Source organism: Pseudomonas vranovensis DSM 16006 (assembly GCF_000425805.1).
GTDB lineage: Bacteria > Pseudomonadota > Gammaproteobacteria > Pseudomonadales > Pseudomonadaceae > Aquipseudomonas > Aquipseudomonas vranovensis.
On the sequence record NZ_KE384455.1, the window covers coordinates 157,610 to 215,280 of the forward strand.

A 57,671-nucleotide genomic window follows, 5' to 3' on the forward strand; every position below is an offset into this window, starting at 1 on the left:
GCCGGTGAAAGCGTCTGGGACCACCCGTTCCTGTGGGGTTCCAAGCGTACTGGCCCGGACCTGGCCCGTGTCGGCGGCCGTTACTCCGATGACTGGCACCGTGCCCACCTGTACAACCCGCGCAACGTCGTGCCCGAGTCGAAGATGCCTGCCTACCCATGGCTGGTAGAGAACAAGCTCGACGGCAAGGACACGGTCAAGAAGATGGAAGTCTTGCGCACCCTCGGCACGCCGTACACCGACGCAGACATCGCCGGTGCCCGCGACGCAGTCAAGGGCAAGACTGAAATGGACGCCCTGGTTGCCTACCTGCAAGGCCTGGGCACCATCATCAAAAGCAAACGGTGACATTGATGGATATCGGGATGATTCGTGGCCTGGGCACCGTCGTTGTGATGGTGGCCTTTGTTGGCCTGGCGTTGTGGGTGTTCAGTTCTCGGCGCAAGTCTGAGTTCGACGAAGCGACCATGCTGCCCTTCGCGGATGATCCCGAAGCCAGCAAGCACGTCGAGCAAGCGCAAGCGAAAGCGTCTAGGAGTAACAACGAATGACTACCTTCTGGAGTCTGTACGTCACCGTTTTGAGTCTGGGCACCATCTTCGCCCTGACCTGGCTGCTGCTGTCCACCCGCAAGGGCCAGCGCAGCGAAACCACCGAAGAAACCGTGGGCCATGCCTACGACGGTATCGAGGAATACGACAACCCGCTGCCAAAATGGTGGTTCATGCTGTTTGTCGGCACCATCATCTTTGCACTCGGCTACCTCGTGCTGTACCCGGGCCTGGGCAACTGGAAAGGCATCCTGCCGGGCTACCAGTACCTGGATAACGAGAAGAAGACCGAGTTTGCCAACGGTCAGGCCGGCTGGACCGGCGTGCATGAGTGGGAAAAGGAAATGGCCCGTGCGGACGCCAAGTTCGGTCCGATCTTCGCCAAATTTGCTTCGATGCCCATTGAAGAAGTAGCCAAGGACCCACAAGCCCTGAAAATGGGCGGCCGCCTGTTCGCCTCCAACTGCTCGGTATGCCACGGCTCCGACGCCAAGGGCTCCTACGGTTTCCCCAACCTGACCGACAACGACTGGCGCTGGGGCGGCGAGCCTGAAACCATCAAGACCACCATCATGGCGGGTCGTCATGGCGTCATGCCGGCCTGGGCCGAAGTCATTGGCGAGCAAGGCGTGGCCGACGTTGCCGCGTTTGTGCTGACCAACCTGGATGGCCGCAAGCTGCCGGAAGGCGCGAAGGCAGATCCGGCCAATGGCCAGAAGCTCTTCGCCGCCAACTGCGTAGCCTGCCACGGTCCTGAAGGCAAGGGCACCCCAGCCATGGGCGCACCGAACCTGACTCACCCACAGGCGTTCATCTACGGCTCGAGCTTCGCTCAACTGCAGCAGACCATCCGCTACGGCCGCCAGGGCCAGATGCCTGCCCAGGAAGCGATCCAGGGCAACGACAAGGTCCACCTGCTGGCGGCCTACGTCTACAGCCTGTCGCACCAGCCTGAGAAAACCGCCGACGCGAAGTAATTCGCCCGGTAACAAGAAGCCCCGTCAGTGCAGACTGCCGGGGCTTTTTTACACCCCCGGCAAGCCCGCACCCAGGAGAGGTCATCACACCGTGCATGACCCAGATCAATTGACACGCCCACTACACCAATAGCCAGGCAAACCCAACGCGACTAAACGCCGCATCCGTGCCCCACGGGGCCAGTACAGGCGTATCATTCGCCGCAGAGCAGCATAAACTTCTGACTGCGGTCGGCACGCACTGATCGCGGCATTATTCCACTGCCGTGGGACTCAATGATGAGCAAGCAGATTCCAGTACATGATGTCACCCCGCCTGCCAACAAAGACAAGGACAGCGTCGACCTCTACGCCTCGCGGGAAAAAATCTACACCCGGGCATTCACCGGCATCTTCCGCAACCTGCGCATGGTCGGCGGCGCCTTCCTGTTCCTGTTGTATTTCGGCACGGTCTGGCTGAACTGGGGTGAGCACCAGGCGGTCTGGTGGAACCTGCCGGAGCGCAAGTTCTACATCTTCGGCGCCACCATCTGGCCCCAGGACTTCATCCTGCTCTCGGGCCTGCTGATCGTCGCCGCATTCGGCCTGTTCTTCATCACGGTGTTCGCCGGGCGTGTGTGGTGCGGCTATACCTGTCCGCAGAGCGTCTGGACCTGGATATTCATGTGGTGCGAAAAGGTCACCGAAGGTGATCGCAACCAGCGCATGAAGCTCGACAAGGCCCCCATGAGCGGCAACAAGTTCCTGCGCAAGCTGGCCAAGCACAGCCTGTGGCTGCTGATCGGCTTTGTCACCGGCATGACCTTCGTCGGCTACTTCTCCCCTATACGCGAACTGGTGGTGGAATTCTTCACCGGCCAGGCCGACGGCTGGGCCTACTTCTGGGTCGGTTTCTTCACCCTGGCCACCTACGGCAACGCCGGCTGGCTGCGCGAGCAGGTGTGCGTGTACATGTGCCCGTATGCACGTTTCCAGAGCGTGATGTTCGACAAGGACACCCTGATCGTCTCCTACGATCCGCGTCGCGGCGAAACCCGTGGCCCGCGCAAGAAAGACCTCGACTACAAGGCCAAGGGCCTGGGTGACTGCATCGATTGCACCATGTGCGTCCAGGTCTGTCCGACCGGTATCGACATCCGCGATGGCCTGCAGATCGAATGCATCGGCTGCGCCGCCTGCATCGATGCCTGCGACACCATCATGGACAAGATGAACTACCCCAAGGGCCTCATCAGCTACACCACCGAGCACAACCTCTCGGGCCAGAAAACCCATATGCTGCGCCCTCGCTTGATCGGCTACGCAGTGGTGCTGCTGGCGATGATCGCCCTGCTCGCCAGCGCCTTCGTCATGCGTTCGCTGGTGGGCTTCGATGTCAGCAAGGACCGGGTCCTGTACCGCGAGAACGCCCAGGGCCGGATCGAGAACGTCTACAGCCTCAAAGTGATGAACAAGGACCAGCGCGACCACGTCTATGTGCTCGACGCCGCCGGCCTGCCGGACCTCAAGCTGGAAGGCGCACGGGAAATCCGCGTGGCAGCCGGCGATATTGTCAGCCTGCCGGTACAACTGTCGATGGCCCCGGAAAAATTGCCATCGAGCACCAACGAAGTCACCTTCATCCTCAAGGACGCCGACGACAGCGCCACCCAGGTTGAAGCCAAGAGCCGTTTCATCGGCCCACAAATTCGATAAGAGATTGCGCCCATGCCTTCTGCAACTGCCGCCAGCCCCTGGTACAAGCACCTCTGGCCCTGGATCATCATCGGGGTGCTGGCCACCTCGGTGACCTTGAGCCTGACCATGGTGACCATTGCGGTGAACAACCCGGACAACCTGGTCAACGACAACTACTACGAGGCCGGCAAAGGCATCAACCGCTCCCTGGACCGTGAACTGCTGGCCCAGACTCTCAAGCTCAAGGCCAGCATCCACCTGGACGAACTGACCGGTGAAGTCGACCTGCGCCTGACCGGCAACAGCCAGCCAAAGACCCTGGAACTGAACCTGATCTCGCCGACCCAGCCGGAAAAAGACCGCCGGGTGATCCTGGCCCGTAGCGAAAGCGAGGCCGGACGTTACCTGGGCCAAATGACCGACCAAGTTGATGGTCGTCGTTTTGTCGAACTGCTGGGCAGCGAGAACCAACAGGTATGGCGCTTGTTCGAGGAAGAGAAAGTCGCGCACGGGGTAACCCTGCAGCTGGGCGACGAAGCCTTGCAAGGGGCTGAACACCACGAGAATTGAGGGACGCCCCGCCGGTAGGAGCGGGCTTGCCCCGCGATCCCTCCCTCCAAAAAAACAAACGACCGACCACCATGACCTCGCCCACGCCTTGCTACCACTGCGCCCTGCCCGTTCCTGCCGGCAGCCACTTCACCGCCGTGGTACTCGGCCAGCCCCGGCAGTTCTGCTGCCCTGGCTGCCAGGCCGTGGCCGAAGCCATTGTCGCCGGCAACCTGGAAAGTTATTACCAGCACCGCAGCGAAGCCAGCGCCAACCCCGAGGCCCTGCCCCAGCAACTGGTCGATGAACTGGCCCTGTATGACCGCGCCGACGTGCAAAAGCCCTTTGTGCGCCACAGTGGCGAACTGGCTGAAACCACCCTGCTGATCGAAGGCATCAGCTGCGCCGCCTGCGGCTGGCTGATCGAAAAGCACCTGCGCAATTTGCCCGGCGTTGCCGAGGCGCGCCTGAACCTGTCCAACCACCGCCTGCAGGTCAACTGGGCCGACAGCCAATTGCCGCTGTCCCGGTTGCTCGCCGAGCTGCGCCACATCGGCTACGCCGCCCACCCCTACCAGGCCGACCGCGCCGCCGAACAACTGGCCAACGAGAACCGCACCGCTCTGCGCCAATTGGGCGTCGCCGGCCTGCTATGGTTCCAGGCCATGATGGCGACCATGGCCACCTGGCCGGAATTCAACATCGACCTGAGCGCCGAGCTGCACACGATCCTGCGCTGGGTCGCGCTGTTCCTCACCACGCCTATCGTGTTCTACAGCTGTGCGCCGTTTTTCCGCGGCGCGGCCCGCGACTTGCGCACCCGCCACCTGACCATGGATGTCTCGGTGTCGCTGGCCATCGGCCTGGCCTATGGCGCTGGCATCTGGACGGCGATCACCGGCAGTGGCGAGCTGTATTTCGATGCCGTGGGCATGTTCGCTTTGTTCCTGCTGGCTGGCCGCTACCTTGAGCGCCGCGCCCGCGAGCGCACCGCCGCCGCCACGGCACAGCTGGTCAACCTGTTGCCGGCGTCCTGCCTGCGCCTGGGCGCAGCCGGTCAGAGCGAGCGCATCCTGCTGCGTGAGCTCCAGCTGGGCGATTGCGTGTTGATTCAGCCGGGCCATGTAGTACCGGCCGACGGTCGTATCGTCAGCGGCCAGTCCAGTGTCGACGAATCGCTGCTGACCGGCGAATACCTGCCACAGCCGCGCCGCGCCGGCGATGCGGTTACCGCTGGAACCCTGAACGTCGAGAGTGCATTGACCGTCGAGGTGCAGGCTCTGGGCCAGGACACCCGCCTGTCGGCCATCGTCCGCCTGCTGGAGCGCGCCCAGTCGGAAAAGCCGCGACTGGCCGAGATCGCCGACCGCGCCTCGCAGTGGTTTCTGCTGTTTTCCCTTGTCGCCGCCGCTGCCATCGGCCTGCTCTGGTGGCAGCTGGATCCGTCACGGGCATTCTGGATTGTGCTGGCCATGCTGGTCGCCACCTGCCCTTGCGCGCTGTCGCTGGCCACTCCGACCGCACTCACTGCCGCCACGGGCACCCTGCACAAGCTCGGCCTGCTGCTGACCCGTGGCCACGTGCTGGAAGGCCTGAACCAGATCGACACGGTGATCTTCGACAAGACCGGCACCCTGACCGAAGGGCGCCTGACCTTGCGCAGCATCCGTCCGCTGGGCCAGCAGGACGCCGACCAGTGCCTGATGCTCGCCGCCGCCCTTGAAAACCGCTCCGAACACCCGATCGCGCGCGCCTTCGGCCGCGCCAGCATCCCCGCCGAAGAAGTTCATGCCGAGCCTGGCCTGGGTCTCGAGGGCCTGGTACAGGGCCAACGCCTGCGCATTGGCGAGCCCGGCTTTGTCTGCGCCCTGAGTGGCGACACAGCGCCTTCCATGCCCGATGAGCCCGGCCAGTGGCTGCTGCTGGGTGATACTTCGGGGCCGCTCGCATGGTTGGTGCTGGATGACCGCTTGCGCAGCGACGCCGCCGACCTGCTCGCTGCCTGCCGCGCACGTGGCTGGCACACCCTGCTGCTCTCTGGCGACAGCTCGCCGATGGTACAGAGCGTGGCCGCGGAGCTTTCGATCGACGAGGCCATTGGTGGGCTGCGCCCGGATGACAAGCTGGAAAAACTCAAGGCGTTGCAGCAACAGGGCCGCAAGGTGTTGATGCTGGGCGACGGGGTCAACGATGTGCCGGTGCTGGCCGCCGCCGACATCAGCATTGCCATGGGCTCTGCGACCGACCTTGCCAAGACCAGCGCCGACGCGGTGCTGCTGTCCAACCGTCTCGATGCTCTCGTCCAGGCCTTCAGCCTGGCGCGCCGCACGCGGCGGATCATTATCGAGAACCTGCTCTGGGCCGGGCTGTATAATGGCCTCATGTTGCCCTTCGCCGCCCTGGGCTGGATCACACCGGTCTGGGCCGCGGTCGGCATGTCGGTCAGCTCGCTGATCGTGGTGCTCAATGCCCTGCGCCTTACCCGGCTCAGCGGCCAGGCCGCCACGGGTGCGCCGGCCAGCACCTCACACCCTGCCACGGCCTGATCAGGAGTCACCATGCCCGCGCTCTACGTCATGATTCCCGCCGCGCTGCTGATCGTCGCCATCGCCGTGTACATCTTTTTCTGGGCGGTGGACAGCGGCCAGTACGACGACCTCGACGGCCCGGCCCACAGCATCCTGTTCGATGACCAGGACCCTCAGCATACCGCCGCCATGGACGAAGCCGACGGCAAGAAACCCGACGACGGCGCCCCACCCCGTGCTTGAACTGCTCCCACTGCTCAGCTCGGCGCTGATTCTGGGCCTGTTGGGCGGCGGTCACTGCCTGGGCATGTGCGGCGGCCTGATGGGCGCCCTGACCCTGGCCATTCCCAAGGAACAGCGCAGTCGCCGGTTTCGTCTGCTGCTGGCCTACAACCTCGGACGCATCCTCAGCTACGCCCTGGCCGGCTTGCTGCTGGGCCTGGCTGGCTGGGCCGTGGCCAACAGCCCGGTGGCCCTGGGCATGCGCGTGGTCGCAGCACTGCTGTTGATCTGCATGGGCCTGTACCTGGCCGGCTGGTGGAGCGGCCTGACCCGCATCGAAGCCCTGGGACGCGGCCTGTGGCGGCACATCCAGCCTGTGGCCAACCGCCTGCTGCCCGTGTCGAGCCTGCCCCGCGCCCTGCTGCTGGGCGCGCTGTGGGGCTGGCTGCCCTGCGGCCTGGTCTACAGCACCCTGCTGTGGGCGGCGAGCCAGGGCAATGCCGTCGACAGCGCCCTGCTGATGCTCGCCTTCGGCCTGGGTACCTGGCCGGTGCTGCTGGCCACAGGGCTTGCCGCCGAGCGCACCAGCGCACTGCTGCGCAAACGCGGCGTCCGGGTTGCCGGTGGACTGCTGGTGATCCTGTTCGGCCTCTGGACCCTGCCCGGGCCGCACCAGCACTGGCTTATGGGCCACTGAAGCCGCGTTGATACAAATCAACACGCAATTGTGCCCAACTCCCTAGACTCCGGACACTAGCTGCTTTATCCGGGGACCGCCCACATGCTCGACGCACTTCGTTGGGACTCTGACCTGATCCGTCGTTACGACCTGGCAGGTCCACGCTACACCTCATACCCAACCGCCGTGCAACTGCACAGCGAAGTCGGCTCATTCGACCTTCTGCACGCCCTGCGTGACAGCCGCCGCGCCGTGCGCCCGCTGTCGCTCTATGTACACGTGCCGTTCTGCGCCAACATCTGCTACTACTGCGCCTGCAACAAGGTCATCACCAAGGACCGGGGCCGCGCCCTGCCCTACTTGCAGCGCCTGGAGCAGGAGATCCAGCTGATCGCCTGCCACCTGGACCCTAAACAAACTGTCGAGCAACTGCATTTTGGCGGTGGCACCCCGACCTTTCTCAGCCATGTCGAACTGCGGCGCCTGATGGCGTACCTGCGCCAGCACTTCAACCTGCTGGATGACGACTCCGGCGACTATGGCATCGAGATCGACCCTCGCGAAGCCGACTGGTCGACCATGGGCCTGCTGCGCGAGCTGGGTTTCAACCGAGTCAGCCTCGGCGTGCAAGACCTCGACCCTGTCGTGCAACGGGCGATCAATCGCCTGCAGAGCCTGGAGCAGACACGCGCGATCATTGAAGCTGCACGTACCCTGCAGTTCCGCTCGATCAACCTCGACCTGATCTACGGCCTGCCCAAGCAAACCCCCGACGGGTTCGCCCGCACGGTGGATGAAGTCATCAAGTTGCAACCGGATCGCCTGTCGGTGTTCAACTATGCGCACCTGCCGGAACGCTTTATGCCCCAACGACGCATCGACAGCAACGACCTTCCCGCACCGGCCGCCAAACTGGAAATGCTGCAGCGGACCATCGAGCAACTGACTGCCGCCGGCTACCGCTACATCGGCATGGACCACTTCGCCCTCCCTGATGACGAACTGGCCATTGCCCAGGAAGAGTCGACACTGCAACGCAACTTTCAGGGCTACACCACCCACGGCCATTGCGACCTGATCGGCCTTGGCGTTTCAGCCATCAGCCAGATCGGCGACCTCTACTGCCAGAACAGCAGCGACCTGAACACGTACCAGAACTCGCTGCTCAGCGCCCAGCTGGCCACTAGTCGTGGCCTGGTCTGCACCGCAGACGACCGCTTGCGCCGTGCTGTGATCCAGCAACTGATCTGCCATTTCGAGCTGGATTTCGACACCATCGAACAGGCCTTCACCATCGACTTTCGCGGTTACTTCAAGGACGAGTGGCCCGCACTGCAAGCCATGCACAAAGACGGCCTGATCAACCTCAGTGCCAAGGGCATCGAGGTGCTGCCTGCCGGACGGCTGCTGGTACGCTCGGTTTGCATGGCGTTCGACGCCTACCTGGGCATGCACAGCCAACAGCGATTCTCACGGGTCATCTGATTTACAGAATTCCTTGTAAAGCACACTATGTTTAGTGAGGTCGGACGATAAACCGCACCTCTGCCAGCACGCCTTACCCGGCACAGACTGGCCGAAACCCCATGCCCTGAGTTACCCTTACGGCTTATGTGTGCTTTCCCACAAGGAATGAAGAAATGTCCGAGCCAGTTAAACTGCGCCCTCACAACCAGGCCCACTGCAAGGATTGCAGCCTGGCGCCTCTATGCCTGCCATTGTCGTTGAACATGGAAGACATGGATGCACTGGATGAAATCGTCAAACGCGGGCGACCGTTGAAGAAAGGCGAGTTTCTGTTCCGCCAGGGTGACAACTTCGGCTCAGTTTACGCGGTGCGCTCCGGCGCCCTGAAAACCTTCAGCTTGAGCGACGGCGGCGAAGAACAGATCACCGGCTTCCACCTGCCCAGCGAGCTGGTCGGCCTGTCCGGCATGGACACCGAAGCTTACCCGGTCTCGGCCCAGGCCCAGGAAACCACCTCGGTCTGCGAGATCCCGTTCGAACGCCTCGACGAGCTGTCGGTCCAGTTGCCTCAACTGCGCCGGCAATTGATGCGAGTGATGAGCCGCGAGATTCGGGACGACCAGCAAATGATGCTGCTGCTGTCGAAAAAAACCGCGGACGAGCGTATCGCCACCTTCCTGGTCAACCTCTCGGCGCGCTTCCGTGCCCGTGGCTACTCGGCCAACCAGTTCCGCCTGAGCATGTCGCGCAACGAGATCGGCAACTACCTGGGCCTGGCCGTGGAAACGGTTTCCCGCGTGTTCACCCGCTTCCAGCAAAATGGCCTGATTTCTGCCGAAGGCAAGGAAATCCATATCCTCGATCCGATCCAGCTGTGTGCGCTGGCCGGTGGCTCGCTGGACAGCTGAGCCAGCAGGATAAAGGGTATACTGGCGGGCATTCGTTTTTCAGGATACCCGCCTCATGCACAGCGAACCCTTCGACCTCAAAGCCCTGATCCGCCCGGTCCCGGACTTCCCGAAACCAGGCGTGATCTTTCGCGACATCACTCCGCTGTTCCAGTCGCCACGAGGCCTGCGCCATGTGGCAGACGCCTTCATCGAGCGTTATGTCGAGGCCGAATTCAGCCACATCGGTGCCATGGACGCCCGCGGCTTCCTGATCGGCTCGATCATCGCCCACCAACTGAACAAACCCCTCATCCTGTTTCGCAAGCAAGGCAAACTGCCAGCCGACGTGATCGCCGAAGGCTACCAGACCGAATACGGCGAAGCCTTCCTCGAAGTACACACCGACAGCCTGTGCGAAGGCGACTCGGTGTTGGTGTTCGATGACCTGATCGCCACGGGTGGTACCTTGCTGGCAGCCACCAAGCTGGTACGGCGCATGGGCGCCGAAGTGTTCGAGGCTGCCGCGATCATCGACCTGCCGGAGCTGGATGGGTCGAAGCGGCTGAATGATGCGGGCGTGCCGACTTTTTGCCTGACTGCGTTTTCGTTGAGCGAGCTCTAATACATCGCGGGGCAAACCCGCTCCTACTGCAGGAGCGGGCTTGCCCCGCGATTGCATTCACAACGAGATCGGCTTGCGCCCGGCAAAAGAATGCGCCAGGGTCCCGCCATCCACCAGTTCCAGCTCCCCGCCCAACGGCACCCCGTGGGCAATGCGCGAGGCAACCAAGCCTTTGTCGGCCAGTAACTGGGCGATGTAATGGGCCGTCGCCTCACCTTCCACTGTCGGGTTGGTGGCCAGGATCACTTCGGTGAAGCTGGCCTGCTCTTCAATACGCGCCATCAACTGCGGAATACCGATCGCCTCAGGCCCAAGGCCATCCAGCGGCGACAGGTGCCCCTTGAGTACGAAATAGCGACCGCGATAGCCGGTCTGCTCGACCGCATACACATCCATCGGCCCTTCGACCACGCACAGCAGCGTGTCGTCTCGGCGCGTGTCGGCACACTGGGGGCACAGTTCCTGCTCGGTGAGGGTCCGGCACTGGCGGCAATGGCCGACGCCTTCCATGGCCTGGTTCAAGGCCTGGGCCAGGCGCAGGCCGCCGCTGCGGTCGCGCTCAAGCAACTGCAGCGCCATACGCTGAGCGGTTTTCTGGCCGACACCGGGCAAGGTACGCAAGGCATCGATCAGTTGGCGAATCAGGGGGCTGAAGCTCATGGTCAATTAGCCTGAATATCAATAAAGCACGAGAAAAACGACGATGGGAGCGACAGCTTCACAGCTGTGCTCCCACCGCGGGTACCACAAGGGTTGCCTTAGAACGGCATTTTGAAACCGGGTGGCAGTTGCATGCCAGCGGTCATGCCGCCCATTTTCTCCTGGCTGTTCTGCTCGACCTTGCGCACGGCATCGTTGACGGCCGCGGCGATCAGGTCCTCGAGCACTTCCTTGTCTTCCTGCATCAGGCTGTCATCCAGGCTGATGCGCTTGACGTCATGACGACCGGTCATCACCACGCTGACAAGGCCTGCGCCCGATTGGCCAGTCACTTCGGCGTTGGCCAGCTCTTCCTGCATCTTGGCCATTTTTTCCTGCATCTGCTGGGCCTGCTTCATCAGGCCGGCCATGCCACCTTTCATCATGGGGATCACCTCAAATAAGAGTTACGGGGTGCGGCGCGGGCCTGGCCCGGGCTGCTTTAGTTATTCGGTCATTCGCCCTGTGCTACCTGGGCGTCTACAGGCTCAATGGTATCGTGTCGGACCATGGCACCAAACTGCTGAATCATCTGCTGGATGAGCGGATCGGCCTGGATCGACGCCTCAGCTTCGCCCTGGCGCTCGGCACGCTTGCGCGATGCCGCCTGGGCCGGGGTTTCCTGCTCGGGACGAATCAGCTCGATGGACAACTTGAGCGTACGCCCGAAATGCTGGTTCAGGGCCTCGTTGAGGCGCCGTTGCTGGGTGGCGTTGAACAGGGCGCTATGGGCCGGGTCCAGATGCAGCAGCCAGTCATCGCCTTCGGCGGCCATCAACGTACAGTTGGCAGCGATACTGCCGGTCATCCCTGAGATCGGCAACTGTGGGAATAATTCCAGCCATTGCAGCGCCAGGCCGGTGGCCGGTTGGGCGGCTGGCAGCGGCTCGGGCTCCACGACAGGAGCAGCCTCGTGTACATGCTCGATCGCCAGCTCATCCAGGTAACTGTAGCTGGCCGGGTCCATTTCCGGTTCGTAATAGTCCTCATCCAGCGGCGGCTCGTCGTCGCGGTCCATGCCGGCCGGGCTGTAGCTGATGCTGTCATCGTGCGCCGGCGCTTCCTCGCGAACGACAGCCGCAACCGGTTCAGGTTGTGGCGCCGGGGCGTCAGGTTCAGCCTCTGGCTCGAGCTCAACGGCAGTCGGCGTCTCTACCGGGTCGTTCCACGGCAGGTCGACCACAGGCTCAGGCGCTTGTACCGGGGGCTCAACCGACGTGGGCTCTGGCTCTGGCTCTGGCTCTGGCTCTGGTTCCGACTCTGCTACTGGCGGCGGGGCAACCGGCTCGGGTTCGACAACCGGCGCAGCAATCACCGCAAGCGCAGCCACGGTGGCCGCTGCCACCGTACTTGCAGAATCAGCTGTGGCCTGGCTGATCCCCACCGGCTTTAGTACCGGTTTCGGTGCGTCATCGGTATCGGCAGGTCGGAATGCCAGCATGCGCAGCAACACCATCTCGAAACCACCGCGAGGGTCTGGCGCCAACGGCAGGTCGCGACGGCCGATCAGGCCCATCTGGTAGTAAAACTGTACGTCTTCAGCGGGAAGGGACTGGGCCAGGGCCAACACGCGGTCACGGTCACCCTGACCGTTGTCGACCGCCTCGGGCAGCGCCTGGGCAATGGCCACGCGGTGCAGCACATTGAGCATCTCGGCCAGCACGCCATTCCAGTCGGGACCCTGCTCTGCCAGATGCCTTACCGCTTCGAGCAGTGCGCGGGCGTCGCCTTCGAGCAGTGCCTGCAACACACCATAGACCTGGCCGTGATCCAGGGTACCGAGCATGGCCCGCACATCGGCGGCCAGCACCTTGCCTTCACCGAAGGCAATGGCCTGGTCGGTCAGGCTCATGGCATCGCGCATGGAGCCATCGGCCGCACGGCCGAGCAGCCACAGGGCATCGTCTTCGAACGGAACGTTCTCGGCACCCAGCACATGGCTCAAGTGCTCGACCACCCGTTCCGGCGTCATGTTCTTCAGGGAAAACTGCAGGCAGCGCGACAGGATGGTCGCCGGCAACTTCTGCGGGTCGGTGGTCGCCAGGATGAACTTGACGTAGGGCGGCGGCTCTTCCAGCGTTTTCAACAGGGCGTTGAACGAGTGACTGGAGAGCATGTGGACTTCGTCGATCAGGTAGACCTTGAAGCGCCCGCGGCTAGGTGCGTACTGCACGTTGTCGAGCAGTTCGCGGGTGTCCTCGACCTTGGTGCGGCTGGCGGCGTCGATCTCGATCAGGTCGACGAAGCGGCCCTCATCGATCTCCCGGCACACCGAGCACGTTCCACACGGGGTAGAGGTGATACCGGTCTCGCAGTTCAAGCACTTGGCGATAATCCGCGCAATGGTCGTCTTGCCCACGCCGCGGGTACCGGTGAACAGGTAGGCATGGTGCAGGCGTTGATTGTCCAGCGCATTGATCAAGGCCTTGAGCACATGGGTCTGGCCGACCATTTCGCGGAACGAGCGTGGACGCCATTTACGTGCAAGAACCTGATAACTCATCGAAAACCGTCGCGACTGGCAAGCTGAAGACCGCTAATCGTAGCGGAGCGGGGGCAAAATTGCACCCCGCCCATCGCTGCCGCTACTTCGCCATGCGCGTTAAACTCCCCGACGCGGCGCGGTAAGAGGATCAAAAGGCAGGCCCAGTGCTTCTCGGGTGAGTTGCATCAGCAACGCCTGCTCATCACCGGCCTGCTGTTGCTGGCGCGCCTGCTCGCAGCGTGCACGCTCTGCCTCCGGCAAGTGCGCCTCGCGCATCCGCTGCCGGTGAGCGCGCTGCTGTAGGTATGACTCAGCGGCGCTGACCTGCTGCTCAGTCAAGTAAAACCATCTGGCCTGAGGTGCTGACGCACCCCGGGCAACGCCAGACGTTCATGCAGAGCCACACGGTAGTGTCGACATCACTTCACGATGACGAATCCTCAGATCCGGCTGGAGCACAAACTGCTCGCTGACATAATCAATCAACCGCTGCAGATTGAGATGAGACCGGGCAAAACCAAGCAACTGTGTCGGCGCCGGCATCTGCAGTGCAGCGCGCAGGCTTTGTAGCGCCTGTACCCGGATCTCAAGCGAACTGAAGGCTTGTATCGGACCATTGCGAGCCAGTTCGAGGTAGTCAGCCAGTCGAAAAAGCTCGCCCGCCAACCCACCCTCAGTTGCAGCCTGAGAAGATTCAATACCCGCCTTTCGCCAGCCGCATCACTAACCTACAGCCCCAGACATGCTGGCGCGACACAACGCAGCAACCGCCCTTCCGAAAGCCTTCGATGGGACAATGCAAGTCAAACGCCTGTGACTTATCGCAGCAGGGATTGCCATTGACGTGTGGCACTTAAATTGCGGCAGGAGCGCATTAGCTTACTCACCGACATCGAAACAAAGGTGCTGGCGCTGCCGTAGGTAGCCGAAGAGCGTAACTCGGATTGTCTAGCCACAACGACACCAGCTTTGAAAGGGTTCGCACCCTAAATTTAGAGTCTAGAGTGCGAGCAACAAGTGCCTACTCGTATAACGAGATAGTCCCCCTCAATTGCTCCGTAAATCCGTAGATATCATCCACAGAAGCGATTGGATGGCGTGTCTCGTTTTTCTCAGCATCGAAGATGCCTATGTACTTCTGACTACGATTGAAGTGAAGTCGGCAAATCGGCTTGCGGTTGTTGTCATCTAGCAGAACACCGAAGTAGCTTTGAGTATCGCGATGAACGATTCGCTTGGCATCCACAACCGCCCTGACTATTGCCTTGACGATATGGAAGCCCTCCAACTCATCAAGTGTCGTTTGGACTCGATCTTCTCCAGTCTCATCAACCGACTCGCTTTCCGCAGCAGGCTGGACAGCAGCCATAGCATATGAGGGCTCAACAGCCCCGCTCATTGCGGACTTTAGGCGATCATTAACTTGATCACCCAGGAACTGAATTGCCGCCTTCCGGGTTAAGGTAGTGAACTGCTCCCTGACCTTTTGCGTGATGATTCCATCGTATACACGAGTAGCGAAGAACTTCACAAAGTCATCACTAGGCTGACTGAACTGAGTAGCCATCTCTTTCTTGATCTGCCCAACGTACTTAAGTTCGCCCGCAGCGCTGATGATCGAATCAACGTCGAATGCGGACTTGGTCAGCTTCTGAAGTTCAGGTAGAGCATGCTCATCGATGTCCAGAAGGTCCAGCTCCAAGAAGGGTTTCTCATCCATCTTGTTGGGAGCATCGAGGTCAGTGAAGAAGCGGTATACCTGACCGTTGGTGAGGATCGAAATGCGAGCGCTGGTTACGTGGAAATACCGGAAGAGCTGGCTGGCGTGATTGATGTGCAGCGGCTCTCCAATCTTCTTACACTCGATCAGAATCTGGATTTCCCCATTCTTCATGATGGCGTAGTCAATCTTCTCGCCCTTCTTCGTCCCCACATCGCATACGTACTCTGGCGTCACCTCAGAAGGGTCGAAGACATCGTAGCCCAGGACGGAGTTGATGAAGGGCATGACAAAAGCGATCTTGGTCGCCTCTTCCGTCTGGATTGCCGGACCCTGCTGGCGGATTTTGGCTGATAACGCGTTCAGTCGCTCTACGAATTCCATATCTCGCTCCTCGCTCGGATGCCACATCCTAGTAGCAGCCCGCAGTACTGGCAATTGCAAATCACTCTAGGCCAAACACCGACAATCAGCAGATGCGCGAGGGACGCCCAGTACCAGGATCAACCCGATGGAGAAAGCATATTGGAGAGATGGTCGGAGAAAGCTAGAATGCTCGGTAAGATGCACCACTCAGGTTCACCTAAGCACTGCTCCACTTCGAGATTTTGAGCAAGATAAGCCCTTTATAATCAAGGACTTAGAGATAGGTGGCGGCCCCACCAGCCACACCCCGGCACACAATGTCACCGCTGCGGCTGCTCCCTTCCAGGCCTGACCGGGTTCACGGTTGATCGTTGCGGGGGGACCGATGGGGCCACCATAACGCATGCTCATCTGGCGACGAGCCGCGCCATTGTACCGGCCTGAGGCCAAGATACAACCTTTAGTTGATAAAAAATCATCACTACTCAATGACTTGGCGGGTTTCCGGTCACGCACAGGTGGATGAAGTGCAGTTTCGCCACCACCGCCGACGACAGCACGAACGGGTAGAAATCCACCTGCCCCATGCTGCGCGACAGTTCGTTGAGCATGGCCGAGAGCTCGACCCAGGCGTTGATGAAGGCAAGAAAATCCCTGGCGCCCGGATCTTCCGGCCGAAACAGGTCCTGCACCTGGTAAGGCGGATAATCCAGTTCCAGGCTTCGGGCGTTCATGCCCAGGGCCAGGGCGGTGTCCAGCGCATCGGTCATGTGCAGGTAGTGCGCCCAGGTTTCAGCCCAGTCTTCCCAGGGATGCATGGTGGCGTAGGCACTCACGTGAGCCAGTGCCCAGTCGCTCGGCGCACCCTGCTGGTAATGCCGCTCAAGAGCCTCGCTGTAGCTTTCGCGCTCGTCGCCAAACAATTGGCGAAAGCCGTCGAGCCATTCACTATTGGCAACCAGCCGATCCCAGTAGTAATGCCCCACTTCGTGACGCAGGTGGCCAAGCAGCGTTCGGTAAGGCTCATGCAGTTGCACCCTCACCCGTTCGCGCCAGTCGTCATCGGCTTCACGCACATCCAGGGTAATCAGGCCGTTGGCATGGCCAGTGATGGGTGCGTTGCCTTCAAGGTCGATGCCGATGAAGTCGAAGGCAAGCCCGGGGCCCTCGCCTTCGGTCTTGGGCTCGACTGGCAGGCCCAAGTGCAACAGTTGTGCAACGAGACGACGCTTGGCGGTTTCCAGCTTGCGCCAGCGCGGATGGTTTTCAGCAAGGGAAAGATCGGGAATCGTCCGATTCAGGCGGCAGGCCAGACACAGGCTGTGTGGCTCATCGGCCGCCAGCAGCCAGTTGCAGGCTGCGGGAGTATCGAGGTTGGCGCAACGACGCAGGGGGCCGAGCTCCGACTCTCCATCAAGCAGCCAGGCGCCCTCCTCCGCTCCCGGCAACAGACTCGCAACCCGGTTGCTCAGTGGCCAGTAGCCGAGCGCCGACTGACAGGCCAGGCACTGGCTGTTGCGAAAGAACACCGACTGGCCGCACTGACACTGCCAGACGCGGTCCGGACGCTGCGCCTGGCTGGCAAAAGGGGCCGCGATCCGGGCCCCCAACTGCTCGAAAAAACGATACATGCTGATCCTCCTGGCTGCCCGCCAAGACTAGACCATGGGTAACGTTGTGTTTATCGCTGTCAGGCCTCGATGCCATGTTCACCGAGAAACACCACGAACGCATCCTCGTCCAGCACCTTCACGCCAAGGTCATTGGCCTTGACAAGCTTCGATCCTGCACCAGGCCCGGCCACCACGCAGTGCGTCTTGGCTGAAACCGACCCGGCAACCTTGGCGCCGAGGCTCTCGAGCTTGTCCTTGGCAACATCGCGACTCATGCGTTCCAGCGAGCCGGTCAACACCCAGGTCTGTCCAGCCAACGGCAGCCCGGCCGCGACCTTTTTCTCGCTCGACCAGTGCATGCCGAACGCGCGCAACTGCGCTTCGATTGTCAGTGCCAGTTCCACATTGGCAGGCACCTGGAAGAAGGTGCGCACCGCCTCGGCCGGCTTGGCGGCCAGCGCCTGGCGCAAGTCGATGCCATCGGCAGCGATAATCTTTTCCAGGCTATCGAGCTTGGTCACCAGTTTCTCGGCGCCGGTCGGGCCTACCGAAGGGATGTCCAGCTTGGCGATCAGCCCGGCCAGGGTGGTGCTGGCAGCAAACTCGGCCGCCAGCTCGCCTTCATCCTGCAACTCCAGGCCACGCTCGAGCAGTTGCGCGATGACCGTGCGGTTGTGCTCGTCTTCAAAGAAGCTGTGGATCTCGTGGGCGACTTCCAGACCGATATCCGGCAGGTAGGTAAGCACCTGCGGCAACGCTGCCATGACCCGCTGCAGCGAACCCAGTGATCGAGCCAAAACCTTGGCCGTCTCTTCGCCGACATCAGGAATACCCAAGGCATAGATGAAACGTGCCAGGCCAGGCCGCTTGCTGGCCTCGATGGCTGCCAGCAGGTTCTTGCTCGACAGCTCGGCGAAGCCTTCAAGGTCGACGACCTGCTCGAACGTCAGTTGATAAAGATCGGCCGGCGAGCGGATCAGCCCCTCGTCCACCAGTTGCTCGACGCTCTTCTCGCCCAGGCCTTCGATGTCCATCGCCCGCCGCGAAACGTAGTGAATGATGGCTTGCTTGAGCTGTGCGGCGCAGGCCAGGCGGCCAACGCAACGGTACACCGCGCCTTCGCTGACGGTTTCCTTGCCTTTGCTGCGCTTGACCAGTTGCGTGCGCTCGACCTGCGAGCCACACACCGGACATTCGCCAGGGATATGGACTGGACGGGCATCAGCCGGGCGACGCTCGGTGACCACCTGCATGACCTGAGGGATCACATCGCCGGCACGGCGGATGATCACGGTGTCGCCAATCATCAAGCCCAGGCGCGCCACTTCGTCCATGTTGTGCAAGGTGGCATTGGACACCGTGACACCGGCCACCTTGACAGGCTTGAGCCGGGCCACAGGGGTCACCGCCCCCGTACGACCGACCTGGAATTCCACATCCAGCACTTCGGTCAGTTCTTCCATGGCCGGGAACTTGTGGGCGATGGCCCAACGCGGCTCTCGGGCGCGAAAGCCCAGTTCACGCTGAGAGGCCAGGCTGTTGACCTTGAACACCACGCCGTCGATCTCGTACGGCAGGTCATTGCGCCGCTGGCCAATGTCACGGTAGTACTCCAGGCATTCGGCGATACCCGCGGCATGACGAAGCTCACGGCTGATCGGCATGCCCCAGGCCTTGAGCTGCTCCAGGATGCCGATATGGGTATCAGCGATCTGCGCCGACACCTGGCCCAACCCGTAGCAGCAGAACTCCAGCGGTCGGCTGGCGGTAATTTTCGAGTCCAGTTGCCGCAGGCTGCCGGCAGCGGCGTTGCGCGGGTTGGCGAAGGTTTTGCCGCCCATCTCGATCTGCGCCTGGTTCAGGCGCTCGAAACCGGCCTTGGACATGTACACCTCGCCGCGCACCTCAAGCACGGCTGGCCAGCCTTCACCCTGCAGCTTGAGTGGGATGTTGCGCACGGTACGCACGTTGACACTGATGTCTTCACCGGTTGTGCCGTCGCCACGGGTTGCGCCTTGCACCAGTTGGCCGTCGCGGTACAGCAAGCTGACCGCCAGGCCGTCGAGCTTGGGCTCGCAGCTGTAATCGACCGCCGCACCGCCACCAAACAGATCTCCCGCCGGCAGATCCAGGCCCTCGACCACCCGACGGTCGAACTCGCGCAGGTCGTCTTCCTCGAAGGCGTTGCCGAGGCTCAGCATCGGCACTTCGTGACGCACCTGGCTGAACGCCGACAACGCTGCACCGCCAACGCGTTGGGTGGGCGAATCAGCGGTCACCAGTTCCGGGTGCTCGGCCTCCAGGGCCTTGAGTTCGTTGAACAGACGATCGTACTCGGCATCCGGCACGCTGGGTTCGTCGAGCACGTAGTAGCGGTAGTTGTGCTGATCGAGCTCGGCACGCAACTCAAGGATTCGGGATTGGGCAGTCATGTTCGTATTCTCTTGCAAAGCAAAAGAGCAGCCGGGGCTGCTCTTGCGTTTGGGGCTTCATCGCGGGGCAAGCCCGCTCCCACCGGGGGTGATGATTTTAGCGTTTCTGAGTCAGCGCACGACGCTCGAACTCAACGATGCGCTGGCGGTAATGCTCGATGGTCTGGGCAGTCATCACGCTGCGCTGGTCATCCTTGAGCTCGCCGTTGAGCTCGTGGGCCAGCTTGCGTGCGGCAGCCACCATCACGTCAAAGGCCTGCTTCGGATGGCGCGGCCCTGGCAGGCCGAGGAAGAAGCTCACGGCACGGGTGCTGAAGTGATCGATATCGTCCAGGTCGAATACGCCGGGCTTGACCGCGTTGGCCATGGAGAACAGCACCTCGCCGTTACCGGCCATGCTCTCGTGACGGTGGAAGATATCCATTTCGCCGAAGCGCAGGCCACTTTCGAGGATGTTCTGCAGCAGGGCCGGCCCCTTGAAGCCACCTTCGTCACGGGAAATCACACTGATCACCAGCACTTCTTCGACGGGCGGCAGGTCGCGAGCTTCGTTGGCACCGTAGCCGTTGCTGCTACGGGTCTCATCCGGGAAATCGTCGTCAACACTGGCGAACAGGTCAGGCTCGCGCTCACGCGGTTCGGCGGCCAGGTTCAGGTCGCCCTGCTGGGGTTCGTTGCCACGCTTGCGCTTGGAAGCCTTGGGCTTGTTGTCACGCTCGCGGGCAGGCGCACTCATGGACGGCAGGTCATGCTCATCCAGCTCGGGTTCTTTATGGTTGTCCAGCACCCGTGGCGGGCCCAACACTTCTGCACCGCCGCTACTTTCTTCGTCAGGCAGGTTTGAAAAGCTGCGATCCAGACGGAATTTCAGCTTGCCCTTGCCGCCGCGCATACGGCGCCAGCCGTCAAAAAGAATACCGGCAATGACAATGATGCCGATGACGATCAGCCACTCGCGCAGACCGATTTCCATGTAATCCCGTGCCTCTGTAAAAAATGCTGAAAAATAAAGGGTTTAAACCCCTTTAAAACGTGGCGCCAACTCTATGTTCTGACAGGCGTTTTACCCACGCAAAAGATAAGTGACATTAAGCTAGCACGACCAAAGATAACTTTACACCGTCTGTCGCAACTGACAGGCCCATTTACTGCAGGTTCACGCCGTATCCCACAAAATCAGGCGTCGACCATGGCCATTGCCTCTTCTACATCAACTGCAACAAGACGTGAGCAACCCGGTTCATGCATGGTCACGCCCATCAACTGGTCAGCCATCTCCATGGCTATCTTGTTGTGGGTGATGTAGATGAACTGCACAGTCTGACTCATTTCCTTGACCAGCTTGGCATATCGCCCGACGTTGGCATCGTCCAGTGGTGCATCGACTTCATCGAGCATGCAGAACGGTGCCGGGTTGAGTTTGAAAATGGCGAAAACCAGGGCCAGGGCAGTCAGCGCTTTTTCACCACCCGAGAGCAAATGAATGGTGCTGTTCTTCTTGCCCGGCGGCCGCGCCATGATTGTCACCCCTGTATCGAGTAGATCTTCGCCCGTCAGTTCCAAGTAAGCGCTGCCACCACCGAAAACTTTTGGGAAAAGTGCCTGTAATCCGGCATTTATCTGATCAAAGGTATCCTTGAAGCGGTTGCGGGTTTCTTTGTCGATCTTGCGAATGACGTTTTCCAGCGTGTCCAGCGCTTCGACCAGATCGGCATCCTGCGCATCCAGGTAGCGCTTGCGCTCGGACTGTTGCTGGTATTCGTCGATGGCTGCCAGGTTGATCGCACCGAGGCGCTGGATGCGCGCATCAATGCGCTCAAGCTCTTGTTCGGCTTCCTGCTCACTGGCTGCCTCGCCCAAAGTCGTCAGCACACCCTGCAGGTCATATCCGTCGGCCTGCAGTTGCTCATGAAGGGTCTTGCGACGCACGCTCAGGCCCTGCCACTCCAGGCGGTGCTGCTCCAATTGGCCACGCAGCAGTTGGGCCTGCTGCTCGGCCTGGGTCCGGCGTTTTTCCGCATCACGCAGTTCGCGGTCGGCCTCATCCATGTGCAGGCGCGCCTGACGCATTTCTTCGTCGACGCTCATGCGCTTTTCCAGCAGCTCTTCAAGTTTAAGGCGCAGCTCTTCAAGCGGTGCCTCGCCCTCTTCCAGATTGAGCGTGAGTTGCTCGCGCTTTTCGCTCAGGCGCTCCGACTGCAATTCCAAGCGCTCAAGGGCCTGGCGGGTCGAGTCGTACTGCGCCCGCAGCGATCCCAGCCGCACGGCCAGCTGATGACCATGATCCTTGTGCTGACGGGCCTCCTGACGCACCCGATCGAGGCGCTCCCGCAGGCTGTCGCGCTGGGCCAGGAGCAACTCACGTTGCTCGGTGTCCAGGGCCATCAGGTCGAGGGCCTCCTGCAATTGCAGGCGTGATTCACCGAGGTTTTCACTTTCCAATGCACGCTGCTCGTTCAGTTCGAGCAACTCTTCCTCCAGACGCCGACGCCGCAGGCTCACCTGCTCGGCCCGCGCCTCACCGGCCGACAGCCGGGCGTTGAGCTCGCTTTGCTGCCTGGCTTCGTCCTGAGCATGCCGGCGCAGCTGCTCGCGGCGCTCTTCAAGGGCCTGCTGCTGTTCGCGCGACTGCTCAAGCGTGAGGTCGAGCTGCTCAAGCGCAGCCTCTTGCTCCACACGCTCAAGCCCCAGACGCTCGAGCTCCTGACCACGGGCCAGCACGCCACCTTGTGCATCACTGGCACGGTTGACCCGCAAAAAATGCCGACCTATCCAATAGCCATCACGACTGACCAGGCTCTGACCGGCACCGAGGTGGCTGCGCTGGGCCAATGCCTGCTCCAGGTTTTCTACCGGGCGGACCTGCCCCAGCCAGGGGGCCAGATCAACCCGCCCCTCAACTTTTTCCAGCAAGCTGCCTGGCACGCGCGCGCCATCAGCAGAGGCATCAAGCAAACGCAAATCGCCCTGGCTGAACGCCGCGAGGTCGAGCCCGGTGAAATCATCCACCAGCACCGCCTGCAAGTCGGCGCCCAGCACGGTTTCTACCGCCAGTTCCCAACCAGGCTCCACCCGCAGGTCTTCGGCCAGGCGCGGACGCTGATCGAGACCTTGGTCGCGCAACCACTGCGCGGTACCGGAATCCGGGTCCAGGGCCGCCTGTTGCAAAGCCTCAAGTGACGCTAGGCGTCCGCCCAGCCGCTGCAGCTCACCTTGCGCCTGCTGCTGGGCCAGGACGGCCTGCTGCAACTGATCACGCAGGGTTTCAAGCTGTTCGACCACTTGCAGTTCTTGCAGCTGCAGGTCTTCCAGTACCAGCTCGCTGCTGGCCACTTGCTCGGCCAACTCAAGCAAAGCAGCATCTTCAGGGTCGGCATTGAGCTGGTCGCGTTCCTCGCCCAGCTTGCGCTGGCGCTCGAACAGGCGCTCAAGGGCCTGGTCCAGCTGCTGGATTCGCGCCTGCTGCACTTCGGCCTGGCGCCGCGGCTCGGCCGAGCGGGTGTTGAAGCTGTCCCACTGTTCCTGCCAGCCATGCATGGTGGCTTCGGCTTCCTCAAGGGTCGCGGCGGATTCCTCGGCGGCGGCCAAAGTGATTTCCTGCTCGGGCTCGAGCATTTCCAGCTCTTCGCCCAAGGTGGCGAGCATCGTGCGGTCGTGGCCCAGGTGCGACTCGGTCTCCTGGCGGGTACGCTCGGCTTCCTTCAGATCGTCCTGCAACTGGCGCAAGCGTTGCTGGCCGTGCTGAATACTTTGCTCGACCCGGGCGATATCGCCACCGACCGAATAGAAGCGACCTTGAACCTGGCCAAAACGCTCGGACAACTCATGGTGCCCGTCACGCAGGCGCTCGATGCTGGCATCGGCATTGCGCTGCTCGGCCACCAGGGCCTCGAAGGCCACTTCCTGGTCACCAATCACTGCTTCGCGCTGACCTACCTGCTCATCCAGCGCCTGCCAGCGCAACGCCGACAACTGCGCCCTGAGCTGGCGCTCCTCAGCCTTGTACTCCTTGTACTTCTCGGCGGCCTGGGCCTGGCGGTGCAACCGCTCCAGCTGGCGCTCGAGTTCTTCGCGAAGGTCAGTCAGGCGCTCGAGGTTTTCATGGGTGCGGCGGATGCGGTTCTCGGTCTCGCGCCGACGCTCCTTGTATTTGGAGATGCCAGCGGCTTCTTCGATGAAGTTGCGCAGGTCTTCAGGCTTGGCCTCGATCAGCTTGGAGATCATCCCCTGCTCGATGATCGAGTAGCTGCGCGGGCCCAGGCCCGTGCCGAGGAAAATATCGGTGATGTCACGGCGCCGGCATTTGGTGCCGTTGAGGTAATAGGTGTTCTGGGCGTCGCGGGTCACCTTGCGGCGAATGGAGATTTCCGCATAGGCGGCATACTCGCCCACCAGCGTGCTGTCGGAATTGTCGAAGACCAGTTCAATGCTCGCCTGGCTTACCGGCTTGCGACTGGTGGAGCCATTGAAGATGACGTCGGTCATCGACTCGCCACGCAGGTTCTTGGCCGAGCTTTCGCCCATCACCCAGCGCACGGCATCGATGATGTTGGACTTGCCACAACCGTTGGGCCCGACCACCGCCGCCATGTTGCTGGGGAAGTTCACCGTGGTGGGGTCGACGAACGACTTGAACCCGGCCAGGCGAATGCACTTGAGGCGCATGCTCAGGCAGTCGCCAGTGCCGCCAGTACCAGCTCGCAACTGCGCTGGCAGTACTCCGCCAGTACGGTGCGGATGCGCGCCTGGTCGCGAGCGACCACCGCTTCGAGCAGGTTGGCAAACAGCGCCAGAAAATCACTCATCTCGGCCTTGCGCTGGTCCAGGGCGAGGAAATAGGCACGGCTCATGGCCGGTTGCAGATTCTCGACGGTTTCCTGCAGGTAGGGGTTGTTGGCGAACGGGTATGCCGCGCGCATCACCGCAAAACTGTCCTCGACGAAGGCGCGGATGTCCTGGCGCTCCAGGGCCGTGGTCAGGCGCTGCTGAATCTTGAGAAAGGGCGACAGGTCGCCTTCGGTGCGCCAGTTCTGCGCCACGGAATTGCCCAGCAAGGTATAGAGCTCGCCCATCAGGGTGCAGAGACTGCGCACATTGTGCTCGTCGAGCTCGGTCACATGGGCGCCGCGACGCGGCAGGATAGTCACCAGATGACGCCGCTCGAGGATCAATAGAGCCTCGCGCACGGAGCCACGGCTGACATTCAACGCCTGGGTGACCTTTTGCTCCTGGATACGCTCGGCAGGCTTGAGCTCGCCGCGAATGATCCGCTCGGCCAGGTAATGGGCAATTTGCTCGGAGAGGCTGTCCGGCGCCTTGAACGTCATGGTTTTCCTTCAAAATCATTGAACTGTGTACAAGGGGCGAATTGTAGCGCACTTGCCCCAGCGCCGCGCAGGGGCCAGGGCGTAGAAGTTGGCACGAATGGCGCAAAAGATTCGGGGTGGCTACAAGGACTATGCTCTATAGAAGAGCGCTTGTGGCAGGTGGGCAATGGCGTGGAAAATTTCCTGACCCGAAGGTCAGAAAATTGTTGACCTGAAAATCAAGTCTGCTTACAGTCCGCTCAACAACAATAAACCGCGTGTGAGGCCTTCCCGTGATCCAGTTTCTACTCAACCAGGAGCTGCGCAGTGAGCATGCCCTGGACCCCAACCTGACCGTGCTCCAATACCTGCGCGAGCATCTGGGCAAATCCGGTACCAAGGAAGGCTGCGCCAGCGGCGATTGCGGCGCCTGTACCGTGGTGGTCGGCGAATTGAGCCAGGACGATGATGGCCGCGAGCACATTCGCTACCGTAGCCTCAACTCGTGCCTGACCTTCGTTTCGTCGCTGCACGGCAAGCAATTGATCAGCGTCGAAGGTCTCAAGCATCAGGGCGAACTGCACAGTGTGCAGCAGGCCATGGCCGACTGTCATGGCTCCCAGTGCGGCTTCTGCACCCCTGGTTTCGTCATGTCGCTGTTTGCCCTGCAAAAGAACAGCGATGCACCCGATCTGCACAAGGCCCAGGAAGCCCTGGCTGGCAACCTCTGCCGCTGCACCGGCTACCGCCCCATCCTCGCTGCCGCCGAGCAATCGTGCTGCCAGGCCAAGCCTGACCAGTTCGACAATGGCGAAGCCCAGACCATCGCCCGGCTCAAAGCCATCGCACCCAGCGAGACCGGCGAACTCAACAGCGGTGACAAGCGCTGCCTGGTGCCGCTGACCGTGGCCGATCTGGCCGACCTTTATGGCTCTCACCCTGAAGCACGCCTGCTGGCCGGCGGTACCGACCTGGCGCTGGAAGTCACCCAGTTCCACAAGACCCTGCCAGTGATGATCTATGTCGGCAACGTCGCCGAACTCAAGCGCATCGAAACCCGGGACGATCACCTGGAGATCGGCTCAGCCACCCCGCTGACCGACTGCTACGACGCCCTGAGCCGCGAGTACCCCGACTTCGGCGAACTGCTGCACCGTTTTGCTTCCCTGCAGATCCGCAACCAGGGCACCCTGGGCGGCAACATCGGCAACGCCTCGCCCATCGGCGACTCCCCGCCCCTGCTGATTGCGCTCGATGCACAGATCGTCCTGCGCAAGGGCGACAGCACCCGCACCCTGGCGCTGGAAGACTACTTCATCGACTACCGCATCACTGCGCGCCAGGAAAGCGAGTTCATCGAGAAGATCATCGTGCCCCGGGCCAAGGCCGATTGGACATTCCGCGCCTACAAAGTGTCAAAGCGTCTGGATGACGACATTTCTGCGGTGTGCGCCGCCTTCAACCTGCGCATCGAGAACGGCGTAGTCGAGGCTGCACGCATGGCCTTCGGCGGCATGGCGGCGATCCCGAAACGGGCCCGCGCCTGTGAAGCCGCCCTGGTCGGCAAGCCCTGGACCCAGGCCAGCATCGAACGCGCCTGCCAGGCGCTGGCGGAAGACTTCACGCCGCTGTCGGACTTCCGCGCCAGCAAGGAGTACCGCCTGCTCGGTGCCCAGAACCTACTGCGCAAATACTTCATCGAACTGCAAACACCGCACATCGAGACTCGGGTGACCGCTTATGTCTAATCATCACGCCCCCAAAAGCCAGGCCGAAATGGCCGAACTGTTCAGCCAGGGCCTGACCACCGGTGTAGGCGCCAGCATCAAGCACGACAGTGCCGACAAGCATGTGTCGGGTGAAGCGGTGTACATCGATGACCGCCTGGAATTCCCCAACCAGTTGCACGTGTATGCGCGCCTGTCCGACCGCGCCCACGCCCGGGTGCTGAGCATCGACACCAGCCCCTGCTACGCCTTTGAAGGTGTGCGCATTGCTATTACCCACGAAGACGTGCCAGGCCTGAAAGACATCGGCCCGCTGCTGCCCGGTGACCCGCTGCTGGCCATCGACAAGGTCGAGTTCGTCGGCCAGCCAGTGGTCGCGGTTGCCGCCCGTGACCTGGACACCGCTCGCCGCGCTGCCATGGCTGCGATCATCGAGTACGAAGACCTGGAGCCGGTACTGGACGTGGTCGAGGCCCTGCGCAAGAAGCACTTTGTCCTCGACAGCCATACCCACCAGCGCGGTGACTCGGTCAGCGCCCTGGCCAGCGCCCCGCACCGCCTGCAGGGCACCCTGCACATCGGTGGCCAGGAGCACTTCTACCTGGAAACCCAGATCTCTTCGGTAATGCCCACCGAAGACGGCGGGATGATCGTCTACTGCTCCACCCAGAACCCCACCGAAGTGCAGAAACTGGTGGCCGAAGTACTCGACGTGTCGATGAACAAGATCGTCGTCGACATGCGCCGCATGGGCGGCGGCTTTGGCGGCAAGGAAACCCAGGCCGCCAGCCCTGCCTGCCTGTGCGCAGTGATTGCCCACCTCACCGGCCAGCCGACCAAGATGCGCCTGCCGCGGGTCGAAGACATGCTGATGACCGGCAAGCGCCACCCGTTCTACATCGAGTACGACGTCGGTTTCGACGACAGCGGCCGCCTGCACGGGATCAACTTCGACCTGGCCGGCAACTGCGGCTGCTCGCCAGACCTCTCGGCCTCGATCGTCGACCGGGCGATGTTCCACTCCGACAACGCCTACTACCTGGGCGACGCCACCATCCACGGTCACCGCTGCAAGACCAACACGGCCTCCAACACCGCCTACCGAGGCTTTGGCGGCCCGCAAGGCATGGTTGCCATCGAAGAGGTGATGGATCACATTGCCCGTCACCTGGTGCTGGACCCGCTGGCGGTGCGCAAGGTCAACTACTACGGCAAGACCGAGCGCAACGTCACCCACTACTACCAGACCGTCGAGCACAACATGCTCGAGGAAATCACGGCCGAGCTCGAAGCCAGCAGTGACTACCAGCAACGCCGCGAGTCGATCCGCCGCTTCAACGCCAACAGCCCGATCCTTAAAAAAGGCCTGGCGCTGACGCCGGTCAAGTTCGGCATTTCGTTTACCGCCAGCTTCCTCAACCAGGCCGGCGCCTTGGTGCACATCTACACCGACGGCAGTATTCACCTGAACCACGGCGGCACCGAGATGGGCCAGGGCTTGAACACCAAGGTTGCCCAAGTGGTGGCTGAAGTGTTCCAGGTTGATTTTTCGCGCATCCAGATCACCGCCACCAACACCGACAAGGTGCCCAACACCTCGCCGACTGCAGCGTCCAGCGGCGCCGACCTGAACGGCAAGGCGGCCCAGAACGCAGCTGAAATCCTCAAGAAGCGCCTGACCGAATTTGCCGCCCGCCAGTACAAAGTGAGCGAGGAAGACGTCGAATTCCGCAACGGTCATGTGCGCGTGCGCGATGAAATCCTCAGCTTCGAGTCGCTGGTGCAGCAGGCTTACTTCGCCCAGGTGTCACTGTCGAGCACCGGCTTCTACAAGACGCCCAAGATCTACTACGACCGCAGCCAGGCTCGCGGGCGGCCGTTCTACTACTTTGCCTTTGGCGCGGCATGCGCCGAGGTGATCGTCGACACCCTGACCGGCGAGTACAAGATGCTGCGCACCGACATCTTGCATGACGTCGGCGCCTCGCTGAACCCGGTCATCGACATCGGCCAGGTCGAGGGTGGCTTCATCCAGGGCATGGGATGGCTGACCACCGAAGAACTGGTGTGGAACGCCAAGGGCAAGCTGATGACCAACGGCCCGGCCAGCTACAAGATTCCGGCCGTGGCCGATATGCCGATCGACCTGCGGGTCAAGCTGGTGGAGAACCGCAAGAACCCGGAAGACACGGTGTTCCATTCCAAGGCCGTGGGCGAACCGCCGTTCATGCTCGGTATCGCCGCCTGGTGTGCGATCAAGGACGCGGTTGCGAGCCTTGCAGACTACCGCGTGCAACCGAAGATCGATGCGCCTTCTACGCCGGAGCGAGTGCTCTGGGGTTGCGAGCAGATGCGCCAGGCGGTAGCGGCGCAGCAGCCGGCTGCCGAAGTCGAGACCGTGACACCGTAGGCGTCCATCGCGGGGCAAGCCCGCTCCTACCGGTAGGAGCGGGCCTGCTCAACGATGAGGCCCAGACAGGCACCACACAGGTAACTGAATATGCACACCTGGATCAACGCCCTCGCCGACCTGCAAGCCCGCGGCGAACCCTGCGTACTGGTGACCATCATCGAAGAGCGCGGCTCCACCCCGCGCAATGCCGGCTCCAAGATGGTGGTCAGCGCCTCGCAGCTGTTCGACACCATCGGTGGCGGGCACCTGGAATTCAAGGCGATGAAGATCGCCCGGCAGATGCTCGAGGAGCGCCGCGAATCTCCCCATCTGGAGCGCTTCAGCCTCGGCGCCAGCCTGGGGCAGTGCTGCGGCGGCGCCACCGTGCTGCTGTTCGAGCCGATGGGCCAGGTGCAGGCGCAAATCGCGGTATTCGGAGCAGGTCATGTCGGCCGCGCTCTGGTACCCTTGCTCGCCGCGCTGCCCTGCCGGGTACGCTGGATCGATTCGCGCGAGCAGGAGTTTCCCGAGTACATTCCGCAAGGGGTCAGCAAGATTGTCAGCGAAGAGCCGGTCGATGAGGTCGACGACTTGCCCGTCGGCAGTTACTGCATTGTGATGACCCACAACCACCAGCTGGATCTTGAGCTGACCGCTGCGATCCTCAAGCGCAATGATTTTTCCTGGTTCGGCCTGATCGGTTCGAAGACCAAACGGGTCAAGTTCGAGCATCGCCTGCGCGATCGCGGCTTCAGCGAAGAACGCATGCAACGCATGCGTTGCCCGATGGGCCTGGCCGAGGTCAAGGGCAAATTGCCGATCGAGATCGCCGTGTCCATCGCTGCAGAAATCATTGCCACCTACAACGCCAGCTTCGGCCAGCACGACACCGCTGCCAATGCCGGCCCGATTGCCCAATTGCTGCCGCCGTCACGGCGCAGCCAAGCCATATGACGAGAGCCCTATGAGCGCAACCCGCAAAGCCTACCGTGCCGCCATCCTGCACAGCGTCGCCGACCCTGCCGAAGTTGGTATCGAAGCCTCCTACCAGTATTTTGAAGACGGCCTGCTGGTGATCGACGAGGGCAAGATCAGTGCCCTGGGGCACGCCAGTGAACTGCTGCCGACCCTCGCTGCCGATATCGACGTCGAGCACTACCAGGATGCACTGATCACCCCAGGTTTTATCGATACCCATATCCACTTCCCACAGACCGGCATGATCGGTTCGTACGGCGAGCAGTTGCTGGACTGGCTCAACACCTACACTTTCCCGTGCGAAAAACAGTTCGCCGACAAGACCCACGCCGACAAGGTTGCGAAGATCTTCGTCGAGGAACTGCTGCGCAACGGCACCACCACGGCCCTGGTGTTCGGCAGTGTTCACCCCGAGTCGGTGAATGCCTTCTTTGAAGAGGCCCAGCGCCTGGACCTGCGCATGATCGCCGGCAAGGTCATGATGGACCGCAACGCCCCCGACTACCTGACCGACACCGCCGAATCCGGCTACACCGAAAGCAAGGCGCTGATCGAGCGCTGGCATGGCAAGGGTCGCCTGCACTATGCAGTAACACCACGCTTCGCCCCCACCAGTACCCCGGAACAACTGGCCCTGGCCGGTCAATTGCTGGGGGAATTCCCCGACCTGTACATGCACACCCACCTGAGCGAAAACCTCAAGGAGATCGACTGGGTCAAGGAGCTGTTCCCGGAGCGCAAGGGTTACCTGGACGTCTACGACCACTTCAAGCTGCTCGGCGAGCGCTCGGTGTTCGCCCACGGCGTACACCTGTGCGACGAAGAATGCCAGCGTCTGTCGGAAACCGGCTCGGCCGTAGCGTTCTGCCCGACCTCCAACCTGTTCCTGGGCAGCGGCCTGTTCAACCTGCCACAGGCTGAGAAGTTCAAGGTCAAGGTGGGCCTGGGGACGGACGTGGGCGCCGGTACCAGCTTCTCGCTGCTCAACACCCTCAACGAAGCCTACAAGGTCATGCAGCTGCAGGGCGCACGCCTGAGCCCGTTCAAGTCCTTGTACCTGGCCACCTTGGGCGGCGCCCAGGCGCTGTGCCTGGACGACCGGATTGGCAGCCTCAAGCCTGGCAACGATGCTGACTTCGTGGTGCTGGACTACAAGGCCACGCCATTGATGGACTACCGCATCCAGCAATCGAACAGCATCGATGAGACGCTGTTCGTGCTGATGACCCTGGGTGATGACCGCACCGTCAAGCAGACCTTCGCTGCCGGTCGCTGCGTTCACCAACGCTAAGGTTCGCGGAACAACCCCTTGTACACCGCGCCGCCGATCACAGCCCCGATCAGCGGCGCCACCCAGAACAACCACAGCTGCTGCAGCGCCCAACCGCCGACGAACAACGCAGGTCCGGTGCTGCGCGCGGGGTTGACCGAGGTGTTGGTGACCGGAATGGAAATCAGGTGGATCAGGGTCAGGGCAAGGCCGATGGCAATCGGTGCAAAACCTGCCGGGGCTCGACTGTCGGTGGCGCCCATGATGATCAGGATGAACATCGCGGTCATCACCACTTCACTGGCAAAGCCTGCCGCCAGTGAGTAACCGGCCGGTGAATGCTCGGCATAGCCATTGGAGGCAAGGCCTGAGGCCACATCGAAGCCTTCCTTGCCGCTGGCGATGAAATAGATCACGGCAGCGGCGAGGATCGCGCCGATCACCTGGGCGATGATGTAGGGCAGCAGGTCCTTGGCCGGGAATCGACCGCCCACCACCAGGCCAACCGAAACGGCAGGGTTGAGATGACAACCGGAGATATGGCCGATGGCGAACGCCATCGTCAGCACGGTGAGACCGAACGCCATTGCGACCCCCACCAGGCCGATGCCGGCAGGCAGTGACGCTGCCAGCACCGCGCTGCCACAACCACCCAATACCAGCCAGAACGTCCCGATCAGTTCAGCACCCATGCGTTTGCTCAGGGGCATCGACATATACCTGTCCTCAAGTAGTTGAAGTTCTACGCAACGCGTGCAAGCCCAACTGCTTGATGAAGGTTTGCGGTGTGGAGCAGGTGAGAATCTAGCAGAGGCTGGGTGAAGTGCCAGCGGTGTCAAACGCATCGCGGGGCAAGCCCGCTCCCACAGAACGCTGTAGGAGCGAGCTTGCCCCGCGATTCAAATCAGCCTTTGACCGGTACCGAACTGCGCTTCTTGGTTTGCAGCAGGTGCGAGAACACCGCATGCAGGTCATCCGAGGCGCTTTCTTCGTCGAGGTTGAGCTTGCTGTCGATGTGATCCATGTGATGCATCATCAGGCTGACCGCCTGGTTCACATCACGGGCCTCGATGGCGTCGATCAGTTGCATGTGTTCATCGTAGGAGCAGTGCGAGCGGTTGCCGCTTTCGTACTGGGCGATGATCAAGGAGGTTTGCGACACCAGGCTGCGCTGGAAGCTGATCAGGGGCGCATTGCCCGCCGCCTCGGCCAGCTTCAGGTGGAACTCGCCAGAGAGGCGGATGCCGGCGCCGCGATCACCGCGCGAAAAACTGTCGCGTTCTTCACGCACCATCTGGCGCAGTTCATTGAGCTGCTCGGCCGTAGCGTGCTCGACGGCCAGCTCGGTAATGGCACGCTCGACCATGCGGCGCGAGAAAAACACCTGGCGAGCTTCCTCGACCGTAGGGCTGGCCACCACCGCACCGCGGTTGGGCCGCAGCAGCACCACGCTTTCATGGGCCAGGCGCGACAAGGCACGACGAATGATGGTGCGACTGACGCCAAAGATCTCGCCCAGGGCTTCCTCGCTCAACTTGGTACCCGGCGCCAGGCGCTGTTCGAGAATGGCCTCGAAAATGTGCGCGTAGACGATGTCGTCCTGGGTTCCGCTGCGCCCGGCCTTGCCGGTACGCACTGGTTTCTTGAGAGGTTGCAGCTGTTCGTTCATGGGCACTCGAGCACGGGGATCCGCCAGTCGGACCCTGACTTTAATAGCAGCCAGTGGGGCGATGGCAAGTCTTGGTAAGAAAATTAAACGATTAAGGTATGGGCACATTGTACACAGCCGCAGGGATTTCTGCAGTGGATGATGGCCTTTATAGCTGCTCGGCGAAATTATCTGCGCACAACAACAAAAACATTATTTGCATTCTTTGTATACAAACGCATAATCCACCCGTGCAACTTCCTGACTCAGAAGTCAACAAACGGTCCGGTCGCTTGCCATCCCATCCGCCTCACAGAACCCCCTAGTGCGTGCGCAGGACCGGCTCTGAAAAACAAGAAAAGACTTGAGGAGTACACGCTGTGGAAAGCCGCAAATCCGAAGCCCCTACGCTGGATCTTGCCCCACCGCTCGAAACGAGCTGGCTGGAGCGGATTTTCAAACTCAAGCTACATGGCACCACCGTCAAGACCGAGATGATCGCGGGCCTCACCACGTTCATCACCATGGCCTACATCATCTTCGTCAACCCCAACATCATGGCCGATGCCGGCATCGATCACGGAGCGGCGTTCGTCGCCACCTGCATCGCCGCCGCCCTGGGCTGCCTGTTGATGGGCCTGTATGCCAACTGGCCGGTCGGCCTGGCACCCGGCATGGGGCTCAACGCCTTCTTTACCTATACCGTGGTCGGCACCATGGGCTACACCTGGGAAGCTGCACTGGGCGCAGTGTTCGTCTCCGGGGTGTTGTTCATGCTGCTGACTTTGTCGCGGGTGCGTGAATGGCTGCTCAACAGCATTCCCGTGAGCCTGCGTCATGCAATGGGTGCCGGCGTCGGATTGTTCCTCGGACTGATCGGTCTTAAAACAGCGGGTATTGTCGTCGACAGCCCGGCCACCCTGATCAAGCTGGGTTCGCTGCATGAGCCTGGCCCACTGCTGGCAGCCATCTGCTTCTTGATGATTGCCGTGCTCAGCTACCACCGGGTGTTCGGTGCGATCCTGATCAGCATCATCAGCGTCACTCTCGCTGGCTGGGGCCTGGGCCTGGTGGAATACGGCGGGCTGTTCTCGCTGCCACCGAGCCTGGCACCGACCTGGATGGCCATGGACGTGGCGGGGGTGTTCAACGTCAGCATGATCGCCGTGGTATTTGCCTTCCTCTTCGTCCATATGTTCGACACCGCCGGCACGCTGATGGGCGTGGCCCAACGGGCCAACCTGGTGAATGCAGACGGGCGCATCGAGAACCTGTCGCGGGCGCTGAAGGCTGACAGTGCGTCCAGCGTGTTTGGTGCAGTGGTGGGTGTACCGCCGGTCACCAGTTATGTAGAGAGTGCTGCCGGTGTTGCTGCGGGTGGCCGTACGGGCCTGACGGCGGTCGTGGTGGGCCTGTTCTTTGTTGCCGCGATGTTCTTCGCCCCGCTGGCCGGGATGATTCCGGCATACGCGACGGCAGGTGCATTGATCTACGTTGCGATGCTGATGATGGGCAGCATGGCCCACATCAACTGGGACGAGGCGACTGACAGCATCCCGGCGATCGTCACCGCGATCATGATGCCGCTGACCTTCTCGGTCGCCGACGGCATTGCCCTGGGCTTTATTACCTATGTGGTACTCAAGGCCGGTACCGGTCGCTTCAGCGAAATCTCGGCGAGCTTGTGGGTGCTGACCGCGATCTTCATTGCCAAGTTTGTGTTCCTGTAACCGCGCGGCCTGCAACACCCCAAAGCCTCACCTTCGGGTGGGGCTTTTTTATTGCCTGAGGGCCTCTCGCGGGCCGATCCGTTCCTCGCCAGCGGCTACAGATTGCCATGTGGCCGCTGGCGACAGCCTGCAATCGACCGCACAGCGGTCGTGGTTCAAAGCAATTGCTCCTGCCGGCGCGGGCGAGTTCACCCCGCGATCAGGCCCTCAAACTCCAGGCAAAAAAAAGCCCGCCAGTGTGAGCGGGCAAGGACCTACGAAGATTCATCTAGCGACCAACTAGCTTCCGCGATAGGTCGAGTAACTGTACGGCGAGATCAACAGTGGCACGTGGTAGTGATCCTGCTCGGCGCTGATGCCAAAACGCAGTACCACCACGTCAAGAAATGCAGGCTCTGGCAACTTCACGCCACGAGCACGGTAGTAGTCGCCGGCGCTGAACTGCAGCTGGTACACACCGCTGCGGTAGTCGTCGCCTTGCAGCAGCGGCGCGTCGCAACGGCCATCGCTGTTGGTCAGGGTGGTGTTCACCAGTTCCAGCTGCTGGCCTTCGACCCGGTACAGCTCGACTTTGATCGAGCTGCCAGGGCAGCCATGAGCGGCATCCAGTACATGCGTGGTCAAACGTCCCATTGCTTGCTCGCCTCTGTTCTATCTGTGGGCAAAAAATACCCGCAAGCCACCAGGAAGAAGCATGGCAGCTTACGGCTGTCGGATTATTAAGACATTTTTCTGTAAAATTGTACACAATAATTCTGTATTCTTTACCGGCACACCGCTCACCCTCTGTAAATACGCCATCAGTCGAAAAACCACGCCAATCGCCGACGGCAACGTCATTAACTGACCGATCAGGCAGGTTTCTTGCAGGGCTCTCCCAGTGGGGTTTCGGGGTAAAAAGGCAAAGAAATACGAAAAAACAGACTTACAAACCGCAAACAAAGTTGTATACAATCACCTCATCGACGTGGCCGATACCCTACCTCGGGCGCCACGCCCTCCGTTGACACGTATAAGAAGGAAGACTGCAGTGAGCGCTGATTATCCTCGCGACCTGATCGGTTACGGCAATACCCCACCCCATCCGCGCTGGCCGGGGAATGCCCGCATCGCTTTGTCTTTCGTGCTCAATTACGAAGAAGGTGGCGAGCGCAACATTCTTCACGGAGACAAGGAATCGGAAGCCTTTCTCTCGGAAATGGTCGCCGCCCAGCCCCTGCAGGGCGCTCGTAACATGAGCATGGAATCGCTCTACGAATACGGCAGCCGCGCCGGCGTCTGGCGCCTGCTCAAGCTGTTCAAGGACACCGGTGTCCCGCTGACCGTCTTTGCCGTTGCGATGGCCGCCCAGCGTCACCCCGACGTGATCCGTGCCATGGCCGAAGCCGGCCACGAAATCTGCAGCCACGGCTACCGCTGGATCGACTACCAGAACATGGATGAGGCCCAGGAACGCGAGCACATGCTCGAAGCGATCCGCATCCTCACCGAGCTCACCGGCGAGCGTCCAGTAGGCTGGTACACCGGCCGCACCGGCCCGAACACCCGTCGCCTGGTGATGGAGGAAGGCGGCTTCCTCTACGACAGCGACACCTACGACGACGACCTGCCCTACTGGGAACCGAACAACCCGACCGGCAAGCCGCACCTGGTGATCCCATACACCCTGGACACCAACGACATGCGCTTCACCCAGGTTCAGGGCTTCAACTGCGGCGAGCAGTTCTTCCAGTACCTCAAGGACGCTTTCGACGTGCTGTACGAAGAAGGCGCCGAAGCACCGAAGATGCTGTCAATCGGCCTGCACTGCCGCCTCGTCGGCCGCCCGGCCCGCCTGGCTGCACTCAAGCGCTTCGTCGAATACGCCAAGAGCCATGATCAGGTCTGGTTCGCCCGGCGCGTGGACATCGCCCGTCACTGGCATGCCACCCACCCCTACAAAGCCGAGAACGCCTAATGACCGCTTTCAAGACCCTCAAGCCTTCGTCCCTGGAACGCGCTGCGTTTGTCGAAGCCTTTGCCGACATCTACGAACACTCGCCCTGGGTTGCCGAAAAGGCCTACGACCTGGGCCAGCTGCAGGAAGTCGACCAGATCGAAGCCCTGCACCAGCGCATGAGCGACATCCTGCTCAGCGCCGAGCATAACGCCCAACTGGCACTGATCAACGCTCACCCGGACCTCGCTGGCAAGGCCGCGATCCAGGGTGAGTTGACCGAATCGAGCACCAATGAACAGGCTGGCGCTGGTATCCACCAGTGCACCGCCGAGGAGTTCGAGCGCTTTACCGAACTCAACGACGCCTACAAAGCAAAGTTCAAGTTCCCGTTCATCATGGCAGTTAAAGGCAGCAACCGGCACCAGATCCTCGCCGCGTTCGAAAAACGCATCCACAACTCGGTCGAGGCCGAGTTCAAGGAAGCGCTGGCACAGATCAACCTGATTGCCCTGTTCCGCCTGCTGCAACTTTAAGGGACGCCGATGCCCGTGGGCCCGAGTGCGCGACATGAGCGTACCCAGGGCCCCGGCAATTAAAGCGACACCCTCCACAACACAGAATAAAGAGAATCCGCATGCGCACTTTAGTGATTGAGCCATTGACCAAAGAAGCCTTCGCCCCTTTCGGTGACGTGATCGAAACCGACGGTAGCGACCACTTCATGATCAACAACGGTTCGACCATGCGCTTCCACAAGCTGGCGACGGTCGAGACCGCCCAGCCCGAGGACAACGCGATCATCAGCATTTTCCGCGCCGACGCGCAGGACATGCCACTGACCGTTCGCATGCTGGAGCGCCATCCGCTGGGCAGCCAGGCTTTCATTCCGCTGCTCGGCAACCCCTTTCTGATCGTGGTCGCGCCAGTTGGCGATGCACCTGTATCGGGCCTTGTCCGCGCCTTCCGCAGCAATGGAAGGCAGGGCATCAATTACCATCGCGGCGTCTGGCACCATCCGGTGCTGACGATCGAAAAGCGGGATGACTTCCTGGTGGTTGATCGCAGTGGCACTGGCAACAACTGCGATGAGCATTTTTTCAATGAGGATGAGCAACTGATCCTCGCCCCCCACCAATAAGAGAAGACCTGAGCATCCGGCGACAGGATGCCAGGGTAGAGGTAAAGACTGTGGAAGCACATCTGTTGGAATGGCTGAATCTGAGCGTGCGTTGGGTTCACATGATCACTGGCGTGGCCTGGATTGGCGCGTCGTTCTATTTCGTCTGGCTGGAGAACAACCTCAACCGCGCCAATCCGCGCGACGGACTTTCCGGTGATCTCTGGGCGATTCACGGTGGCGGGATCTACCACCTGGAGAAGTACAAGCTGGCTCCGCCAAAAATGCCGGAGAACCTGCACTGGTTCAAATGGGAAGCCTATTTCACCTGGATGTCGGGTATTGCCCTGCTGTGCCTGGTGTTCTACTGGAACCCGACCCTGTACCTGCTGGCCCCTGGCAGCACCCTTTCGGGTGGTGAAGGCATCGCCATCGGCGTTGGCTCGCTGATCGCTGGCTGGTTCATCTACGACTTCCTCTGCGACTCGCCCCTGGGCAAGCGCCCTGCCCTGCTGGGCCTGGTGCTGTTCGTGCTGGTCATTGCTGCCTGCTACGGCTTCAGCCAGGTGTTCAGCGGTCGTGGTGCCTACCTGCACACCGGCGCAATCATCGGCACCATCATGGTCGGTAACGTGTTCCGCACCATCATGCCAGCCCAGCGCCAGCTGGTGGCCGCCATCGAAGCCAACCAGACGCCTGATCCGGTACTGCCGGCCAAGGGCCTGCTGCGCTCGCGGCACAACAACTACTTCACCCTGCCGGTGCTGTTCATCATGATCAGCAACCACTTCCCGAGCACGTACGGCAGCCAGTACAACTGGCTGATCCTGGCCGGTATCGCAGTGGCTGCAGTGTTGGTTCGTCACTACTTCAACACCCGTCATGACAGCAACAAGTATGCCTGGACCCTGCCAGTCGGTGCCCTGTCGATGATCTGCCTGGCCTACGTCACTGGCCCTGCGCCGATGCCAACCGCCCCTGAGCAAGCCGCAGCCAAGGTCGAGTACCAGCCGCTGCCGGAAACCGCTCTGGGTGGCAAGACCGCCGCCGAAAAATCGGCAGAGAAAGCCGCCGAACCGGCCCAGGCTGCTACCCCAGCCGAAGCCCCGGCAGCCACCGTTGCCAAGCTCGACGACGCCGGTTTCGACAAGATCCACAGCGTCATCCAGGAACGTTGCGCCGTGTGCCATTCGGCCAAGCCGACCAGCCCGCTGTTCAGCGCCGCACCTGCCGGTGTGATGCTCGACACCCCGCAACAGATCCAGCAACAGGCTGCGCGCATCCAGGCGCAGGCCGTCACCACGCAGATCATGCCACTGGGCAACATCACTCAGATGACCCAGCAGGAACGTGAACTGATTGGTGCCTGGATCGCCAAAGGCGCGCCGACCAACTGAGGTTGCGCCACGCTTCAAGCTGTAAGTGACAAGCAAGAACGCTGCAAGCCAAGCGCCACGTGATGCTTCTACCCGAAGCCTGGCGCTTGAAGCTTGCAGCGCTAAAGAATAAAAACAAAACCGAGGTGTTGCATGTCCGAGTCACGCAAGGCGTACATCCCCGTTGCGCCCCCACGACAGCCACTGCCAATGCTCCAACTGTTCCTGGTGGGTCTACAACATGTCTTGCTGATGTACGGAGGCGCGATCGCCGTGCCACTGATCATTGGCCAGGCCGCCGGCCTTTCTCGTGAAGAAGTCGCTTTCCTGATCAATGCCGACCTGCTGGTCGCTGGTGTCGCCACCATCGTCCAGTCGTTCGGCATTGGTGCTGTTGGCATCCGCATGCCAGTCATGATGGGTGCAAGCTTTGCTGCTGTCGGCAGCATGGTGGCCATGGCCGGGATGCCCGGTGTCGGCCTGCAAGGTATCTTTGGTGCGACCATCGCCGCCGGTTTCTTCGGCATGCTGATCGCCCCGTTCATGTCCAAGGTGGTGCGGTTCTTCCCACCGCTGGTGACCGGCACGGTCATCACCTCGATCGGCCTGTCGCTGTTCCCGGTTGCCGTCAACTGGGCCGGTGGCGGTGCCGAAGCCGAAACCTTCGGCTCCCCTGTCTACCTGACCGTCGCAGCCCTGGTGCTGGCCACCATCCTGCTGGTCAATCGTTTCATGCGTGGCTTCTGGGTCAATGTCTCGGTGCTGATCGGCATGGGCCTGGGCTACATCCTTGCCGGCTCCATCGGCATGGTCGACCTGTCCGGCCTGGACGACGCGCCGTGGGTGCAAGTGGTGACCCCGCTGCACTTCGGCATGCCGACCTTCAGCCTGGCGCCGATCCTGTCGATGTGCCTGGTGGTGGTCATCATCTTCGTCGAGTCCACCGGCATGTTCCTCGCCCTGGGCAAGGTCACCGACCGTGAAGTCACCCCGGGCATGCTGCGCCGCGGCCTGATGTGCGACGCCGGCGCCTCCTTCGTGGCCGGCTTCTTCAACACCTTCACCCACTCCTCGTTCGCCCAGAACATCGGCCTGGTGCAAATGACCGGCGTGCGTTGCCGCTATGTAACCGTGGTGGCCGGTGGTTTCCTGATCCTGCTCAGCCTGCTGCCCAAGGCCGCCTTCCTGATCGCCTCGATCCCCCCTGCAGTCTTGGGCGGCGCCTCGATCGCGATGTTCGGCATGGTCGCGGCCACCGGTATCAAGATCCTCCAGGAAGCCGACATCGCCGACCGTCGCAACCAGTTGCTGGTAGCCGTCAGCGTCGGCATGGGCCTGATCCCGGTGGTCCGTCCCGAGTTCTTCTCGCAGATGCCCCAGTGGATGGAACCGATCACCCACAGCGGTATTGCCATGGCCACGGTCAGCGCCCTGATCCTCAACCTGTTGTTCAACATCCTGGGCGGCGCCGAGCGCGCAGCGCACAACGAAGCCGCCCACCAGCACTGAGCCTTTGGGCGGCGCATGCCGCCCGGTTTCACCCGAGCAATACGCAGGACCGTCGACCCGTAGGAGCGGGTCGGCCGGGGCGCCTCGCGCCGAAAAACCCAAAACCAACAATAACAATGCCGGGAATCACAACATGAAAGGCATCACCACTTCCCTTCTGCTGGGCAGCAGTCTGCTGGCCGCTTTGCCAGCCACCGCAGGGGACTTGCTGCTCTGGCACACCAACAGCCTGACCTATCTCTACGGCAAGGACTTCCAGGTCAACCCTGCGATCCAGCAGACGGTGACCTTCGAACACGCCAACAAGTGGAAATACGGCGATACCTTCTTCTTCGTCGACAAGATCTTCTACAACGGCGGCACCGACCGTAACAAAGGCAACAACACCTATTACGGCGAGTTCAGCCCACGCCTGTCGTTCGGCAAGATCTTCGAGCGAAAATTCGAATTCGGCCCCATCAAGGACGTACTGATCGCCATGACCTACGAGTCTGGCGAGGGCGACAACGAGGCCTACCTGATCGGCCCCGGCTTTGACCTGGCGATTCCCGGTTTCAACTACTTCACCCTCAACATCATGCAGCGCAACACCGAGGGAAGCCGCCCGGGTGATGGCGTCTGGCAGATTACCCCGACCTTCTCCTTCACCGTTCCAGTGGGCAAATCCGACGTGCTCATCGACGGCTACATGGACTGGGTGGTCGATAACGACGAAAGCCGCCGCGGCACCTACCACGCCAACCTGCAGTTCAACCCACAGGTCAAATACGACCTGGGCAAGGCCCTGAACCTGGGCGCCAAGCAGTTATACGTGGGTGTTGAGTACAGCTACTGGAAAGACAAATACGGCATCGAGAACAGCGGACGACTCGATACCAACCAGAGCGTGACCAGTGCTCTGGTCAAGGTTCATTTCTAAAACCTGACCAAACGCACAGTTTTAGCCGCACCCGCTCCATGACGGAGCACTTGAGGACCCGCGCGCAAGCCAGTAATCTGCGCGCCCCCTCGATAGGGCAGGATGGATTCTGCCCGCGTTTGCTGACCGCTCAGTCAATGAATTCGGGCGGTTGGCAGGCGTGATGCCAACCTGATGTCCCTTTTTCAACTGTTCAGAAAGACGTCGAGCAGGATTGTTGTGCCGTACCCGGAAAGTTGGCGCAGCTCTTGCCAAATAGCTGTGGCCAATCGAAAAAAACTGACTCGAAAGACAAGTAACGAACCCAACGGTGCCGCTCAGAGTACCGACAACAGATTCAATCAAGGGAGCAACACAGCGATGCGCATTACCAATAGCCTGATTCTCGCCGGCGGCCTGCTGGCGGCCAGTACTGCCGCCACCGCCGGTGATCTGCTGCAATGGCAGAACAACAGCCTGACCTATCTGTGGGGCAAGAACTTTGCCGTCAACCCGGAAATCCAGCAGACCGTGACCTTCGAGCACGCCGACGCCTGGAAATACGGTGACAACTTCATCTTCGTCGACAAGATTTTTTATAACGGCGACAAGGACTTCAACAACGGCCCGAACACCTACTACGGCGAGATTCAACCGCGCCTGTCGTTCGGCAAGATTTTCGACCAGAAGCTGGAGTTCGGCCCGATCAAGGACGTGCTGCTGGCCATGACCTACGAATTTGGCGAGGGCGATACCGAGTCCTACCTGATCGGTCCTGGTTTCGACCTGGCAATCCCGGGCTTCGATTACTTCCAGCTGAACTTCTACCAGCGCAACACCGAAGGCAGCCGTGCCGGTGACAACGTTTGGCAGATCACCCCGGTATGGGCATATACCATTCCGGTGGGCAAGTCCGACATCCTCATCGATGGCTTCATGGACTGGGTCGTCGACAACGATGCCACCAGCCGCCGTGGCACCTACCACGCCAACCTGCACTTCAACCCACAGGTCAAATACGACCTGGGCAAGGCGTTGAACTGGGGCGAGAAGCAGCTGTACGTCGGTTTTGAATACGACTACTGGAAGAACAAGTACGGCATCAAGGACAGCGACGCCTTCGATACCGACCAGAACACTGCCAGCTTCCTGGTCAAGGTTCATTTCTGATTGAAATCGCGGGGCAAGCCCGCTCCTACTCCACCGGTAGGAGCGGGCTTGCCCCGCGATCAATCTCAGCCCTTCACAGCCCGCCACACCTTGCCAACAACCGCCACAACCGCCAGCACCGCAGCCCCGGCAACAATCCCCACCCCGCCATTGAGCAGTGCCCCCATCCACGCTCCGCCCCGTCCTGCGCTGAACGCCTCGATGGCGTGATGCAACGGCGCCACGCCGTGTACCAGAATCCCGCCGCCGACCAGGAACATCGCCGCCGTACCGATCACCGACAGGCTCTTCATCATGTACGGTGCCGCGCTCAGGATGCCGTTGCCCAGCCCCTGGGCGGCACGGGAGGCCTTTTGGGTCAGCCACAGGCCCAGGTCATCGAGTTTGACGATGCCCGCCACCAGGCCATACACACCGATGGTCATGACAATCGCAATGCCCGACAGCACGATGATCTGTTGGGGCAGCGGTGCGTCGGCGACCGCGCCCAGGGTGATGGCGATGATTTCTGCAGAGAGGATGAAGTCGGTGCGAATCGCGCCCTTGATCTTGGTCTTTTCCAGGGCGACCAGATCGACCGCTGGATCCGCCACGGCCTCGATCAGCGCCTCCTGCTCGGCCTGGTCTTCAGCCTTGTTGTGCAAGAACTTGTGGGCGAGCTTTTCAAAACCCTCGAAACACAGGAAGGCACCACCGATCATCAGCAGCGGCGTTACCGCCCAGGGGATGAACGCACTGATCAACAGCGCCGCCGGCACCAGGATCAGCTTGTTGACGAACGAGCCCTTGGCCACCGCCCAGACCACCGGGATTTCCCGCTCGGCGCGCACGCCGGTGACCTGCTGGGCATTGAGCGCCAGGTCGTCGCCCAGCACCCCTGCGGTCTTTTTCGCCGCGACCTTGGTCATTACCGAGACATCGTCCAATACCGTGGCGATATCGTCGATCAATACCAGAAGACTGCTTCCTGCCATGTTTGCCTGATTCCAGCGGGTTGAGAGGTGCTCAGCATAGCCCAAAGTCGCCACCTTGAGCCCTTTGCGAGCGCGGTGCTACCATGCGCAACCGCCCTTTCAGGCCCGGTGCCGCCTGCGGCCCGACACGAGGAACAGCGTCAACCATGAGCAGCATTCGCGAGCGCAACAAAGAACTGATCCTGCGCGCGGCCAGCGAGGAGTTTGCCGACAAGGGCTTTGCCGCCACCAAGACCAGCGACATCGCCGCCAAGGCCGGGTTGCCCAAGCCCAACGTCTACTACTACTTCAAATCCAAGGAAAACCTTTACCGCGAGGTCCTGGAAAGCATCATCGAACCGATCATGCAGGCATCCACCCCGTTCAATGCCGACGGTGATGCCAAAGAGGTGTTGAGCGCCTACATCCGCTCCAAGGTACGCATTTCCCGCGACTTGCCCTTCGCTTCCAAGGTATTTGCCAGCGAGATCATGCACGGTGCCCCGCACCTGAGCCCGAGCCAGGTGGAGCAGCTCAACGAACAGGCCCGGCACAACATCGAATGTATCCAGGGCTGGATCGACCGCGGCCAGATCGCCCCGATCGATCCGCACCACCTGATGTTCAGCATCTGGGCAGCGACCCAGACCTACGCTGATTTCGACTGGCAGATTTCGGTGGTCACCGGCAAGGCCAAGCTCGATGACAGCGATTATGAAGCCGCAGCGCAGACCATCATCCGCCTGGTGCTCAAGGGCTGCGAGCCCGACGCCTGATCCCCTGCAGATAACTGTCATCGTTGCCGCTGCCGCCAGGCTGCGATCGACTGCGCAGCAGTCGCCTTGAAACCTCTACGGCCGCTTTGCGGCCGATCGCAGCCTGGCGGCAGCGGCTACGTGCGTTAAGCTTTATGCCGCTACACCGGCATCCGCCGTCAAGCCTGCCTCTTCGATCGCACTGATCGCACACTGCTCGTCGATGTCCGAGGTATCGCCACTGATACCGATCGCCCCCACCACCACGCCCTGCTGATTACGGATCAGCACGCCACCCGGCGCCGGCACCACAGGGCTCTGCCCCAGACCATTGAGCGCGGCGAAGAACGCCGGGCGCTGCTGCGCGTCCAGCGCCAGCAGGCGCGAGCCCTTGCCCAGGGCGATCGCCCCCCAGGCCTTGCCCATCGCCACTTGCGGGCGCAGCAGGCTGGCACCGTCTTCGCGTTGCAGCGCCAGCAGGTGGCCGCCGCTGTCGAGTACGGCCACGGTCAGGGGAGCAGAGTTGATCTTGCGGCCCGCTACCAGCGCGGCGTTCACCAGGCTGACGGCGACTTTCAAGGTCAATGCGTTCATGGAAAGGTCCTCTTGTTGTTAGGAGCCCGAGGGCAGGTGTAAAAATCAATAGAACAAATAGAACACAATGGCGAATTTTTTTGTATACAATATTTTCAACGCGATAACCCAATTCTGACGAAAAGCCTTTTTTGCGGGCTTCCCGACGAAAGCACCCATCGCTGATGAAAATGGATTGACCAGAGTCGCCTGGCGTGAATACACTCTGACGAAAAGCCATTTGTATACAATTACAAAATCAAAGAGGCACAAAACCATGAGCAAAATGAGAGCAATTGATGCAGCCGTTCTGGTGATGCGCCGCGAAGGTGTTGATACCGCGTTTGGTATTCCGGGTGCTGCAATCAACCCGCTGTACTCGGCCCTGAAGAAAGTCGGCGGTATCGATCACGTCCTCGCTCGTCACGTTGAAGGCGCCTCGCACATGGCCGAGGGCTACACCCGCACCAAGGCCGGCAACATCGGCGTGTGCATCGGCACCTCCGGCCCTGCCGGCACTGACATGGTCACCGGCCTGTACAGCGCCTCCGCCGACTCCATCCCGATCCTGTGCATCACCGGCCAAGCGCCGCGTGCCCGCATGCACAAGGAAGATTTCCAGGCCGTCGACATCACCAGCATCGTCAAGCCGGTGACCAAGTGGGCGACCACCGTTCTGGAGCCGGGCCAAGTGCCGTACGCGTTCCAGAAAGCCTTCTACGAAATGCGCTCCGGCCGTCCAGGGCCTGTGCTGATCGACCTGCCGTTCGACGTGCAGATGGCTGAAATCGAATTCGACATCGACGCCTACCAGCCACTGCCTGTACAAAAGCCTGCCGCCAACCGCGTCCAGGTCGAAAAAGCCCTGGCCATGCTCGACACCGCCGAGCGCCCACTGCTGGTGGCCGGTGGCGGCATCATCAACGCCGATGCGTGCGACAAGCTGGTTGAGTTCGCTGAACTGACCGGTATTCCGGTCATCCCGACCCTGATGGGCTGGGGCATCATCCCTGACGATCACCCGCTGATGGTCGGCATGGTCGGCCTGCAGACGTCGCACCGCTACGGCAACGCCACCATGCTCAAGTCCGACGTGGTGCTGGGTATCGGTAACCGTTGGGCCAACCGCCACACCGGTTCCGTCGACGTCTACACCGAAGGTCGTCGCTTCATCCACGTCGACATCGAACCGACCCAGATCGGCCGCGTGTTCACCCCGGACCTGGGTATCGTGTCCGACGCTGGCGCCGCACTGGACGTGTTCCTGGAAGTGGCCCGCGAGTGGAAAGCCGCCGGCAAGCTGAAAGATCGCAGCGCCTGGCTGGAAGACTGCCAGCAGCGCAAATCGAGCCTGCAGCGCAAGACCCATTTCGACAACGTGCCGGTCAAGCCACAGCGCGTTTACCAGGAAATGAACCAGGTATTCGGCAAAGACACCTGCTACGTCAGCACCATCGGTCTGTCGCAGATCGCCGGCGCCCAGTTCCTGCACGTGTACAAGCCTCGCCACTGGATCAACTGCGGCCAGGCCGGCCCACTGGGCTGGACCATCCCTGCAGCCCTGGGCGTGGTCAAGGCCGACCCGACCCGCAAGGTCGTTGCACTGTCGGGCGACTATGACTTCCAGTTCATGATCGAAGAGCTGGCCGTAGGTGCGCAGTTCAACCTGCCGTACGTCCACGTTCTGGTGAACAACTCCTACCTGGGCCTGATCCGTCAGGCACAGCGTGGCTTCGAGATGGACTACTGTGTGCAGCTGGCGTTCGAGAACGTCAACGCACCGGAACTCAACGGTTACGGTGTCGATCACGTCGCCGTGGTCGAAGGCCTGGGCTGCAAGGCCCTGCGCGTGACCGAGCCAGGTGAAATCGCCCCGGCCCTGCTCAAGGCGCAGAAACTGGCTGAAGAGTTCAAGGTACCGGTAGTGGTCGAGGTTATCCTCGAGCGCGTGACCAACATTTCCATGGGCACCGAAATCAACGCGGTCAACGAATTCGAAGACCTGGCCCTGGTCGGCAACGACGCGCCAACCGCGATTTCCATGCTCGACTGATCGCTTGAGCGGCCCTGCTGCGTCATGCACAGGGCCCACTTTTGCAAGGAGACATCCATGCCACGTTTTGCCGCCAACTTGTCCATGCTGTTCACCGAGCAGGACTTCCTCGCCCGTTTCAAGGCTGCCGCCGATGCAGGCTTCAGCGGTGTCGAGTACCTGTTCCCGTACGACTTCAGCTCGGCTGAAATCAAGCAGCAGCTCGATGCCCATGGCCTGACCCAGGTGCTGTTCAACCTGCCGGCCGGTGACTGGGCCAATGGCGATCGCGGTATCGCTTGCGATCCGGCCCGCGTCGAGCAGTTCCGCGCAGGCGTGGACCTGGCCATCGCTTACGCCAAGGTACTGGGCAACACCCAGGTCAACTGCCTGGCCGGTATTCGTCCACAAGGTCCGGACTGCGCCACTGTGCGCAAGACCTTCGTCGACAACCTGAAATTTGCCGCCGACAAACTGGAAGCCGCCGGGATCAAGCTGGTCATGGAAATGATCAACACCCGCGACATTCCGGGCTTCTACCTGAACAACACCAAGCAAGCCCTGGAAATCCAGGCTGAAGTCGGTAGCAGCAACCTGTTCCTGCAGTACGACATCTACCACATGCAAATCATGGAGGGCGACCTGGCCCGCACCATGGAAAGCAACCTGGCCAAGATCAACCACATCCAGCTGGCCGACAACCCGGGCCGCAACGAGCCGGGTACTGGCGAGATCAACTACCGCTTCCTCTTCGAACACCTGGACCGCATCGGCTACCAGGGCTGGTTGGGCTGTGAATACAAGCCGCTGACCACCACCGAAGCTGGCCTTGGCTGGTTGAAATCGCACAACGCAATCTGAGGATTCTGTGGGAGCGGGCTTGCCCCGCGATGTGATAGCGACCGCAGTGGCGCTATCGCGGGACAACCCCGCTCCTACCGGCACCCGCATCCAAAAATTACAAGAGGCTTTTCTCATGGCTAAAATCGGATTTATCGGCACCGGCATCATGGGCCACCCAATGGCGCAGAACCTGCAAAAAGCCGGTCACAGCCTGTTCCTGTCCACCCACCACGATGCCGCCCCGGCCGACCTGATCGCCGCTGGCGCCGTTGCCCTGGCCAACCCGAAAGAAGTGGCCCAGGAAGCTGAATTCATCATCGTCATGGTGCCCGATACCCCACAGGTAGACTCGGTACTGTTCGGCGAGAACGGCGTGGCGCTGGGCGTTGGCCCGAACAAGGTGGTGATCGACATGAGCTCGATCTCCCCTACCGCCACCAAAGCCTTCGCCGAGAAGATCAAGGCCACCGGCGCTACCTACCTGGACGCCCCGGTCTCCGGCGGTGAAGTTGGCGCCAAAGCTGCGACCCTGAGCATCATGGTCGGCGGTTGCCCGAATGCCTTCGAACGCGCTCTGCCGCTGTTCCAGGCCATGGGCAAGAACATCACCCGTGTCGGCGGCAGCGGCGACGGCCAGACTGCCAAGGTTGCCAACCAGATCATCGTTGCCCTGAACATCCAGGCCGTGGCTGAAGCCCTGTTGTTCGCCGCCAAGAACGGCGCCGATCCTGCCAAGGTGCGTGAAGCACTGATGGGCGGCTTCGCCTCCTCCAAGATCCTGGAAGTACACGGCGATCGCATGATCAAAGGCACCTTCGATCCAGGCTTCCGCATCAGCCTGCACCAGAAGGACCTGAACCTGGCCCTGCAAGGCGCCAAGGAACTGAACATCAACCTGCCCAACACCGCCAACGCCCAGCAAGTGTTCAGCACCTGCGCGGCCATCGGTGGCGCCAACTGGGACCACTCCGCGCTGATCAAGGGCCTTGAGCACATGGCCAACTTCTCGATCCGCGAAGAGAAATAAACAACGCTGCACGCTACACGGTTCAACGCGCAACACCGCCCCTGGGTCTGCCTGCACGGAGGCGAACCCAGGGGCGTTTTTGATTTTGAAGAACAATAAGATTGGAGCCTGCCATGTCGGTCGATCCGCAACAATTTCTGCGCGAGCTGTTCGCCACGGCCATCGATGCCGCGCACCCTCGCCAGGTCCTTGAAGCCCACCTGCCCAGCGACCGCAGCGGTCGCGTCATTGTCATCGGCGCCGGCAAGGCCGCAGCGGCTATGGCCGAAGTGGTCGAGCGCAGCTGGAAAGGCCCGGTTTCCGGCCTGGTGGTGACCCGCTACGGTCACGGCGCCAGCTGCTCCAAGATCGAGGTGGTCGAAGCCGCCCACCCGGTGCCCGACGCCGCAGGCCTGGCCGTGGCCAAGCGCGTGCTGGAGATGGTCAGCAACCTCAGCGCCGACGACCGGGTGATCTTCCTGCTGTCTGGCGGTGGCTCTGCCCTGCTGGCCCTGCCAGCCGAAGGCCTGACCCTGGCCGACAAGCAACAGATCAACAAAGCCCTGCTCAAATCCGGCGCCACCATCGGCGAGATGAACTGCGTGCGCAAGCACCTCTCGGCGATCAAGGGCGGCCGCCTGGCCAAGGCCTGCTGGCCGGCCACCGTCTACACCTATGCGATTTCCGACGTACCGGGCGATTTGGCAACCGTGATCGCCTCCGGCCCCACCGTGGCCGACCCGAGCACCTCGGCCGAAGCCCTGGCGATCCTCAAGCGCTACAACATCGAAGCGCCTGCTGCCGTCACCGCCTGGCTGAACAACCCGGCCTCCGAGACGGTCAAGGCCGATGATCCGGCATTGGCGCGCAGCCACTTCCAGTTGATCGCCCGTCCCCAGCAGTCGCTGGAAGCGGCCGCGGTCAAGGCCCGTCAGGCCGGCTTCAGCCCGCTGATCCTGGGTGACCTGGAAGGCGAATCGCGGGAAGTCGCCAAGGTACATGCCGGCATCGCCCGGCAGATCGTGCTGCACGGCCAACCGCTGTCGCCGCCCTGCGTGATCCTTTCCGGTGGCGAAACCACCGTGACCGTGCGCGGCAATGGCCGCGGCGGACGCAACGCCGAGTTCCTCCTGAGCCTGACCGAAAGCCTGAAGGGTTTGCCCGGCGTCTACGCCCTGGCCGGTGACACCGATGGCATCGACGGTTCCGAAGACAACGCCGGCGCCCTGATGACCCCGCACAGCTACGCGCGCGCCGCGGCCCTGGGCCTGTCGGCCAGCGACGAGTTGGACAACAACAACGGCTATGGCTACTTCGCCGCTCTCGATGCCTTGATCGTCACCGAGCCGACGCGGACCAACGTCAACGATTTTCGCGCCATTCTGATCCTCGAGAGTGCCAACCATGACGCCTGACAAAAAAGTCAAAATCCTCGCTACCCTCGGCCCTGCCATCAAGGGCATCGACGACATCCGCCAACTGGTCGAAGCCGGGGTGAACATCTTTCGCCTCAACTTCAGCCACGGCGAACACGAAGACCACGCCCTGCGCTTCCAGTGGATCCGCGAGGTAGAGAGCCAGCTCAACTACCCGCTGGGCATCCTCATGGACCTGCAAGGCCCCAAGCTGCGCGTGGGCCGCTTCGCCGACGGCAAGGTGCAACTGCAGCGCGGCCAGGCGTTGCGCCTGGACCTCGACACCACCCCGGGCACCCTCTCGCGGGTCAACCTGCCGCACCCGGAAATCATCGCGGCGCTTGAGCCAGGCATGGACCTGCTGCTCGATGACGGCAAGCTGCGCCTGCGGGTTACCGCCAAGCACGCCGATGCCATCGAGACCGAAGTGCTCAACGGCGGCGAGCTGTCGGACCGCAAAGGCGTCAACGTGCCCCAGGCCGTTCTGGACCTCAGCCCGCTGACCGCCAAGGACCGCCGCGACCTGACCTTCGGCCTGGAGCTGGGTGTGGACTGGGTGGCGCTGTCGTTCGTGCAGCGCCCGGAAGACATCGTTGAAGCACGTCAGTTGATTGGCGACCGCGCCTACCTGATGGCCAAGATCGAGAAGCCTTCGGCAGTTACCCAACTGCGTGCGATTGCCGAGCTGAGCGATGCGATCATGGTTGCCCGTGGCGACCTGGGCGTGGAAGTGCCGGCCGAAAGCGTGCCGCAGATCCAGAAAAGCATCATCAACACCTGCCGCGAGCTGGGCAAACCGGTGGTCGTCGCCACCCAGATGCTCGAATCGATGCGCTTCTCCCCAGCCCCGACCCGCGCTGAAGTCACCGACGTGGCCAACGCCGTGGCAGAAGGCGCCGATGCGGTGATGCTGTCGGCCGAGACCGCCTCGGGCGACTACCCGCTCGAAGCCGTGCAGATGATGAGCAAGATCATCCGCCAGGTCGAGAACGGCCCGGACTACCAGGCGCAACTGGACGTCGGTCGTCCCAAGGCCGAAGCGACCGTGTCGGACGCCATCAGCTGTGCGATCCGTCGGATCAGCGGCATCCTGCCGGTGGCCGTGCTGGTCAACTACAGTGAATCGGGTGCCTCGACCCTGCGCGCCGCTCGCGAGCGGCCACGGGCGCCGATCCTCAACCTGACCCCCAACCTGTCCACTGCTCGTCGCCTGAGCGTGGCCTGGGGCGTGCATTCGGTAGTCAACGATCGTCTGCGCCAGGTTGATGAAATCTGCTCCACCGCATTGGAAATCGCCCAGGCCCAGGGCATGGCCAGCCGTGGCGACACGCTGTTGATCACTGCCGGTGTGCCTTTTGGCAAGCCAGGATCGACTAACACGCTGCGGATCGAAACACTGATCTGAGGGTAATAACCCATCGCGGGGCAAGCCCGTTCCTACAGGCAATACTGTGGGAGCGGGCTTGCCCCGCGATGATCAGCAAAAAGAATTCATGTGGGAAAACCCGGCCCGACAGAGGCCTCCCCACTCCACATCAACCCAGACTGCCCCCATGTACACCAAGAATTTCGTCAACCCGTGCCCCGACTGGGCCACGGCCTTGCTCAATGGCTTCAGCCAGGTCCTGCTGCAGCGCAGCCCGCTGTGCGGCCTGCTCTGCCTGCTGGCCATCACACTGACCGCCCCCGACCTGGTCGGCGGCGCCTTGCTGGGCGCCCTCGCCGGGCTGCTCACAGCCCAGCGCCGCGGCTACAACCGCACCGATCGCCAGGCCGGCCTGTACAGCTACAACGGCGTACTGCTCGGCCTGTTGCTGAGCTACGCCCTGCCCTGGTCGGCCATCCTGCCGCCGCTGATCATCGCCGCCGGTGGCCTGAGCAGCATGCTCGTACACCAGTGGCTCAAGCGCGCCAGCTCCAACCTGCTGTTGCCGGCCTACACCGCGCCCTTCGTGCTGATCGGCTGGGCGGTGCTGCTGGTCAGCGAACCGGCTACCAGCACTGCAACCCCACTTGAGCACAATGCGCTCTACGCACTGGCGCGCGGCCTGGGCCAGATCTTCCTCCTGGACAACCCGCTGGCCGGCCTGCTGATTGCCATCGGCCTGTTGATCGCCAACCGCTATGCCGCCGCCTGGGCGTTGCTCGGTGCAGCGCTGGGCGGCAGCGTCGCCCTGCTCGGTGGCGAAGCCAGTGCGGCCTACGCCGGCCTCTGCGGTTTCAATGCCGCACTCGCCGCCCTGGCCTTCAGCCAGACCCGCCAGCAACCCTGGCTGCCGTTGCTGGCGATGCTCCTGGCGATCGTCCTGCAACCTGTGGTCGCGCACCTGCCGGTCCCAGGCCTTACCGCACCGTTCATCCTGGCCTGCTGGCTGGTGCTGATCGGCCAGCGCCTGACGCGCCGTCCGCTGGTTCGCCGTGCCGGCCGCTTGCATAGCTGAAGGGCTGCCCCTAGGCTCAGCTCCATTGTGAAATGGAGCTGAACATGGATACCCCCTTGAGCTGGCGAGAGCGGCTCTACGTCGTCGTTTTTCAAACCGACACCGTCGCGGGCCGACGTTTTGACAGCCTCCTGCTGCTGATCATCCTCGCCAGCCTGATCACCGTGGTGCTCGACAGCATCGATGAAGTCCACCAGAACTACGCCGGCTTGCTGGCCGGCATCGAGTGGGGCTTCACCGCGATCTTCCTGGCCGAATATGTGGTGCGCCTGTACTGCTCGCCCAAGCCCCTGCGCTACGCCTTCAGTTTTTATGGCCTGGTCGACCTGCTGGCGATCGTGCCGGGGATCATCGCCCTATACTACAGCGATGCCCAGTACCTGCTGATCATCCGGGTGATCCGGATGCTGCGCATCTTTCGCGTGCTCAAGCTCAGCCCCTACCTCAAGCAGGCGCATTACCTGCTCGCGGCATTGCGGGGCAGCAAGCAGAAGATCATCGTCTTCCTGGTCAGCGTCTCGACCCTGGTGACGGTGTTCGGCACCTTGATGTATGTGGTCGAAGGCCCCGAGCACGGCTTTACCAGTATCCCCAAGGGGATCTACTGGGCCATCGTCACCCTGACCACCGTGGGCTTTGGCGATATCGTGCCCAAGACGCCGCTGGGCCAGGTGATTTCCTCGATGGTGATGATCACCGGCTACTCGATCATTGCCGTGCCGACCGGTATCTTCACTGCCGAGCTGGCCAATGCCATGCGCGGCGAACAGCTGCAGCACGACTGTCCGGTGTGCCGCAAGAACAACCATGAACATGGGGCAGCGTTCTGCTCCCGTTGTGGCAACGCGTTGTTTAAGAAAATGGAATAAGCACAGCACTTTTTAATCTTTTAGCGCCTAAAGCCGAACCGTTATAGTCGCTGGCAAAATGCCTTTGATGCCAATTCGAACAAGGAATGCACAGTGAAAAAACTCTTCAGTGCCTCGCTTCTGGCCGCAGGCCTCGCCCTGAGCAACCTGGCCCACGCAGCGCCGCCGCTGCTGAACGTCTCCTATGACGTGATGCGCGACTTCTACAAGGACTACAACGCCGCCTTCCAGAAGCACTGGGAAGCCGAGCACAAAGAGAAACTCACCGTGCAGATGTCGTTCGGTGGTTCGAGCAAGCAGGCGCGCTCGGTCATCGACGGCCTGCCGGCCGACGTCATCACCATGAACATGGCCACCGACATCAACGCCCTGGCCGACAACGGCAAGCTGGTGCCCGACAACTGGGTGACCCGCCTGCCGAACAACAGCGCGCCGTTCACCTCGGCCACGGTGTTCATCGTGCGCAAGGGCAACCCCAAGGCCCTCAAAGACTGGCCCGACCTGCTCAAGGACGGCGTCCAGGTCATCGTGCCCAACCCCAAGACCTCGGGTAACGGCCGCTACACCTACCTCTCGGCCTGGGGCTATGTGTTGAAGAACGGCGGAGACGAGAACAAGGCCAAGGACTTCGTCGGCAAACTGTTCAAGCAGGCGCCAGTGCTCGACACCGGCGGTCGCGCCGCCACCACCACGTTCATGACCAACCAGATCGGCGATGTGCTGGTGACTTTCGAGAACGAAGCCGAGATGATCGCTCGCGAGTTCGGCCGCGATCAGTTCGAGGTCATCTACCCAAGCGTCTCCGCCGAAGCCGAGCCACCGGTGACCGTGGTCGACAAAGTGGTCGACAAGAAAGGCACCCGCGCCACTGCCGAGGCGTACCTGAAGTACCTGTGGTCGCCAGAGGCCCAGGAAATCGCCGCCAACAACTACCTGCGCCCCCGTGATGCAACCGTGCTGGCCAAGTACACCGACCGCTTCCCCAAAGTCGACTTCCTGTCGGTAGAGAAGACCTTCGGTGACTGGCGCACCGTGCAGAAGACCCACTTCAACGACGGTGGTGTGTTCGACCAGATCTACACCGGCCAGTAACCAGGCCCTCGGCAGCGGCTACAGATTACCCGTGTAGCCGCTGGCGACAGCCTGCGATCGGCCGAGCAGCGGTCGTGCCTCAAGACAGTTGCTCCTGCTCCGCGATTGCTCCTCCAACGATCCGTTCATTGACTACCCTTTCCGTGATCCACGGTTCAAGGAGTACCCAGTGACCCGATCTTTCCTCGCCCTGCTGCTCGGCGCCCTGCTAAGCATCCAGTTGGCGGCCGCGGTACCCCTGCTGCCCAAGGCTGACAAATCCACTGAACCCGCCGAACCGGTGGTCCAGGGTGGCCTGCTGGGCGCGATTGCCGATGGCCTGGACGACGTCAGCCAGGAGCTGGATGTCGACAACCACCTGATCGACAACTGGCGCCTGCGCGCCGACCGCGCCGCCGATGAAGTCGATCAGTTGGTCACCAAGCCGGCGGGGTTGAGCTCCCTGGAACTGTGGCGCGATTTCGCCATTCTCACCGTCACCTGGCTGATCGCCTTTGTCGTGCTCACCCAGCTGGGGCGTTTTCTGGCCCTCAGCAGCAGCCGCTCCCGCCTGCTGCGCGAGCGACCGCGGCCGAGCCAGGTGGTCAAATACCTGCTGGTCTACACCCTGCCCGCCCTGGCCAGCCTGATCATCACCCTCTACGTCAGCCACTTTCTGGCTATTTCGGCCGGTCGCGCACTGGGCATGAGCCTGGCCTATGCCACCAGCAGCGGTACCTTTTCAACCTCGATCATTCTCTGCCTGATCACCCTGTTCGACACCGGGCACAAGCGCACTGCAGTGCGCATCATCTACCAGGTGGCACCACGGCCACTGTTTCTGATCGGCTTCCTGGCGGCCTGGAGCGATGCGCTCACCAGCCCGCAGATCGCCCGGCAACTGGGCGGCAACATCACCAGCAGCATCGCCGCCGTGACCGGCCTGCTGGCAACCCTGGCGTTCGCAGTGCTGGTGCTCAAGCTGCGCCGCCCGGTCGCGCACCTGATCCGCAACCGCGCCTTGCCCGACCGCCTGGAACACCGTGCGGTACAGGAAACCCTGCGCATTTTCTCGGCACTGTGGTTCCTGCCGATCCTGATGATGATTCTGGTCTCGGCCATCCACCTGATCGGCGCCGGCGAAGAAAGCCAGCGCGCCCTGCAAAAGGCCCTGCTGACCTCGATCCTGCTGATCGGCACAGTGTTCCTCAGCACCGTCCTGCAGCGCATGTTCATCCACCAGGAGCAGGACGCCAGGCAGCGCCTGCGGCCCTACAAGGAACTGCTGCGCAACCTGGCCTATGCACTGCTGCGCATCGCCATGGCAGTGGCCTTCATCGAGCTGCTGGGGCGTATCTGGGGCTTCTCCGTACTCGATTTCGCCCTGCGCAACCGCCTGGGCCGGGCCATCAGCGATTCGTTGAGCAGCATTGGCCTGATCCTGCTGGTGACCTGGCTGCTGTGGGTAGTGATCGACACCGCCATCCAGGAAGCGCTCAAGCCCACCGTCGGACGCCGAGCCTCGCGCCAACCCAGCACCCGGGTGCGCACTATCCTGCCGATGCTGCGCAACGCCATCAAAATCATCCTGGTGGTGATCTGCACCATCACCACCATGGCCAACCTGGGCATCAACGTCGCTCCGCTGCTGGCCGGTGCCGGCGTGGTGGGCCTGGCCATCGGCTTCGGCTCCCAGCAACTGGTGCAGGATGTGATCACCGGCCTGTTCATCCTCATCGAAGACACCATCGCCATCGGCGACTGGGTGGTGCTCGACTCCGGCCACGCCGGCACTGTCGAAAGCCTGACCATCCGCACCCTGCGCCTGCGCGACGGCAAGGGCTTCGTACACTCGGTGCCGTTCGGCCAGATCAAGGCAGTCACCAACCAGTCGCGGCAGTTCGCCTATGCGTTTTTCTCCGTACAGTTCAGCTACGCCACCAACGTCGACAGCGCCTTGAAACTGATCCGCGAAGTGGGCCACTCGATCAGCGAAGACCCGATGCTGCGCCACAGCCTGCAAGGGCCGCTGCAGGTGTTCGGGGTCGACAGCATGAACCTCAACGGCATCACCCTTACCGCGCAGTTTCGTACCAGCTCCGGCGGCCAGTACGCGGTCAACCGGGCCTTCAACGAACGCCTGAAAAAGCGCGTGGACGAAACCGATGACGTCAGCTTTGCTCAGTACTATCCAGCCCCGCCCGGCCGAGGCGAAGGACAGGCCTGATTGATCTTTCTAGCCCCTGACATCGGTGATAAAGTCGCGCCCATGAACCCCACCCGCGCCCACCGCCCGCTGATTGCCTGGACCCTGTATTTCTGTGTCCTGTTCAATCTGTTCGCCTGCGGTATCGGTCATGGGCAAATGATGGGCCTCAAGCTCAACGGCATCGGCGGCGCCTTCTGCTCGGCCATGGGCTCAGCGGGCCCAACCTTCAAGAGCGATTTCGGCGATCAATCGGTCGCCGGCTGGGACAGCCTGCAAACCTGCCCGGTGTGCGCTGCAGCTGTGGTGTGCCTGGGCCTGGTGCTGGTCATCGGCTGGCTGCTGGCCGCCGCGCGTATCCGCCGCTATCACCGTGAACTGCGCAGCAAGGCGCCACCCCGCTATTGCTGGCCTGCCGCCAACCCCCGCGCCTCCCCCTTTCTGGCTTGAACCACCTGGCCGCCCGTGCGGCTGCCTGTAATCGGCCTCATTGCCGTACCTGACCCACAGGTGCCGCTGGCCGCTGGCTCAATTTCCAGAGTTCGACAAATGCCCAACTCCTATCGCCTTTCCGGTTGCGCGGCGCTGCTCTGCGCGCTGTCCATGAATGCCTCGGCCGAGGCCCAACTGACCCTGCCTGATGTGCGTATCGAAGGCCGCGCCGACAGCGAAGACGGCGTACTGCTCGACACCCCTTCACAAACCGGTTCGCGCCTGGGCCTGACCCCGCGGGAAACCCCGGCCTCGGTAAACATCGTCAACCGACATCAGCTCGAGCAACGCGGCGCCCAGACCACCCAGGACGCCCTCAACGGCGTGCCTGGCATGACCGCCGCCTCGCCACCCGGCTCTGCAGGCTCGGTGGCCTACCGGGGCTTTTCCGGGGCGCAGATCACTCAGCTGTTCAACGGCATCAGCGTGCAGTACGACTCGATTGCCGCACGCCCGGTAGACAGCTGGATCTACGACC

The 57,671-nt window shown here is 61.8% G+C and carries 51 protein-coding genes and 1 other RNA gene (1 of these 52 cut by a window edge); 35 read left to right on the forward strand and 17 right to left on the reverse strand.

The window, feature by feature from the left end:
- The 11 genes from H621_RS29040 to H621_RS0121790 all read left to right on the forward strand — a co-directional run.
- On the forward strand, nt 1–348 hold a 348-nt coding region (locus H621_RS29040), incomplete at its 5' end, for a cbb3-type cytochrome c oxidase subunit II (protein WP_036990282.1).
- A gap of 5 nt (nt 349–353) precedes the next feature.
- The gene (locus tag H621_RS0121745) at nt 354–551 is read left to right on the forward strand and encodes a CcoQ/FixQ family Cbb3-type cytochrome c oxidase assembly chaperone (RefSeq protein ID WP_028945389.1); all 198 of its coding nucleotides are present in this window, start codon (nt 354–356) and stop codon (nt 549–551) included.
- The gene (gene ccoP / locus H621_RS0121750) at nt 548–1,528 is read left to right on the forward strand and encodes a cytochrome-c oxidase, cbb3-type subunit III (protein ID WP_028945390.1); all 981 of its coding nucleotides are present in this window, start codon (nt 548–550) and stop codon (nt 1,526–1,528) included. Before H621_RS0121745 ends, ccoP begins: the two co-directional genes overlap by 4 nt.
- Nucleotides 1,529–1,807: 279 nt before the next feature.
- The gene (ccoG, locus tag H621_RS0121755) at nt 1,808–3,223 is read left to right on the forward strand and encodes a cytochrome c oxidase accessory protein CcoG (RefSeq protein ID WP_028945391.1); all 1,416 of its coding nucleotides are present in this window, start codon (nt 1,808–1,810) and stop codon (nt 3,221–3,223) included.
- Nucleotides 3,224–3,235: 12 nt separating this feature from the next.
- Nucleotides 3,236–3,775 carry a FixH family protein gene (locus H621_RS0121760; protein WP_028945392.1) on the forward strand — a complete coding sequence of 180 codons (540 nt, stop codon included), beginning with the start codon at nt 3,236–3,238 and terminating at the stop codon, nt 3,773–3,775.
- Between the two features lie 71 nt (nt 3,776–3,846).
- The gene (locus H621_RS0121765; RefSeq protein ID WP_028945393.1) at nt 3,847–6,300 is read left to right on the forward strand and encodes a heavy metal translocating P-type ATPase; all 2,454 of its coding nucleotides are present in this window, start codon (nt 3,847–3,849) and stop codon (nt 6,298–6,300) included.
- A 12-nt stretch (nt 6,301–6,312) separates the two neighbouring features.
- On the forward strand, nt 6,313–6,525 hold the full coding sequence (gene ccoS / locus H621_RS0121770) for a cbb3-type cytochrome oxidase assembly protein CcoS (protein ID WP_028945394.1): 213 nt from the start codon (nt 6,313–6,315) through the stop codon (nt 6,523–6,525).
- Entirely contained in the window at nt 6,518–7,201 is a 684-nt protein-coding gene (locus H621_RS0121775) for a sulfite exporter TauE/SafE family protein (RefSeq protein ID WP_028945395.1), read from the forward strand. The genes ccoS and H621_RS0121775 overlap by 8 nt, the downstream gene beginning before the upstream one ends.
- An 84-nt stretch (nt 7,202–7,285) precedes the next feature.
- Nucleotides 7,286–8,668, forward strand: a complete 1,383-nt coding sequence (gene hemN / locus H621_RS0121780; protein WP_028945396.1) for an oxygen-independent coproporphyrinogen III oxidase — start codon at nt 7,286–7,288, stop codon at nt 8,666–8,668.
- Between the two features lie 155 nt (nt 8,669–8,823).
- Nucleotides 8,824–9,558: a Crp/Fnr family transcriptional regulator FnrA gene (gene fnrA, locus H621_RS0121785; RefSeq protein ID WP_028945397.1), complete on the forward strand. Its 735-nt coding sequence runs from the start codon at nt 8,824–8,826 to the stop codon at nt 9,556–9,558.
- A gap of 55 nt (nt 9,559–9,613) precedes the next feature.
- Entirely contained in the window at nt 9,614–10,162 is a 549-nt protein-coding gene (locus tag H621_RS0121790) for an adenine phosphoribosyltransferase (RefSeq protein ID WP_028945398.1), read from the forward strand.
- 57 nt (nt 10,163–10,219) lie between these two features.
- Here H621_RS0121790 and recR read toward each other — a convergent pair whose 3' ends face one another.
- The 12 genes from recR to H621_RS0121845 form a co-directional block, all read right to left on the reverse strand.
- On the reverse strand, nt 10,220–10,822 hold the full coding sequence (gene recR, locus H621_RS0121795) for a recombination mediator RecR (protein WP_028945399.1): 603 nt from the start codon (nt 10,820–10,822) through the stop codon (nt 10,220–10,222).
- A gap of 98 nt (nt 10,823–10,920) precedes the next feature.
- Nucleotides 10,921–11,247: a YbaB/EbfC family nucleoid-associated protein gene (locus tag H621_RS0121800; protein ID WP_028945400.1), complete on the reverse strand. Its 327-nt coding sequence runs from the start codon at nt 11,245–11,247 to the stop codon at nt 10,921–10,923.
- 68 nt (nt 11,248–11,315) lie between these two features.
- Nucleotides 11,316–13,364, reverse strand: coding sequence for a DNA polymerase III subunit gamma/tau (dnaX, locus tag H621_RS0121805; RefSeq protein WP_028945401.1), 2,049 nt, complete (start codon nt 13,362–13,364; stop codon nt 11,316–11,318).
- 99 nt (nt 13,365–13,463) lie between these two features.
- Nucleotides 13,464–13,685, reverse strand: coding sequence for a hypothetical protein (locus H621_RS28790; protein WP_167332135.1), 222 nt, complete (start codon nt 13,683–13,685; stop codon nt 13,464–13,466).
- Between the two features lie 51 nt (nt 13,686–13,736).
- Nucleotides 13,737–14,012 carry a hypothetical protein gene (locus H621_RS0121815; RefSeq protein WP_028945402.1) on the reverse strand — a complete coding sequence of 92 codons (276 nt, stop codon included), beginning with the start codon at nt 14,010–14,012 and terminating at the stop codon, nt 13,737–13,739.
- A gap of 355 nt (nt 14,013–14,367) precedes the next feature.
- Entirely contained in the window at nt 14,368–15,450 is a 1,083-nt protein-coding gene (locus H621_RS0121820) for a type I restriction endonuclease (RefSeq protein ID WP_028945403.1), read from the reverse strand.
- Between the two features lie 273 nt (nt 15,451–15,723).
- Nucleotides 15,724–15,820, reverse strand: an RNA gene (gene ffs, locus H621_RS28275) — signal recognition particle sRNA small type.
- Nucleotides 15,821–15,917: 97 nt separating this feature from the next.
- The gene (locus tag H621_RS0121825; RefSeq protein ID WP_028945404.1) at nt 15,918–17,063 is read right to left on the reverse strand and encodes a zinc-binding metallopeptidase family protein; all 1,146 of its coding nucleotides are present in this window, start codon (nt 17,061–17,063) and stop codon (nt 15,918–15,920) included.
- A 59-nt stretch (nt 17,064–17,122) separates the two neighbouring features.
- The gene (ligA, locus tag H621_RS0121830; protein ID WP_028945405.1) at nt 17,123–19,477 is read right to left on the reverse strand and encodes an NAD-dependent DNA ligase LigA; all 2,355 of its coding nucleotides are present in this window, start codon (nt 19,475–19,477) and stop codon (nt 17,123–17,125) included.
- A 97-nt stretch (nt 19,478–19,574) separates the two neighbouring features.
- Nucleotides 19,575–20,450, reverse strand: coding sequence for a cell division protein ZipA (zipA, locus tag H621_RS0121835; RefSeq protein ID WP_028945406.1), 876 nt, complete (start codon nt 20,448–20,450; stop codon nt 19,575–19,577).
- A 203-nt stretch (nt 20,451–20,653) separates the two neighbouring features.
- Nucleotides 20,654–24,142, reverse strand: a complete 3,489-nt coding sequence (gene smc / locus H621_RS0121840) for a chromosome segregation protein SMC (protein WP_028945407.1) — start codon at nt 24,140–24,142, stop codon at nt 20,654–20,656.
- 2 nt (nt 24,143–24,144) lie between these two features.
- On the reverse strand, nt 24,145–24,804 hold the full coding sequence (locus H621_RS0121845) for a GntR family transcriptional regulator (protein ID WP_028945408.1): 660 nt from the start codon (nt 24,802–24,804) through the stop codon (nt 24,145–24,147).
- A 272-nt stretch (nt 24,805–25,076) separates the two neighbouring features.
- On the opposite strand from H621_RS0121845, the gene xdhA reads away from it, so the two are divergent.
- From xdhA to guaD, 4 genes are all read left to right on the forward strand, one after another.
- Nucleotides 25,077–26,531: a xanthine dehydrogenase small subunit gene (gene xdhA / locus H621_RS0121850; protein WP_028945409.1), complete on the forward strand. Its 1,455-nt coding sequence runs from the start codon at nt 25,077–25,079 to the stop codon at nt 26,529–26,531.
- Entirely contained in the window at nt 26,524–28,920 is a 2,397-nt protein-coding gene (gene xdhB, locus H621_RS0121855) for a xanthine dehydrogenase molybdopterin binding subunit (protein WP_028945410.1), read from the forward strand. The genes xdhA and xdhB overlap by 8 nt, the downstream gene beginning before the upstream one ends.
- A 90-nt stretch (nt 28,921–29,010) precedes the next feature.
- Nucleotides 29,011–29,856, forward strand: coding sequence for a xanthine dehydrogenase accessory protein XdhC (gene xdhC, locus H621_RS0121860; RefSeq protein ID WP_028945411.1), 846 nt, complete (start codon nt 29,011–29,013; stop codon nt 29,854–29,856).
- 10 nt (nt 29,857–29,866) lie between these two features.
- Nucleotides 29,867–31,171: a guanine deaminase gene (gene guaD / locus H621_RS0121865; protein ID WP_028945412.1), complete on the forward strand. Its 1,305-nt coding sequence runs from the start codon at nt 29,867–29,869 to the stop codon at nt 31,169–31,171.
- Here the strand turns inward: guaD and aqpZ are convergent.
- Nucleotides 31,168–31,866 (reverse strand): aquaporin Z, encoded by a 699-nt coding sequence (gene aqpZ, locus H621_RS0121870; RefSeq protein ID WP_028945413.1) that lies wholly within the window; start codon nt 31,864–31,866, stop codon nt 31,168–31,170. The two genes, guaD and aqpZ, sit on opposite strands and share 4 nt — an antisense overlap.
- 188 nt (nt 31,867–32,054) lie before the next feature.
- Entirely contained in the window at nt 32,055–32,819 is a 765-nt protein-coding gene (locus tag H621_RS0121875) for a GntR family transcriptional regulator (RefSeq protein WP_028945414.1), read from the reverse strand.
- A 359-nt stretch (nt 32,820–33,178) separates the two neighbouring features.
- Here H621_RS0121875 and H621_RS0121880 point away from each other — a divergent pair, with 359 nt between their 5' ends.
- Nucleotides 33,179–34,528 carry an NCS2 family permease gene (locus H621_RS0121880; protein ID WP_028945415.1) on the forward strand — a complete coding sequence of 450 codons (1,350 nt, stop codon included), beginning with the start codon at nt 33,179–33,181 and terminating at the stop codon, nt 34,526–34,528.
- 279 nt (nt 34,529–34,807) lie between these two features.
- Here the strand turns inward: H621_RS0121880 and uraH are convergent, their stop codons facing one another.
- On the reverse strand, nt 34,808–35,161 hold the full coding sequence (gene uraH, locus H621_RS0121885; protein ID WP_028945416.1) for a hydroxyisourate hydrolase: 354 nt from the start codon (nt 35,159–35,161) through the stop codon (nt 34,808–34,810).
- A 397-nt stretch (nt 35,162–35,558) separates the two neighbouring features.
- On the opposite strand from uraH, the gene puuE reads away from it, so the two are divergent.
- The 7 genes from puuE (at nt 35,559) to H621_RS0121920 (ending at nt 42,537) form a co-directional block, all read left to right on the forward strand.
- The gene (gene puuE, locus H621_RS0121890) at nt 35,559–36,485 is read left to right on the forward strand and encodes an allantoinase PuuE (protein WP_028945417.1); all 927 of its coding nucleotides are present in this window, start codon (nt 35,559–35,561) and stop codon (nt 36,483–36,485) included.
- A complete protein-coding gene (uraD, locus tag H621_RS0121895; RefSeq protein WP_028945418.1) occupies nt 36,485–37,000 on the forward strand; it encodes a 2-oxo-4-hydroxy-4-carboxy-5-ureidoimidazoline decarboxylase in 516 nt (171 codons plus the stop codon). The genes puuE and uraD overlap by 1 nt, the downstream gene beginning before the upstream one ends.
- 101 nt (nt 37,001–37,101) lie before the next feature.
- A complete protein-coding gene (locus H621_RS0121900; RefSeq protein ID WP_028945419.1) occupies nt 37,102–37,605 on the forward strand; it encodes an ureidoglycolate lyase in 504 nt (167 codons plus the stop codon).
- A gap of 50 nt (nt 37,606–37,655) precedes the next feature.
- Nucleotides 37,656–38,981 (forward strand): urate hydroxylase PuuD, encoded by a 1,326-nt coding sequence (locus H621_RS0121905; protein WP_028945420.1) that lies wholly within the window; start codon nt 37,656–37,658, stop codon nt 38,979–38,981.
- Nucleotides 38,982–39,113: 132 nt separating this feature from the next.
- A complete protein-coding gene (locus H621_RS0121910) occupies nt 39,114–40,469 on the forward strand; it encodes a nucleobase:cation symporter-2 family protein (RefSeq protein WP_028945421.1) in 1,356 nt (451 codons plus the stop codon).
- 133 nt (nt 40,470–40,602) lie between these two features.
- Nucleotides 40,603–41,388 (forward strand): outer membrane protein OmpK, encoded by a 786-nt coding sequence (locus H621_RS0121915; RefSeq protein ID WP_028945422.1) that lies wholly within the window; start codon nt 40,603–40,605, stop codon nt 41,386–41,388.
- A 360-nt stretch (nt 41,389–41,748) separates the two neighbouring features.
- The gene (locus H621_RS0121920; protein WP_028945423.1) at nt 41,749–42,537 is read left to right on the forward strand and encodes an outer membrane protein OmpK; all 789 of its coding nucleotides are present in this window, start codon (nt 41,749–41,751) and stop codon (nt 42,535–42,537) included.
- A 65-nt stretch (nt 42,538–42,602) separates the two neighbouring features.
- On the opposite strand, the gene H621_RS0121925 is transcribed toward H621_RS0121920, so the two are convergent.
- Entirely contained in the window at nt 42,603–43,511 is a 909-nt protein-coding gene (locus H621_RS0121925; protein ID WP_028945424.1) for a DUF808 domain-containing protein, read from the reverse strand.
- Between the two features lie 146 nt (nt 43,512–43,657).
- Here H621_RS0121925 and H621_RS0121930 point away from each other — a divergent pair, with 146 nt between their 5' ends.
- Nucleotides 43,658–44,266 carry a TetR/AcrR family transcriptional regulator gene (locus tag H621_RS0121930; protein WP_028945425.1) on the forward strand — a complete coding sequence of 203 codons (609 nt, stop codon included), beginning with the start codon at nt 43,658–43,660 and terminating at the stop codon, nt 44,264–44,266.
- A 132-nt stretch (nt 44,267–44,398) separates the two neighbouring features.
- Here H621_RS0121930 and H621_RS0121935 read toward each other — a convergent pair whose 3' ends face one another.
- A complete protein-coding gene (locus H621_RS0121935; RefSeq protein WP_028945426.1) occupies nt 44,399–44,839 on the reverse strand; it encodes a GlcG/HbpS family heme-binding protein in 441 nt (146 codons plus the stop codon).
- A gap of 256 nt (nt 44,840–45,095) precedes the next feature.
- Here H621_RS0121935 and gcl point away from each other — a divergent pair, with 256 nt between their 5' ends.
- The 11 genes from gcl to H621_RS0121990 form a co-directional block, all read left to right on the forward strand.
- Nucleotides 45,096–46,871, forward strand: coding sequence for a glyoxylate carboligase (gene gcl / locus H621_RS0121940; protein WP_028945427.1), 1,776 nt, complete (start codon nt 45,096–45,098; stop codon nt 46,869–46,871).
- 57 nt (nt 46,872–46,928) lie between these two features.
- Complete coding sequence (gene hyi / locus H621_RS0121945) at nt 46,929–47,711, forward strand: hydroxypyruvate isomerase (RefSeq protein ID WP_028945428.1); 783 nt, start codon at nt 46,929–46,931, stop codon at nt 47,709–47,711.
- 115 nt (nt 47,712–47,826) lie between these two features.
- Complete coding sequence (locus H621_RS0121950) at nt 47,827–48,720, forward strand: 2-hydroxy-3-oxopropionate reductase (RefSeq protein WP_028945429.1); 894 nt, start codon at nt 47,827–47,829, stop codon at nt 48,718–48,720.
- Nucleotides 48,721–48,833: 113 nt separating this feature from the next.
- On the forward strand, nt 48,834–50,114 hold the full coding sequence (locus tag H621_RS0121955) for a glycerate kinase type-2 family protein (RefSeq protein WP_028945430.1): 1,281 nt from the start codon (nt 48,834–48,836) through the stop codon (nt 50,112–50,114).
- A complete protein-coding gene (gene pyk / locus H621_RS0121960) occupies nt 50,104–51,519 on the forward strand; it encodes a pyruvate kinase (RefSeq protein WP_028945431.1) in 1,416 nt (471 codons plus the stop codon). Before H621_RS0121955 ends, pyk begins: the two co-directional genes overlap by 11 nt.
- 148 nt (nt 51,520–51,667) lie before the next feature.
- A complete protein-coding gene (locus H621_RS0121965; RefSeq protein ID WP_028945432.1) occupies nt 51,668–52,555 on the forward strand; it encodes an urea transporter in 888 nt (295 codons plus the stop codon).
- A gap of 44 nt (nt 52,556–52,599) precedes the next feature.
- Nucleotides 52,600–53,424, forward strand: coding sequence for an ion transporter (locus tag H621_RS0121970; protein WP_028945433.1), 825 nt, complete (start codon nt 52,600–52,602; stop codon nt 53,422–53,424).
- 93 nt (nt 53,425–53,517) lie between these two features.
- On the forward strand, nt 53,518–54,516 hold the full coding sequence (locus H621_RS0121975) for a sulfate ABC transporter substrate-binding protein (RefSeq protein ID WP_028945434.1): 999 nt from the start codon (nt 53,518–53,520) through the stop codon (nt 54,514–54,516).
- Between the two features lie 169 nt (nt 54,517–54,685).
- On the forward strand, nt 54,686–56,722 hold the full coding sequence (locus H621_RS0121980) for a mechanosensitive ion channel family protein (protein WP_028945435.1): 2,037 nt from the start codon (nt 54,686–54,688) through the stop codon (nt 56,720–56,722).
- Nucleotides 56,723–56,764: 42 nt separating this feature from the next.
- On the forward strand, nt 56,765–57,151 hold the full coding sequence (locus H621_RS0121985; RefSeq protein ID WP_028945436.1) for a DUF2946 domain-containing protein: 387 nt from the start codon (nt 56,765–56,767) through the stop codon (nt 57,149–57,151).
- 99 nt (nt 57,152–57,250) lie between these two features.
- Nucleotides 57,251–57,671 carry the start of a TonB-dependent receptor gene (locus H621_RS0121990; protein WP_036990289.1) on the forward strand. The gene runs 1,748 nt beyond the window's last position, so the window shows 421 of its 2,169 coding nt (coding positions 1–421); the start codon lies at nt 57,251–57,253; its stop codon lies beyond the right edge, outside the window.

Coding starts and splice junctions, on each gene's coding strand:
- H621_RS0121745 (WP_028945389.1), top strand. CDS start 354: ATGGATATCGGGATGATTCGTGGCCTGGGCACCGTCGTTGTGATGGTG.
- ccoP (WP_028945390.1), top strand. CDS start 548: ATGACTACCTTCTGGAGTCTGTACGTCACCGTTTTGAGTCTGGGCACC.
- ccoG (WP_028945391.1), top strand. CDS start 1,808: ATGAGCAAGCAGATTCCAGTACATGATGTCACCCCGCCTGCCAACAAA.
- H621_RS0121760 (WP_028945392.1), top strand. CDS start 3,236: ATGCCTTCTGCAACTGCCGCCAGCCCCTGGTACAAGCACCTCTGGCCC.
- H621_RS0121765 (WP_028945393.1), top strand. CDS start 3,847: ATGACCTCGCCCACGCCTTGCTACCACTGCGCCCTGCCCGTTCCTGCC.
- ccoS (WP_028945394.1), top strand. CDS start 6,313: ATGCCCGCGCTCTACGTCATGATTCCCGCCGCGCTGCTGATCGTCGCC.
- hemN (WP_028945396.1), top strand. CDS start 7,286: ATGCTCGACGCACTTCGTTGGGACTCTGACCTGATCCGTCGTTACGAC.
- fnrA (WP_028945397.1), top strand. CDS start 8,824: ATGTCCGAGCCAGTTAAACTGCGCCCTCACAACCAGGCCCACTGCAAG.
- H621_RS0121790 (WP_028945398.1), top strand. CDS start 9,614: ATGCACAGCGAACCCTTCGACCTCAAAGCCCTGATCCGCCCGGTCCCG.
- recR (WP_028945399.1), bottom strand. CDS start 10,822: ATGAGCTTCAGCCCCCTGATTCGCCAACTGATCGATGCCTTGCGTACC.
- H621_RS0121800 (WP_028945400.1), bottom strand. CDS start 11,247: ATGATGAAAGGTGGCATGGCCGGCCTGATGAAGCAGGCCCAGCAGATG.
- dnaX (WP_028945401.1), bottom strand. CDS start 13,364: ATGAGTTATCAGGTTCTTGCACGTAAATGGCGTCCACGCTCGTTCCGC.
- H621_RS0121820 (WP_028945403.1), bottom strand. CDS start 15,450: ATGGAATTCGTAGAGCGACTGAACGCGTTATCAGCCAAAATCCGCCAG.
- H621_RS0121825 (WP_028945404.1), bottom strand. CDS start 17,063: ATGTATCGTTTTTTCGAGCAGTTGGGGGCCCGGATCGCGGCCCCTTTT.
- ligA (WP_028945405.1), bottom strand. CDS start 19,477: ATGACTGCCCAATCCCGAATCCTTGAGTTGCGTGCCGAGCTCGATCAG.
- zipA (WP_028945406.1), bottom strand. CDS start 20,450: ATGGAAATCGGTCTGCGCGAGTGGCTGATCGTCATCGGCATCATTGTC.
- smc (WP_028945407.1), bottom strand. CDS start 24,142: ATGCGCCTCAAGTGCATTCGCCTGGCCGGGTTCAAGTCGTTCGTCGAC.
- H621_RS0121845 (WP_028945408.1), bottom strand. CDS start 24,804: ATGACGTTCAAGGCGCCGGACAGCCTCTCCGAGCAAATTGCCCATTAC.
- xdhB (WP_028945410.1), top strand. CDS start 26,524: ATGTCTAATCATCACGCCCCCAAAAGCCAGGCCGAAATGGCCGAACTG.
- xdhC (WP_028945411.1), top strand. CDS start 29,011: ATGCACACCTGGATCAACGCCCTCGCCGACCTGCAAGCCCGCGGCGAA.
- guaD (WP_028945412.1), top strand. CDS start 29,867: ATGAGCGCAACCCGCAAAGCCTACCGTGCCGCCATCCTGCACAGCGTC.
- aqpZ (WP_028945413.1), bottom strand. CDS start 31,866: ATGTCGATGCCCCTGAGCAAACGCATGGGTGCTGAACTGATCGGGACG.
- H621_RS0121875 (WP_028945414.1), bottom strand. CDS start 32,819: ATGAACGAACAGCTGCAACCTCTCAAGAAACCAGTGCGTACCGGCAAG.
- uraH (WP_028945416.1), bottom strand. CDS start 35,161: ATGGGACGTTTGACCACGCATGTACTGGATGCCGCTCATGGCTGCCCT.
- uraD (WP_028945418.1), top strand. CDS start 36,485: ATGACCGCTTTCAAGACCCTCAAGCCTTCGTCCCTGGAACGCGCTGCG.
- H621_RS0121900 (WP_028945419.1), top strand. CDS start 37,102: ATGCGCACTTTAGTGATTGAGCCATTGACCAAAGAAGCCTTCGCCCCT.
- H621_RS0121910 (WP_028945421.1), top strand. CDS start 39,114: ATGTCCGAGTCACGCAAGGCGTACATCCCCGTTGCGCCCCCACGACAG.
- H621_RS0121915 (WP_028945422.1), top strand. CDS start 40,603: ATGAAAGGCATCACCACTTCCCTTCTGCTGGGCAGCAGTCTGCTGGCC.
- H621_RS0121920 (WP_028945423.1), top strand. CDS start 41,749: ATGCGCATTACCAATAGCCTGATTCTCGCCGGCGGCCTGCTGGCGGCC.
- H621_RS0121925 (WP_028945424.1), bottom strand. CDS start 43,511: ATGGCAGGAAGCAGTCTTCTGGTATTGATCGACGATATCGCCACGGTA.
- H621_RS0121930 (WP_028945425.1), top strand. CDS start 43,658: ATGAGCAGCATTCGCGAGCGCAACAAAGAACTGATCCTGCGCGCGGCC.
- H621_RS0121935 (WP_028945426.1), bottom strand. CDS start 44,839: ATGAACGCATTGACCTTGAAAGTCGCCGTCAGCCTGGTGAACGCCGCG.
- gcl (WP_028945427.1), top strand. CDS start 45,096: ATGAGCAAAATGAGAGCAATTGATGCAGCCGTTCTGGTGATGCGCCGC.
- hyi (WP_028945428.1), top strand. CDS start 46,929: ATGCCACGTTTTGCCGCCAACTTGTCCATGCTGTTCACCGAGCAGGAC.
- H621_RS0121950 (WP_028945429.1), top strand. CDS start 47,827: ATGGCTAAAATCGGATTTATCGGCACCGGCATCATGGGCCACCCAATG.
- H621_RS0121955 (WP_028945430.1), top strand. CDS start 48,834: ATGTCGGTCGATCCGCAACAATTTCTGCGCGAGCTGTTCGCCACGGCC.
- pyk (WP_028945431.1), top strand. CDS start 50,104: ATGACGCCTGACAAAAAAGTCAAAATCCTCGCTACCCTCGGCCCTGCC.
- H621_RS0121965 (WP_028945432.1), top strand. CDS start 51,668: ATGTACACCAAGAATTTCGTCAACCCGTGCCCCGACTGGGCCACGGCC.
- H621_RS0121970 (WP_028945433.1), top strand. CDS start 52,600: ATGGATACCCCCTTGAGCTGGCGAGAGCGGCTCTACGTCGTCGTTTTT.
- H621_RS0121985 (WP_028945436.1), top strand. CDS start 56,765: ATGAACCCCACCCGCGCCCACCGCCCGCTGATTGCCTGGACCCTGTAT.